This window comes from Massilia consociata, from assembly GCF_042432755.1.
Lineage (GTDB): Bacteria > Pseudomonadota > Gammaproteobacteria > Burkholderiales > Burkholderiaceae_D > Telluria > Telluria consociata.
In genome coordinates, this window is sequence record NZ_JBHLWP010000001.1 from 114,939 (window position 1) to 171,956 (window position 57,018).

The 57,018-nt window shown below is 66.2% G+C and carries 49 protein-coding genes, 6 tRNA genes and 1 pseudogene (2 of these 56 running past the window's edge); 46 read left to right on the top strand and 10 right to left on the bottom strand.

Translation table 11 applies throughout. The features are described 5' to 3' along the window. Window positions 1–3,100, bottom strand: the 5' portion of a protein-coding gene (locus ACFFJK_RS00505; protein ID WP_379677114.1) for an AAA family ATPase. Its footprint begins 710 nt before the window's first position; 3,100 of the gene's 3,810 nt are visible here — the first part of the coding sequence; it begins with the start codon at window positions 3,098–3,100; the stop codon falls past the left edge of the window. Next, window positions 3,097–4,350: an exonuclease SbcCD subunit D C-terminal domain-containing protein gene (locus tag ACFFJK_RS00510; RefSeq protein ID WP_379677115.1), complete on the bottom strand. Its 1,254-nt coding sequence runs from the start codon at window positions 4,348–4,350 to the stop codon at window positions 3,097–3,099. The genes ACFFJK_RS00505 and ACFFJK_RS00510 overlap by 4 nt, the downstream gene beginning before the upstream one ends. A gap of 112 nt (window positions 4,351–4,462) precedes the next feature. Here ACFFJK_RS00510 and ACFFJK_RS00515 point away from each other — a divergent pair, with 112 nt between their 5' ends. From ACFFJK_RS00515 to clpB, 7 genes are all read left to right on the top strand, one after another. Beyond that, window positions 4,463–5,719 carry a winged helix-turn-helix domain-containing protein gene (locus tag ACFFJK_RS00515; RefSeq protein WP_379677116.1) on the top strand — a complete coding sequence of 419 codons (1,257 nt, stop codon included), beginning with the start codon at window positions 4,463–4,465 and terminating at the stop codon, window positions 5,717–5,719. A gap of 228 nt (window positions 5,720–5,947) precedes the next feature. Further along, entirely contained in the window at window positions 5,948–6,541 is a 594-nt protein-coding gene (locus tag ACFFJK_RS00520; protein ID WP_379677117.1) for a hypothetical protein, read from the top strand. Window positions 6,542–6,608: 67 nt separating this feature from the next. Continuing rightward, a complete protein-coding gene (locus tag ACFFJK_RS00525) occupies window positions 6,609–9,263 on the top strand; it encodes a DUF349 domain-containing protein (protein ID WP_379677118.1) in 2,655 nt (884 codons plus the stop codon). Then, a complete protein-coding gene (gene moaE / locus ACFFJK_RS00530) occupies window positions 9,260–9,772 on the top strand; it encodes a molybdopterin synthase catalytic subunit MoaE (RefSeq protein WP_379677119.1) in 513 nt (170 codons plus the stop codon). The genes ACFFJK_RS00525 and moaE overlap by 4 nt, the downstream gene beginning before the upstream one ends. Beyond that, window positions 9,769–10,143 (top strand): fluoride efflux transporter CrcB, encoded by a 375-nt coding sequence (crcB, locus tag ACFFJK_RS00535; RefSeq protein WP_379677120.1) that lies wholly within the window; start codon window positions 9,769–9,771, stop codon window positions 10,141–10,143. The genes moaE and crcB overlap by 4 nt, the downstream gene beginning before the upstream one ends. A 100-nt stretch (window positions 10,144–10,243) precedes the next feature. Continuing rightward, the gene (yiaA, locus tag ACFFJK_RS00540; RefSeq protein ID WP_379677121.1) at window positions 10,244–10,666 is read left to right on the top strand and encodes an inner membrane protein YiaA; all 423 of its coding nucleotides are present in this window, start codon (window positions 10,244–10,246) and stop codon (window positions 10,664–10,666) included. Between the two features lie 114 nt (window positions 10,667–10,780). Then, window positions 10,781–13,393, top strand: a complete 2,613-nt coding sequence (gene clpB / locus ACFFJK_RS00545) for an ATP-dependent chaperone ClpB (RefSeq protein ID WP_379677122.1) — start codon at window positions 10,781–10,783, stop codon at window positions 13,391–13,393. A 228-nt stretch (window positions 13,394–13,621) separates the two neighbouring features. On the opposite strand, the gene ACFFJK_RS00550 is transcribed toward clpB, so the two are convergent. Both ACFFJK_RS00550 and ACFFJK_RS00555 read right to left on the bottom strand, forming a co-directional pair. Then, complete coding sequence (locus ACFFJK_RS00550; protein ID WP_379677123.1) at window positions 13,622–14,194, bottom strand: PEPxxWA-CTERM sorting domain-containing protein; 573 nt, start codon at window positions 14,192–14,194, stop codon at window positions 13,622–13,624. Between the two features lie 223 nt (window positions 14,195–14,417). Beyond that, complete coding sequence (locus ACFFJK_RS00555) at window positions 14,418–15,209, bottom strand: PEP-CTERM sorting domain-containing protein (protein ID WP_379677124.1); 792 nt, start codon at window positions 15,207–15,209, stop codon at window positions 14,418–14,420. Between ACFFJK_RS00555 and ACFFJK_RS00560 the strand changes: the two genes are divergently transcribed. From ACFFJK_RS00560 to ACFFJK_RS00575, 4 genes and pseudogenes are all read left to right on the top strand, one after another. Further along, window positions 15,186–15,488: a hypothetical protein gene (locus ACFFJK_RS00560; RefSeq protein WP_379677125.1), complete on the top strand. Its 303-nt coding sequence runs from the start codon at window positions 15,186–15,188 to the stop codon at window positions 15,486–15,488. The genes ACFFJK_RS00555 and ACFFJK_RS00560 overlap by 24 nt on opposite strands. Before the next feature lie 124 nt (window positions 15,489–15,612). Next, entirely contained in the window at window positions 15,613–16,911 is a 1,299-nt protein-coding gene (aceA, locus tag ACFFJK_RS00565) for an isocitrate lyase (RefSeq protein ID WP_379677126.1), read from the top strand. 193 nt (window positions 16,912–17,104) lie between these two features. Continuing rightward, a pseudogene (locus ACFFJK_RS00570) lies at window positions 17,105–17,977 on the top strand (23S rRNA (adenine(2030)-N(6))-methyltransferase RlmJ); the annotation flags it as partial. Window positions 17,978–18,537: 560 nt separating this feature from the next. After that, entirely contained in the window at window positions 18,538–19,806 is a 1,269-nt protein-coding gene (locus ACFFJK_RS00575; RefSeq protein WP_379677127.1) for an EAL and HDOD domain-containing protein, read from the top strand. Window positions 19,807–19,836: 30 nt separating this feature from the next. Here ACFFJK_RS00575 and ACFFJK_RS00580 read toward each other — a convergent pair whose 3' ends face one another. Next, complete coding sequence (locus tag ACFFJK_RS00580; protein ID WP_379677128.1) at window positions 19,837–20,586, bottom strand: SAM-dependent methyltransferase; 750 nt, start codon at window positions 20,584–20,586, stop codon at window positions 19,837–19,839. A gap of 19 nt (window positions 20,587–20,605) precedes the next feature. Then, complete coding sequence (locus tag ACFFJK_RS00585) at window positions 20,606–21,220, bottom strand: Maf-like protein (protein WP_379677129.1); 615 nt, start codon at window positions 21,218–21,220, stop codon at window positions 20,606–20,608. A 203-nt stretch (window positions 21,221–21,423) separates the two neighbouring features. On the opposite strand from ACFFJK_RS00585, the gene ACFFJK_RS00590 reads away from it, so the two are divergent. From ACFFJK_RS00590 to ACFFJK_RS00730, 29 genes are all read left to right on the top strand, one after another. Beyond that, the gene (locus ACFFJK_RS00590; RefSeq protein ID WP_379677130.1) at window positions 21,424–21,921 is read left to right on the top strand and encodes a YceD family protein; all 498 of its coding nucleotides are present in this window, start codon (window positions 21,424–21,426) and stop codon (window positions 21,919–21,921) included. Between the two features lie 255 nt (window positions 21,922–22,176). Beyond that, entirely contained in the window at window positions 22,177–22,359 is a 183-nt protein-coding gene (gene rpmF / locus ACFFJK_RS00595) for a 50S ribosomal protein L32 (RefSeq protein WP_005666806.1), read from the top strand. A 202-nt stretch (window positions 22,360–22,561) separates the two neighbouring features. Continuing rightward, on the top strand, window positions 22,562–23,587 hold the full coding sequence (gene plsX / locus ACFFJK_RS00600) for a phosphate acyltransferase PlsX (protein ID WP_379677131.1): 1,026 nt from the start codon (window positions 22,562–22,564) through the stop codon (window positions 23,585–23,587). A gap of 25 nt (window positions 23,588–23,612) precedes the next feature. Further along, complete coding sequence (locus tag ACFFJK_RS00605; RefSeq protein ID WP_379677132.1) at window positions 23,613–24,599, top strand: beta-ketoacyl-ACP synthase III; 987 nt, start codon at window positions 23,613–23,615, stop codon at window positions 24,597–24,599. Between the two features lie 170 nt (window positions 24,600–24,769). Next, entirely contained in the window at window positions 24,770–25,708 is a 939-nt protein-coding gene (gene fabD / locus ACFFJK_RS00610) for an ACP S-malonyltransferase (RefSeq protein WP_379677133.1), read from the top strand. Between the two features lie 73 nt (window positions 25,709–25,781). After that, window positions 25,782–26,519 (top strand): 3-oxoacyl-ACP reductase FabG, encoded by a 738-nt coding sequence (gene fabG, locus ACFFJK_RS00615; RefSeq protein WP_379677134.1) that lies wholly within the window; start codon window positions 25,782–25,784, stop codon window positions 26,517–26,519. A gap of 273 nt (window positions 26,520–26,792) precedes the next feature. Continuing rightward, complete coding sequence (acpP, locus tag ACFFJK_RS00620) at window positions 26,793–27,032, top strand: acyl carrier protein (protein WP_020653257.1); 240 nt, start codon at window positions 26,793–26,795, stop codon at window positions 27,030–27,032. 32 nt (window positions 27,033–27,064) lie between these two features. Next, a complete protein-coding gene (gene fabF / locus ACFFJK_RS00625; RefSeq protein WP_379677135.1) occupies window positions 27,065–28,312 on the top strand; it encodes a beta-ketoacyl-ACP synthase II in 1,248 nt (415 codons plus the stop codon). A 206-nt stretch (window positions 28,313–28,518) separates the two neighbouring features. Beyond that, window positions 28,519–29,001 carry a protein YgfX gene (locus ACFFJK_RS00630; RefSeq protein ID WP_379677136.1) on the top strand — a complete coding sequence of 161 codons (483 nt, stop codon included), beginning with the start codon at window positions 28,519–28,521 and terminating at the stop codon, window positions 28,999–29,001. A 62-nt stretch (window positions 29,002–29,063) separates the two neighbouring features. Then, the gene (rpoE, locus tag ACFFJK_RS00635) at window positions 29,064–29,666 is read left to right on the top strand and encodes an RNA polymerase sigma factor RpoE (RefSeq protein ID WP_379677137.1); all 603 of its coding nucleotides are present in this window, start codon (window positions 29,064–29,066) and stop codon (window positions 29,664–29,666) included. Window positions 29,667–29,695: 29 nt separating this feature from the next. Next, window positions 29,696–30,136: a sigma-E factor negative regulatory protein gene (locus ACFFJK_RS00640; RefSeq protein WP_379677138.1), complete on the top strand. Its 441-nt coding sequence runs from the start codon at window positions 29,696–29,698 to the stop codon at window positions 30,134–30,136. 166 nt (window positions 30,137–30,302) lie between these two features. Continuing rightward, window positions 30,303–31,769 carry a DegQ family serine endoprotease gene (locus ACFFJK_RS00645; RefSeq protein ID WP_379677139.1) on the top strand — a complete coding sequence of 489 codons (1,467 nt, stop codon included), beginning with the start codon at window positions 30,303–30,305 and terminating at the stop codon, window positions 31,767–31,769. 32 nt (window positions 31,770–31,801) lie between these two features. Beyond that, window positions 31,802–32,128 carry a glutaredoxin family protein gene (locus tag ACFFJK_RS00650; protein WP_379677140.1) on the top strand — a complete coding sequence of 109 codons (327 nt, stop codon included), beginning with the start codon at window positions 31,802–31,804 and terminating at the stop codon, window positions 32,126–32,128. A gap of 336 nt (window positions 32,129–32,464) precedes the next feature. Continuing rightward, window positions 32,465–34,258 (top strand): translation elongation factor 4, encoded by a 1,794-nt coding sequence (lepA, locus tag ACFFJK_RS00655; RefSeq protein ID WP_379677141.1) that lies wholly within the window; start codon window positions 32,465–32,467, stop codon window positions 34,256–34,258. Beyond that, on the top strand, window positions 34,258–35,169 hold the full coding sequence (lepB, locus tag ACFFJK_RS00660; RefSeq protein ID WP_379677142.1) for a signal peptidase I: 912 nt from the start codon (window positions 34,258–34,260) through the stop codon (window positions 35,167–35,169). Before lepA ends, lepB begins: the two co-directional genes overlap by 1 nt. A gap of 25 nt (window positions 35,170–35,194) precedes the next feature. Further along, on the top strand, window positions 35,195–35,614 hold the full coding sequence (locus ACFFJK_RS00665; RefSeq protein ID WP_379677143.1) for a DUF4845 domain-containing protein: 420 nt from the start codon (window positions 35,195–35,197) through the stop codon (window positions 35,612–35,614). Window positions 35,615–35,712: 98 nt separating this feature from the next. After that, window positions 35,713–36,471: a ribonuclease III gene (gene rnc / locus ACFFJK_RS00670; RefSeq protein ID WP_379677144.1), complete on the top strand. Its 759-nt coding sequence runs from the start codon at window positions 35,713–35,715 to the stop codon at window positions 36,469–36,471. 15 nt (window positions 36,472–36,486) lie between these two features. After that, complete coding sequence (gene era, locus ACFFJK_RS00675; RefSeq protein ID WP_379677145.1) at window positions 36,487–37,383, top strand: GTPase Era; 897 nt, start codon at window positions 36,487–36,489, stop codon at window positions 37,381–37,383. 24 nt (window positions 37,384–37,407) lie between these two features. Next, entirely contained in the window at window positions 37,408–38,211 is an 804-nt protein-coding gene (gene recO / locus ACFFJK_RS00680) for a DNA repair protein RecO (RefSeq protein ID WP_379677146.1), read from the top strand. 16 nt (window positions 38,212–38,227) lie between these two features. Continuing rightward, complete coding sequence (locus ACFFJK_RS00685) at window positions 38,228–39,001, top strand: pyridoxine 5'-phosphate synthase (protein WP_379677147.1); 774 nt, start codon at window positions 38,228–38,230, stop codon at window positions 38,999–39,001. A gap of 1 nt (window position 39,002) precedes the next feature. Continuing rightward, on the top strand, window positions 39,003–39,413 hold the full coding sequence (acpS, locus tag ACFFJK_RS00690; RefSeq protein ID WP_379677148.1) for a holo-ACP synthase: 411 nt from the start codon (window positions 39,003–39,005) through the stop codon (window positions 39,411–39,413). 291 nt (window positions 39,414–39,704) lie between these two features. Further along, window positions 39,705–41,597, top strand: coding sequence for an excinuclease ABC subunit UvrC (gene uvrC / locus ACFFJK_RS00695; protein WP_379677318.1), 1,893 nt, complete (start codon window positions 39,705–39,707; stop codon window positions 41,595–41,597). Window positions 41,598–41,874: 277 nt separating this feature from the next. Further along, complete coding sequence (gene pgsA, locus ACFFJK_RS00700) at window positions 41,875–42,453, top strand: CDP-diacylglycerol--glycerol-3-phosphate 3-phosphatidyltransferase (protein WP_379677149.1); 579 nt, start codon at window positions 41,875–41,877, stop codon at window positions 42,451–42,453. Between the two features lie 89 nt (window positions 42,454–42,542). Continuing rightward, window positions 42,543–42,618, top strand: a tRNA-Gly gene (locus tag ACFFJK_RS00705). 71 nt (window positions 42,619–42,689) lie between these two features. Further along, a tRNA-Gly gene (locus ACFFJK_RS00710) sits at window positions 42,690–42,765 on the top strand. Between the two features lie 47 nt (window positions 42,766–42,812). After that, window positions 42,813–42,888 (top strand) — tRNA-Gly (locus ACFFJK_RS00715). A gap of 32 nt (window positions 42,889–42,920) precedes the next feature. Then, window positions 42,921–42,996 (top strand) — tRNA-Gly (locus tag ACFFJK_RS00720). A 75-nt stretch (window positions 42,997–43,071) separates the two neighbouring features. After that, window positions 43,072–43,145: transfer RNA gene (locus ACFFJK_RS00725), tRNA-Cys, on the top strand. Between the two features lie 252 nt (window positions 43,146–43,397). Next, window positions 43,398–43,471: transfer RNA gene (locus ACFFJK_RS00730), tRNA-Cys, on the top strand. A 191-nt stretch (window positions 43,472–43,662) separates the two neighbouring features. Here the strand turns inward: ACFFJK_RS00730 and ACFFJK_RS00735 are convergent. After that, window positions 43,663–43,800 (bottom strand): hypothetical protein, encoded by a 138-nt coding sequence (locus ACFFJK_RS00735; protein ID WP_379677150.1) that lies wholly within the window; start codon window positions 43,798–43,800, stop codon window positions 43,663–43,665. Between the two features lie 288 nt (window positions 43,801–44,088). On the opposite strand from ACFFJK_RS00735, the gene ACFFJK_RS00740 reads away from it, so the two are divergent. Beyond that, complete coding sequence (locus ACFFJK_RS00740) at window positions 44,089–45,330, top strand: hypothetical protein (RefSeq protein ID WP_379677151.1); 1,242 nt, start codon at window positions 44,089–44,091, stop codon at window positions 45,328–45,330. 17 nt (window positions 45,331–45,347) lie between these two features. Here ACFFJK_RS00740 and ACFFJK_RS00745 read toward each other — a convergent pair whose 3' ends face one another. Beyond that, window positions 45,348–46,406: an AI-2E family transporter gene (locus tag ACFFJK_RS00745; RefSeq protein ID WP_379677152.1), complete on the bottom strand. Its 1,059-nt coding sequence runs from the start codon at window positions 46,404–46,406 to the stop codon at window positions 45,348–45,350. A 173-nt stretch (window positions 46,407–46,579) separates the two neighbouring features. On the opposite strand from ACFFJK_RS00745, the gene ACFFJK_RS00750 reads away from it, so the two are divergent. Beyond that, the gene (locus tag ACFFJK_RS00750; protein ID WP_379677153.1) at window positions 46,580–48,574 is read left to right on the top strand and encodes a TonB-dependent receptor domain-containing protein; all 1,995 of its coding nucleotides are present in this window, start codon (window positions 46,580–46,582) and stop codon (window positions 48,572–48,574) included. 34 nt (window positions 48,575–48,608) lie between these two features. On the opposite strand, the gene ACFFJK_RS00755 is transcribed toward ACFFJK_RS00750, so the two are convergent. Next, window positions 48,609–50,057 carry a Gfo/Idh/MocA family protein gene (locus ACFFJK_RS00755; RefSeq protein WP_379677154.1) on the bottom strand — a complete coding sequence of 483 codons (1,449 nt, stop codon included), beginning with the start codon at window positions 50,055–50,057 and terminating at the stop codon, window positions 48,609–48,611. A gap of 370 nt (window positions 50,058–50,427) precedes the next feature. On the opposite strand from ACFFJK_RS00755, the gene ACFFJK_RS00760 reads away from it, so the two are divergent. From ACFFJK_RS00760 to ACFFJK_RS00770, 3 genes are all read left to right on the top strand, one after another. After that, window positions 50,428–53,346 (top strand): TonB-dependent receptor domain-containing protein, encoded by a 2,919-nt coding sequence (locus ACFFJK_RS00760; protein WP_379677155.1) that lies wholly within the window; start codon window positions 50,428–50,430, stop codon window positions 53,344–53,346. Between the two features lie 116 nt (window positions 53,347–53,462). Further along, window positions 53,463–54,734, top strand: coding sequence for a pectate lyase (gene pelA, locus ACFFJK_RS00765; protein ID WP_379677156.1), 1,272 nt, complete (start codon window positions 53,463–53,465; stop codon window positions 54,732–54,734). Between the two features lie 150 nt (window positions 54,735–54,884). Continuing rightward, on the top strand, window positions 54,885–55,073 hold the full coding sequence (locus tag ACFFJK_RS00770; RefSeq protein WP_379677157.1) for a hypothetical protein: 189 nt from the start codon (window positions 54,885–54,887) through the stop codon (window positions 55,071–55,073). Here ACFFJK_RS00770 and ACFFJK_RS00775 read toward each other — a convergent pair whose 3' ends face one another. Further along, a complete protein-coding gene (locus ACFFJK_RS00775; RefSeq protein WP_379677158.1) occupies window positions 55,074–55,541 on the bottom strand; it encodes an Lrp/AsnC family transcriptional regulator in 468 nt (155 codons plus the stop codon). It lies immediately after the preceding gene. Between the two features lie 144 nt (window positions 55,542–55,685). Between ACFFJK_RS00775 and ACFFJK_RS00780 the strand changes: the two genes are divergently transcribed. Continuing rightward, a protein-coding gene (locus ACFFJK_RS00780) for an indolepyruvate ferredoxin oxidoreductase family protein (RefSeq protein WP_379677319.1) crosses the window boundary here: on the top strand, window positions 55,686–57,018 show its 5' portion. The gene runs 2,243 nt beyond the window's last position; only the first 1,333 of its 3,576 coding nucleotides appear in the window; it begins with the start codon at window positions 55,686–55,688; its stop codon lies off the right edge, out of view.

Consider the following 57,018-nt stretch of genomic DNA (forward strand, 5'->3'; position numbering starts at 1 on the left):
GCTGGGCGCGGCGCTCGGCCAGCACGGCGGTGGCGCTGGCCACCTGCGCGCCGAGGGCGCCCAGTGCCGCGCGTTCCTGCGCCAGCCAGGTGCTGCCGACGGCCAGCAGGCGGCCCAGTTCGGCGGCATCTTCCACCGGGTCGACCCGGTCGTCGCTGTCGTGGCCACTGTGATCGCTGTGGCCGCCGTGGGCGTTGCGGGTTTCACAGTTCCGGCGGTAATCCTCCAGCCAGTCGGCGAGCGCGGCGGCGGCCCGGGCGCCGGCGGCGTCGAGGCCGGCGATATGCTCGTTCAGTTGCGCGAGCGCGGTGCGGGCGCCTGCTTCGCGCTGGGCGGTATCGGCGGCGATTGCCTGGCGCGCGGACAGGTGGTTGCGCGCGGCGGCGACGGCGGCCAGCAGTTCCCGTTCGACCTCGGCCACAGGCCGGCCCTGCCACAAGCCGAGGCGCTGGCCGCGCTTGGCGCCGAGCTCGCCATCGATGCGCTTGAATTCGGCTGCAACCCCGGCCCCGTGGCGGTCTGCCTGGGCGATCCGCTGCGCCAAGCCGGCCACCTCGGCGTCGAGGGTGGCGGCGGCGGCAGCGCTGCGGGTATGCAAAGCGGCTTGTTCCTGCCACTGCGCGGCTTCGGCGGCGCGCGCATCGCGCCATGCGCCGGGGTTGCGGCGCCATGCATCCTGCCAGCGGTCGCCGCAGGCATCGCACAGCACCGGATCGAGCTCGGCCAGCACGGCGGCGAGCTGGGCGGAGGCGGCTTCCTGCTGGACCGATGCTGCGCGCAGCTCGGCCTGCAGGCGCGCGACGCTGTCGCGGGCGCTGTCGGCAGCCCGGCGCAGGCCCGCGTGATCGGCGTGCGCCTTGTCGTAGGCGGCCTGGGCGGCATCCCGGGCCTGGGCCGCGCGGCGCAATGCCGTGGCGCGGCCCTCCAGCGCCGCCACCGCGGCGCGCAGCGTGTCGCGTGCTTCGGCGAACCAGGCCGCGCGCAGTGCGTCGGCCGGCGCCTCCGCAGCCAGCGGTTCGGCCTGCCATTCGTCCTCGAGTTCCTGCACGACCCTCGCGAGCGTGGCGCGTTCGCGCTGGAGCGATGCGAGGCGCTCGCTGGCGGCGGCCAGCGTCGCCGCCTGGGTGGCTTGCACCGCTTCGTTCTGGCGTACGCGCACCCGGCACGCGTTTACCTCGGCGCGCAGGTTCGTCAGCATGCTGCGCAGCACGCCCTCGCGGCCGCTGTCGCGGTAGGGGTGGGCGTGCGAGCCGCACACCGGGCAGGGCGTGTCGTCGTCCAGCGTCGCGCGCAGTTCCTCCACGTCGGCGGCGCAGGCGAGTTCGGCCGCCGAGAGCGATTTCTCGGCCTGCTGCATGGCGGCCAGGAGGGCGGGCGCGGCGGCGCGCGCCTCGTCGAGCAAGCGGGTGGAGGCGGCGCGCGCCGTGTCAACGCGGTCGAGCTCGCCGGCGGTGTCCGCCAGTTCCTGCCGGGTAGTAACCAGCGCGGTCCAGGCCTTGTCGGCCGCAGCGAGACGTTCGCGGCGCGCATCGAGCGCATGGCGCTCGTTGTCCAGCGCCTGCGGGTCGTTCGACTCCAGCGCGGCCATCGCTTCGCGGCGCGCGGTGTCGAGGGCCTCGAGGCGGGCGCTGGCGTCCTGCAGGGCGCCAGCGGCGGCCTGCTCGTGCTGCGCCGCTTCGGCAGCCTGCCTGCCGGCGGCGGCAAGCGCCGCCGAGGCCGCGGCATCGGCCGCCACCGCGTGGCCGGCCTGGGCCAGCAGCTTGTCCCAGCGCGGCCACTGCGCGGCCATCGGTTCCAGCCGCGTGTGCGCGGACAGCCATGCCGCCGCACCGTCGCGCTGGCGGCGCGCGGCTTCGTGTTCGGCCGCCTTGGCCTGGTGCACGCCGCGCGCCTGGCGGGCCTCGGTGCGCGCCGCTTCCAGCGCGTTCGACGCCTGCTCATGCGAAGGCGCCAGGGCAGCGACGGCGGCATCGAGCGCCTTGGCTTCGTCGAGCTGCGGCGCCGCGCTCCGCAGCGCGCCGTCGGCGGCATCGACGGCGGCCAGGGCGGCGTCGGCGTCGAGCACGGCCTGGCGCCGCGCTTCCAGCGCCGTGGCAAGTGCGGCTTCGAGCTTGTCCCCGGACTCCACGGCCGCCTTGCGCTCTTCTTCCAGGCGGGTGATCTCGGTGACCAGCGGGCGCGCCGGCTGGACCGCGTCGAGCGTGGCCAGGCGCCGGCGCCGTTCGGCGGACGCGGCCAGTGCGGCCTGCGCCTGCGCCAGCGCTTCCCCGGCCTGGGCCTCGCTGCGCTCCAGCTTGGCGGCTTCCTGGTGCCAGCGCAGCTCGTGCTCGAGCGCGGCGCGGCGCGCGTCCGCGGCTTCGAGGGCCAGCTCGGCATTGACGCGGTCGGCGTCGAGCTTCGCGCGCTCTTGTGCCGGCAGCGGGGCCTGGTTGGCCAGCTGCGCGGCCAGCATCCTGGTGCGTTCCTGCTCGGCGCGGTAGCGCTCGAAGGCGCGCTTCGAGATCTCGGTGTAGATGGTGGTGCCGGTGAGGGTTTCCAGCAGTTCGCCGCGTTCGTTCTCGTCGGTCTTGAGGAAGGCCGAGAACTCGTTCTGCGCCAGCAGCACGGCGCGCGTGAACTGCTCGAACGACAGGCCGATGCGCGCCACGATTTCCGCCGCGACCTCGGTCTTGGTGCCGCCCAGCGGGTCGAGTTCGGGCAGGCGGTGCAGGGTCATCTTGGACGGCTGCAGCGCGCCCCCCGGCTTGCCGTAGGCGCGCCGCACGCTCCAGCGCGCACGGTAGCGGATCTCGTCGTTGCCGGCGAAATCCACTTCGGCCCAGGCCTCGGCGGCGCCGCGGCGCAGCAGGGTGCGCGGGTCGAGCGCCGACACGGTGTCGCCGCCGACGTCCGGCAACTGGCTGCCGGCGCGCTTGAGCAGGCGTGGCGTGGCGTCGTACAGCGCCAGGCAGAGGGCGTCGAGCAGGGTGCTCTTGCCCGCGCCGGTCGGGCCGCTGATGGCAAACAGGCCGCTCGAAGCAAGCGGCTCGGATTCGAAATCGACACGGAATTCTCCGGCCAGCGAAGCCAGGTTCTTGCCGCTGATGCGCAGGATCCTCATGCGGCGCCTCCGTCCAGGGCATGCGTCAGCTCGGCGAACGCGGCCAGCTGGTCGGGCGGGGCTTCGTCGCCGAAGCGCTGCGCCCAGAGGCGGCGGAAGATGTCGTCCGGCTGCAGCTGGGCCAATTGGTCGAGCGTCAAGGCCTCGGATGCCGCATCGGGCGTGGCGTAGCGCCGGGTCGGTTCGATCTTGGCCAGGCGCACCGGCTTGCCCGCGAGCGCCGCTTCGACGCGGGCGCGGATGCCCGGTTCGGGGCCGTCGAGCAGCACCCGCACCTCGAGGTAGGGCTGGGCGTGCAAGGCTTGCTCGGGGACGTCGAGCGCCTCCAGTGCGGCCAGCACGTCCTCGAGCGGGGCCGGCTGGGCGGGCACGCGCAGCAGCTGCACGGCGCGCGGCACGTGCAATGGCGTCACCGACTTCGTGTTGCAACCGTCGAGCTCGATGCGCAGCACCTGGTGCTGGTAGCCCACTTCCGAGAACGACAGCGGCAGCGGGCTGCCGCAATAGCGCCGGTGCTCGTGGCCGCCGACGCGCTGCGCCAGGTGCAGGTGGCCCAGCGCCACGTAGGCCACCTGGGGATCGAACATCGAGGCCGGCAGCGCCTCGGTGCCGCCGATGACGATGCGGCGCTCGGAATCCTGCGAGGACTGGCCGTCGACCATGTGGCAGTGGCCCATCGCGATGATCGCTTCGCCATCGGTGCAGCGCGACTGCGCCAGCGCGAAGGCCTGGCGGTAGAGCAGGGCGGTGCCGTGCAGGTAAGGGTCCAGCGCCAGCGTTTCGTCCTGCGCCACCACGCGCGGCACGTCGCCCGGGCGCAGGAAGGGAACTGCCAGGCACCAGGCGGCCACCTTGCCGTCGCGCCCGCGCAGCGGCACCAGCAGGCGCTCGAGGTCGATCTCGCCATCGCCGTTCCTGCCGACGTTGCCGACCACGATGATGCCATGCGCTTCCAGCAACGGCGTCGGCGCTTCCAGCCGGCCCGGGGAATCGTGGTTGCCGGCGATGACGACCACCTGCAGGTGCGGCCCCCTGGCCTTGGCCTGCTGCAGGAAGCGGTAGAGCTGGCGGTGGGCTGCGGCCGACGGGTTGGCATTGTCGAAGATGTCGCCTGCGATCAGGAGCACGTCGATGTCCTCGCGCACCAAGGTGTCGACCAGCCAGTCGAGGAAGCACTGGTGCTCGTAGGTGCGGTCGAAATTGTGCAGGGTCTGGCCCAGGTGCCAGTCGGAAGTATGGAGCAGCCGCATGGTTAAAATGGTAAGTCGGGTCGGCGCTTACTATAGCGCAGACTTCCCGCCCGGCCCAAGAAAAGACTGTGTTTTTTTACAGTGGTATTGATTTGTCATTACAATGGGTGCAATGAGCGAACCTGACCTGACATTGACTGTCGGCGCTGCCCGCGCCCTGCACCTGGCGGCCCAGGACATGTTGAAGCCGCGTCGCCAGCGCGCAGCCAAGAGCGACGTGCTGGCCGCGATCCGGCGCATGGGGATGTTGCAAATCGACACAATCAGTGTCGTGGCGCGCAGTCCCTACCTGGTCCTGTGGAGCCGCCTGGGCGACTACCAGCCGGCCTGGCTCGACGAACTGCTGGCCGAGGGCCGTTTGTTCGAATACTGGGCGCACGAAGCTTGTTTCCTGCCGATCGAGGATTACGGCCTGTACCGCCACCGCATGCGTGACCCGGAGTCGATGGGCTGGAAATATTCGGCCACCTGGATGCGCGAGCGCGCGGGGGAGGCTGCTACGCTGCTCGAGCACGTGCGGACGAACGGGCCGGTGCGCTCCTCGGACTTCGAACGCAGCGATGGAAAAGCGGGCGGCTGGTGGGAATGGAAGGCGGAAAAGCGCACGCTCGAAGCGCTGTTCACGGCCGGCGAGCTGATGATCGCGCGCCGCCACAATTTCGAGCGCGTCTACGACCTGGCCGCGCGCGTGCATCCGGGATGGGACGATGCGCGCACGCCTGTCCTGGAGGAAGTGCGGCGCAGCTTCGTGCTGCGGGCGGTACGGGCGCTCGGGCTGGCAAAGGCGTCGTGGATACCCGACTACCACCGCACGCGGCGGCCGCATCCGGACCCGCGCCAGCTGGCGGAAGAGGGCCTGCTGCTGCGCGCCCGTGTCGAGGGCTGGGCCGACCCGGTCTACATCCATCCCGAGCACGCCGTCCTGGCGCGGCAGGCCGCCAGCGGCGCGCTGGCGCCGAGCCTGACCAGCCTGCTGTCTCCTTTCGACCCGATCGTGTGGGACCGCCGGCGCGCCCTCGAGCTGTTCGGCTTCGACTACCGTCTCGAATGCTATACCCCGGCGGACAAGCGCAAGTACGGCTACTTCACGCTGCCGATCCTGCGCCGCGGCGCCCTGGTGGGCCGGGTCGATGCCAAGGCGCACCGCAAGTCCGGCGAGTTCGAATTGCGCAATGTGGTGTTCGAGCAAGGCGTGCGCACGAGCGCGCGGCTGCTGCAGGACGTGGCAGCCGCGGTGCGGCGCTGCGCGCGCTGGCACGGGTGCCCGCGGGTACGCCTGACCCGGGCCGTTCCGGAAGGCGTCGGCATGCGGCTCGGCGCCGCCCTTGCATCGGAGCAAGCGAAGGACGAAGCGGGGGCGAGCGCGTAGGACGAAATTATTTCGACATCGCGATTATCAAAAAGTCTCCGATGTCCACCGGGTTGGGTTTGTGCCATCTCAAGCCAAAGGCAGAGCATCTCTCTACACTACGAGTTCCCACAGGCCGGCGATAACAACAATAGCAGCCGCCTGTCCCCAACAATAGCCTCCCCAGTCGACGCAACGCGGCCGCAGACGGGCCACGTACTGGCGGAGCATTCCTGAGAGGAGACGCGGATGCTGACATCAACCTACACGCTGGTCGCCCTGTCCATCGAGCAAGCCAGTGCGCGCATCGGCCTGCAATCGTTGCTGGAGCGCTGGCATCCCAGTTCGTGGAAGCTGGCGGCGGCCACGCCGCGGCAGTTCGAACTGGCCTGCGATGCGTTGCGCGTGGCCTTCGACAACTGCCACTGGCGCAAGCTCGACAAGTTCGTGATCCCGGCGCTGCGCCGCGCCGGCGCCGCACAGGCCCTGCTGGCCGAACTGGATGCCCTGAGCCTGGCGGCGATCGAGGCACGGGCCGATGCCCATGCGGCCGCCGCGGTGCAGGACCATGGCTTCGGCGCCGCGCTGGAGCGCTGCTGCAAGCTGCTGCTCGAGCGCCTGGACCGCGAGGAGCGCGAGCTGTTCCCCCTAGCACGCACCCATGTGCCGAGCGAAGCGTGGTTCGCGATCGCCAACCAGATGATGGCACACGATGCCTGGCAGAACGAGAACCGCGCCTACTCCGCCACGCCAGGGCAGCGCCTGCCGGCGAGCGCGGCCATGGCCTCAAATTCCATCAGGCAAAACAATGCCGCGGCAGCCTCGTACTATATGACGCACTGAGCGTCCGGAGGGCGAGCCGCGCCGTGGTTCTTTGTTATGATGGGGGTTTTGGAAGTGCGATTTCATCATGTTCGAATTCCTTTTCAAGCGGCAGGGTGGCGACAAGCCGGCCGCCGGTGCGCAAGGCGACGCGCCGGGCGGACAGCCCGGTGCGCAGCCGGGCCAGCCCGCGCCGGGTGGCCAGGCCGCCGGTGCCCCGACTCCGCGCGAGCAGCAGGCCGAACAGCTCAAGCACCTGGACGGTAACGAAGACGCCGCCGTCGCCTTCATCCTGTCTTCCGATTTTTCCGAATTGCGCCTCGCTGCGGCCGAGCTGGTCCACAGCCGGCCCCAGCTCGAACGCGTGCATGTGGCAATGCGTAACCTGGATCGCCGCGTCGCCAAGCTGATGCAGTCGCGGCTCGACGCCATCCGCCACCACGAAGCCGAGTTGCGCCGTGGCCAGGAAGCGCTGGCGCATGCGCGCGCGCTGCTGAACGATACCTTGCTGACCCCCAACCACGTCGCTGAGCTCGACCGCAAGTGGGCGGTCACGAACGCGCCCGAGCTGGCGCCGGAGTTCGACGCCGTCCGCGCCGAGCTCGGCAAGCGCCTGGAAGACCAGGTGCAGCTGCAGCGCGCCATGATCGACCGCCTTGCCGCGCTGCGCCAGCTCGAATCCGCCGGGCTCGAGCCTGCCGCTTTCGCCGAACGCCTGGAGGCCTTGCAGCGCGAGCAGGCCGCGGCGCTGGTCGCCCCCGGCCATCCTTCGCTGCCGCGTTCGCTGGTGGCCGAATTCGCGACCGAGCATGCGCGCCTGAGCGCCGGCCTGGCCACCCTCGAACAGGACCAGGCGGCGATTGCCGCGCGCGAAGCGGCACTGTCCCAGTGGCAGGCGCAGCCGCTTGCGGAACTGAAGGCCGATGCGTTGCGCAAGGAATGGAGCCGCCTGCCGGCACTGCCGTCCAGCGCGCCGGCCCAGCAGCTCCAGCGCCGCTTCGACGAGTTGCTGGCCAGCCTGCCGCACGAGGTGCGCCCGCCGAAACAGGAGAAGGCGGCAGCGGCCGCGCCGGCCGCTGCCGAGCCAAAGCAGCCTAAACAGCCGAAACCGCAGAACAAGGGAGCCGACCAGCACTTCCTCGACCGTCTCGACGCGATGGAAGCGGCGCTGCAGCAGGGTTCGCTCGGCGCGGCGGCCGAGCTCGACAAGTCGCTCAAGGAAAGCAAGGACAAGGGCATGCGCTTGAGCCCGGCCCAGGCCGACCGCCTCGCCCATGTGCGCGCCGAACTCAAGCGCCTGTCGGACTGGGCGCGCTGGGGCGGCAACGTCTCGCGTGAAGAACTGATCAAGTCGGTCGAAGCGCTGCCGACGCAGAACCTGTCGATGGCGGAACTGGCCAAGAAGGTGGGCAGCATGCGCGAGCGCTGGAAGGCGCTCGACAGCCTGTCGGGCGCCGCGCCGCGTTCGCTGTGGGAGCGCTTCGACGCCGCCTGCACCACCGCCTATGCGCCCGCCGCCGCCCACTTCCGCCATCTGGCCGACGAGCGCCACGCCAATGCCGCGCGCGGCCAGGCGCTTGTCGATGAAGCCCGGGCCGAGATCGCGCGGCTGGAGAGCGGGCAGGCCGACTGGAAGCATGTCTCCGGCACCGTGCAGCGCCTGCGCACGGCCTGGAGCCACCTGGGCGCCATCGACCGCAAGGAAAAGAAGCGGCTCGACCAGCTCTTCACCGAGGCCCTGAACACGCTCCAGCGTCCGCTCGAGGAGCAGCGCAAGGGCGAGATGGCGGTGCGCGAGCAGCTCATCGAGGAAGCGCTGGCGCTCGACCCGCACGACCGCCATGCCGTGGACCTGCTGCGCGAGCTGCAGCACCGCTGGCAGGAGCATGCGCGCGCGCTGCCGCTCGAACGCAAGGCCGAGCAGGCGCTGTGGCAGCGCTTCCGTGCCGCCTGCGACGCGCTGTTCGCCCAGCGCAAGGAGCAGGCCCATGCGGCGGACACCGAACGGCGCGCGCACGAGGCGGCGAAGGAAGCGCTGTGCGCCCGGCTGGAGGCCGCCGCGCCCGATGCCACCCCCGCCACCGCCGGCAAGCTGCTGCGCGAGGCGGCGGCCGGATGGCAGGCGATCGGTCCGGTGCCGCGCGCCCACGAGGCGCGCATCGAGAAACGCTACCATGCCGCGGTGGCGGCCGTGCAGCACCATGCCGACATCGCGCGCCGCGCGGCCGGGCTGGCGCTGGCCGGCGCCGTGCGCGACAAGCTGCGCCTGATCCAGGCGCTGGAAACCGCGCTCGTCAACCCGGACGCCCACACCAATCCGCAGGACTGGCGCGCACGCTGGGAGGCGCTGCTGCCGCTCGAAGGCGGCTACGAGGCCATCCTGCACGCCCGCTTCGAGGCGGCGCTGCGGGCGCTGGAAGCCGACGGCGGCGCCGGCCGTGGCGATGAGCGTGCCGACTATGCACGCCAGCTGGAAGCGAACCGCGAAAGGCTGCTGCATGAGCTGCTGCGGCTGGAAATCGGGGCCGGCATCGACAGCGGCGCCGAGTTCGCGCGCGAGCGCCTGAAGCTGCAGGTCGAGGTGCTGCAAAGCTCGCTCAAGTCCGGGCCGAAGTCCGGGCACGGCGCGGGCGGCCAGGCCGGCGGGCTGCGCGAACTGCTGGCGCTGCCGGCGCTGCTCGATGCCCGCACCGAAACCCGCATCGAACAGCTGCTGGTGCGCCAGGCGAAGGACGGCCGATGACGACGGCACAAGCGCAGGCACCGGCGCCGGCCGGGCCGGTCACCGAGATCCGCGTGCAGGAGGGCGACTTCGACCTGTCGCGCGAGATCGCCCGGCTGCGCGAAGGCGACGGACGCGTCGGCGCCGTGGTCAGCTTCGTCGGCACGGTGCGCGACCTGAACGAGGGCGCGCGGGTGTCCGAGATGGAGTTGGAGCACTATCCCGGCATGACGGAAAAGGCGCTGGAAGACATCGTCGCCCAGGCAAGGGCGCGCTGGCCGCTGTTGGGGGTGCTGGTCATCCACCGGGTCGGGCCGCTCAAGCCGTTCGACCAGATCGTGCTGGTGGCCTGCGCCTCGGCGCACCGCGGCGAAGCCTTCGCCGCCTGCGAGTTCATCATGGACTACCTCAAGACCGACGCGCCGTTCTGGAAGAAGGAGCAGACGCCCGATGGCGCGCGCTGGGTCGATGCCAGGGCCAGCGACGACTCCGCCAAGGCCAAGTGGGCCGGGCGTCCATCCATCCGATGAGTTGGCTGGCGGTCGGTGCAGGGGCCGCGATCGGCGCCTGGCTGCGCTGGGGGCTGGGCCTTTGGCTCGGCAAGCTGCACGCCTACGTGCAGCTCGGCACGCTGGCAGCGAACCTGGTCGGCGGCTACCTGGTCGGGCTGGCGCTGGGCTTCTTCACCGCCCATCCGGACCTGTCGCCGGAATGGCGCCTGTTCACCGTCACCGGCTTCCTCGGCGGGCTCACCACCTTTTCCAGCTTTTCGGGCGAATCGGTGCTGCTGCTCCAGCGCGGCGAGATTGGCTGGGCGCTCGCGCATACGGCCCTGCACCTGGTGGGCTCGATCCTGTTCTGCGTTGCCGGGTTCGCCACATGGCGCGCGCTGCGCGGCTAGCGGTATCACCCGCCGATACCCCTGCATATCTCAATTGCGAGGCGCAAGGGACGTGATAGGTTTGCGGCTGGATCATTACCCATTACCAGAGGAATCAGCCATGCAAACTGTCCAACGCCCGACCGCTGCCTTCGTTGGTGCTTCCTGGGGTGCGCTCCTGATCGGCGCAAGCGCTTACCTGATCGGCCTGTGGAACGCCCAGATGCAGCTGAACGAGAAGGGTTATTACCTGACCCTGCTGCTGTTCGGCCTGTTCGCCGCGGTGTCGCTGCAGAAGACCGTGCGCGACCGCAGCGAAGGCATTCCGGTCACCGGCATCTACGTTGGCCTGTGCTGGGTCTCGCTGATCGCGGCCATGCTGCTGCTGACGGTCGGCCTGTGGAACGCCACGCTGGCGTCGAGCGAAAAAGGCTTCTACGCCATGTCCTTCATCCTGAGCCTGTTCGCCGTCGTCGCCGTTCAGAAGAACGTGCGCGACATCAAGGGGCTGAGCCAGGGCGAGCCCAGGACCACCATGGACTAAAATGCCTGCCCGGCAAGCAGCCACGCATTGCACATCTTGAAAAGCGGACAGTGGCCCCTATTTTGCTCCTCACTTAGTTAAGCTGAATTAAGAACACCACTAGGGAGCAATACCATGCGGCAAGACAAATTGACGACCAAGCTCCAGGAAGCGCTGGCGGATGCCCAGAGCCTGGCGGTCGGCAACGATAATCAATACATCGATCCGGTCCACCTGCTCGTCGCCCTGCTGAACCAGGACGACGGCGGCGCCCGTTCGCTGCTGCAGCGCGCCGGCGTCAATGTCGGCGGGCTGGGCAATGCGCTGAAATCGGCGCTCGAGCGCCTGCCGAAGGTGATGGGCACCGGCGGCGACGTGCAGGTGGGGCGCGAGCTGGTGGCCCTGCTGAACCTGGCCGACCGCGAGTCGCAGAAGCGCGGCGACCAGTTCCTCGCCTCCGAGATGATCCTGCTGGCGCTCACCGAGGACAAGTCCGACGCCGGCCGCCTGGCCCGTGAGCATGGCCTGGCAAGGAAGGCCCTCGAGTCGGCGATCTCGGCGGTGCGCGGCGGCGAATCGGTGAACTCGCAGGACGCCGAGGGCCAGCGCGAAGCGCTGAAAAAATACACGCTCGATTTGACCGAACGGGCGCGCCAGGGCAAGTTGGATCCGGTGATCGGCCGCGACGACGAGATCCGGCGCGCGATCCAGGTGCTGCAGCGCCGTTCCAAGAACAACCCGGTCCTGATCGGCGAACCGGGCGTGGGCAAGACCGCCATCGTCGAAGGCCTGGCGCAGCGCATCGTCAATGGCGAGGTGCCGGACTCGCTCAAGGGCAAGCGGGTGCTGTCGCTCGACATGGCGGCCCTGCTGGCGGGCGCCAAATACCGCGGCGAATTCGAGGAACGTTTGAAATCCGTGCTGAAGGAGCTGGCCCAGGACGAGGGCCAGACCATCGTCTTCATCGACGAGATCCACACCATGGTCGGCGCCGGCAAGGCCGAAGGCGCGATGGACGCCGGCAACATGCTCAAGCCCGCGCTGGCGCGCGGCGAGCTGCACTGCGTGGGCGCGACCACGCTCGACGAGTACCGCAAGTACGTCGAGAAGGACGCCGCGCTGGAACGCCGCTTCCAGAAGATCATGGTCGACGAGCCGAGCGTGGAGGCCACCATCGCCATCCTGCGCGGCCTGCAGGAAAAGTACGAGCTGCACCACAAGGTCGAGATCACCGACCCGGCGATCATCGCCGCGGCCGAGCTGTCGCACCGCTACATCAGCGACCGCTTCCTGCCGGACAAGGCGATCGACCTGATCGACGAGGCGGCCTCGAAGATCAAGATCGAGATCGACTCCAAGCCGGAGGTGATGGACAAGCTCGAACGCCGCCTGATCCAGCTGAAGATCGAGCGCGAAGCCGTGCGCAAGGAAACCGATGAAGGGTCCATGCGCCGCCTCGAGCTGATCGGCGAGGAGATCGCGCGCCTGGAACGCGAGTACAACGATTACGAGGAAATCCTCAAGGCCGAGAAGGCGGCGGTGCAGGGCACTTCGCACATCAAGGAAGAGATCGAGCGCCTGCGCTACCAGATGGAGGAAGCCAAGCGCCAGAGCAACTGGCAGCGCGTCTCGGAGCTCCAATACGGCCGCCTGCCGGAACTGGAAGCGCAGCTGAAGAAGGCCGAGGAAGCGGTCGAAGGCAGCGACGGCGACGCGGCCAAGCCGCGGTTGCTGCGTACCCAGGTGGGCGCCGAGGAGATCGCCGAAGTGGTGGCGCGCGCAACCGGCATCCCGGTGTCGCGCATGATGCAGGGCGAGCGGGAAAAACTGCTGCACATCGAGGATGAGCTGCACAAGCGCGTGGTGGGCCAGGACGAGGCGATCGAGGCGGTGTCGGATGCGATCCGCCGTTCGCGCGCCGGCCTGTCCGATCCGAACCGCCCGTACGGCTCCTTCATGTTCCTGGGCCCGACCGGCGTCGGCAAGACCGAGCTGTGCAAGGCGCTGGCGAACTTCCTGTTCGACACCGAGGAGGCGCTGATCCGCATCGACATGAGCGAGTTCATGGAGAAACACTCGGTCGCCCGCCTGATCGGTGCGCCGCCGGGCTACGTGGGCTACGAGGAGGGCGGTTACCTCACCGAAGCCGTGCGCCGCAAGCCGTACAGCGTGATCCTGCTCGACGAGATCGAGAAGGCGCACCCGGACGTGTTCAACGTGCTGCTGCAGGCGTTGGACGACGGCCGCATGACCGATGGCCAGGGCCGCACCGTGGACTTCAAGAACACGGTGATCGTCATGACCTCGAACCTGGGTTCGCACAAGATCCAGTCGATGGACACCGACGAGCCGGCAGTGGTGAAGCTGGCCGTGATGGCCGAGGTGCGCGGGCACTTCCGTCCCGAGTTCATCAACCGCATCGACGAGATCGTGGTGTTCCATGCGCTCGACGAGAAGAACATCGGCGCCATCGCGAAGATCCAGCTGCACAACCTGGAAGAACGCCTCGCCAAGATGGAGATGAAGCTCGACATCGACGAGGATGCCCTGCAGAAGATCGCCGAGGCAGGCTACGATCCGGTGTATGGCGCGCGTCCGCTCAAGCGCGCGATCCAGCAGCAGATCGAGAACCCGCTGTCGAAGGCGATCCTGGCCGGCAGGTTCGGGCCGAAGGACACCATACCGGTGCGGGTGCGCGGCGGGCAGCTGGTGTTCGGCGAGCAGGAACGGGTGGAACTGGCGAAGTGATTTGACGCTAACGGTCCACACGTAGCATTGGGTTCCCGCCTGCGCGGGAACGACGTGCAAAGTGCGGTAGCTGGAATAACGCTGGAGGCAGTTCCAAGGTTACCGATACAACCGTCGTCCCCGCGCAGGCGGGGACCCAAGTTCGCAGCGAGTCCGAACGCCTTGTCGCACCAAAAAATAGAGGCGCGTACCTGAACGGCACGCGCCTTTTTTACATCCAGCTTCGGGTCAGGCCTTCTTCTGCCGCCTGCGCGCCATGAACCCCACCAGCCCCAGCCCGCCCAGCATCATCGCCCAGGTTTCCGGCTCGGGCACCGGGGCGATCGCCTGCGACAGCAGGCTGCCCATCTTGCGGTCGCCCTCGCCGAAGAAGTTGACCTTCAGGTGCGGCGCATCGAGTGCCGGCACGCCGCCGTTGAAGGCGAACTGGAACACCATGTTGTCCCCCAGCGCGACCCGTTCGCCCGAGTAGCACAGGCCGGTGCCTGCATGCGAACCGCCGCGGCAGCCATTGGCGTTGAGTTCGTTCGACGACAGCGTCCAGTTGGCGGCCGCGCCGGGGGCCGACACCAGCGTCACGTCGGCGAAGCTGCCGATATCCTTCAGCTGGAGGGCGCCGATGCTGGTGGCGCCGGCCCAGTCCCCGGTGGGATTGGCGGCGTCGATCTCCAGCGTCAGCAGGTTGCCGGACCAGGACGACGTGAAGGTCACGCCCTGGTAGGTGAGGGTGCCCGCCTGGGCGGATGCGGCCAGGCCGGCGGAGAGCAGCAGGGCTGCCGCAGTGCGTAGTAAGGTCTTCAACTCGGTCTCCTTTTAAGTTGGAAACGCCCGGGCCTTCGCGTCATGCGAACGGCCCGGAACATGCGTACCGATGAGCACGCAAGGCCAGACTATGCGTTTCCCAAAAGGCACTCTGTTAGGCGTCTAACCAATGGCCGAGTTAGCTTTTTCGTCCCCGTAGAGCCGGCCCGGAAAGCAGAACGGGCCGCACAAGGCGGCCCGTCGGGCAGGGCGCAGGGAGCTGTCAGGCCTTGGCGCGGCTGCGGATGCGGCGACGGCCGCGACGCAGCACCAGGCCCATGAGCGCCAGGCCGGCGCCGACGATGGCCAGCGACTGCGGCTCCGGCACCGCCCTTGCCTGGTCCTCCGATGCCTTGCCGCCCGTGGAAACCGGCAAGGTGTCGAGGTCCTGTCCCGGCGTCTTGCCCGGTTGGGTGATCACCGGCGGCGGGATCAGTTCAGGCACCGGCGCCGGCGCCGGTGCAGGTGCAGGTGCAGGTGCAGGTGCAGGTGCAGGTGCCGGTGCGCTCGGGATGGTTTCGGCCTGCCACGGGAAGTCCCTCGACAGCAGGCTGCCGGTCTTGGCGCCGTTGGCATTGACGAAGTGGACTTTCAGGTGTGGTGCGGCCAGCGTCGGCCCGCCGTCGAAGGTAAAGGTGAACACCATGTTGTCCGCCAGCGCGACGGCGTCGCCCGTGTAGCACAGGCGGCTGAAGGTGTCGCCGGACCTGGCCCTCGGCGCGCCGCCACAGCCGCTGGCCCGGAGTTCACTGTTCAACAGGGTCCATTCGGCGCCGGTCGAACTAGTCATCGTGACGCCCTTGAAGTCGCCGATCGTCTTGATGGCGAGCGCATCGATGGCGCTTGCCGCCGCCCAGCCGCCGCTACGCTGGGCCGCATCGATTTCCAGCGTCAGAACATTCCCGGTGAAGGTGGAGGTGAAGGTGACGCCATCCTGGGTGATGACGCCGGCCGACGCCGAGCCCGCAGCAAGGAACAGGAAGGGAAGGAGGTGACGGCGGAGCTTGCAGGACATAAAGGCTTTCAGTTGGAAAATGACGAAATTGATGATGTGGCAAGCTTCTCACCGCTCATTCCTTATGTCAATACAAATGCATTTTTACAACAATTATTTCTCTTAATCAGGGACATAGGCGAAAGCAATTGTTTCAAAGCATGTGTCGTAGCAGCGAAGATTCCACAATGTGAAACGGAGAGTGCGCATTGCGGAAAACGCAGCAATCGATTCGGCTCTCGTATTCCCATCGTGAGAAATTTCATGCCGTATCATGAAATGAAATTCATAAGTCATTGAAAATAAAAACAAAAAAATACTTTCGATATCTTATATAAGAGTTGTTGTGCTGCGCACAAACTGATCTATGATTTACCCAACGGATTCCTTTCGCAACTCAGGTTTATTCAATCAGGAGAACAGCATGGCAACTCGTGAACAACAGATCAGTGAACTCCAGCAAGACTGGGAAAGCAACCCGCGCTGGAAGGGTGTCACGCGCAACTACACGGCGGCCGATGTGGTGCGCCTGCGTGGGTCTGTGCAGATTGAACACACTCTCGCCAAGCGCGGCGCCGAAAAGCTGTGGGACCTGGTCAATAACGAGCCCTACGTCAACGCGCTCGGCGCCCTGACCGGCAACCAGGCCATGCAGCAGGTGAAGGCGGGCCTGAAGGCGATCTACCTGTCGGGCTGGCAGGTGGCGGGCGACGCCAACGTCGCCGGCGAGATGTATCCGGACCAGTCGCTGTACCCGGCCAACTCGGTGCCGCAGGTGGTGCGCCGCATTAACAACACCTTCCAGCGCGCCGACCAGATCCAGTGGTCCGAAGGCAAGGACGACATCGACTACTTCGCCCCGATCGTGGCCGACGCCGAAGCGGGCTTCGGCGGCGTGCTCAACGCCTTCGAGCTGATGAAGGCGATGATCGACGCGGGCGCGGCCGGCGTGCACTTCGAGGACCAGTTGGCCTCGGTCAAGAAATGCGGCCACATGGGCGGCAAGGTGCTGGTGCCGAGCCGCGAAGCGGTCGAGAAGCTCAACGCTGCGCGCCTGGCGGCCGACGTGATGGGCACCCCGACCCTGGTCATCGCCCGCACCGACGCCGAGGCGGCCGACCTGCTCACCTCGGACGTGGATCCCAACGACCAGCCGTTCTGCACCGGCGAACGCACCGTGGAAGGCTTCTTCCGCGTCCGCCCTGGCGTCGAGCAGGCGATCTCGCGTGGCCTGGCCTATGCCCCGTTCGCCGACCTGGTGTGGTGCGAGACCGGCAAGCCGGACCTGAACTTCGCCAAGCAGTTCGCCGAAGCGATCCACGCGAAATTCCCGGGCAAGATGCTGGCCTATAACTGCTCGCCTTCGTTCAACTGGAAGAAGAACCTGGACGACGCCACCATCGCCAAGTTCCAGCGCGAACTGGGCGCCATGGGCTACAAGTTCCAGTTCATCACCCTGGCCGGCTTCCACGCGCTGAACTACAGCATGTTCAACCTGGCGCACGGCTATGCCCGCCGCGGCATGTCGGCCTTCGTGGAACTGCAGGAATCGGAATTCGCCGCCGCCGAGAAGGGCTTCACGGCAGTGAAGCACCAGCGCGAGGTCGGCACCGGCTACTTCGACGCCGTTACCCAGACCATCCAGCAGAACCAGAGCTCGACCACCGCGCTGCACGGTTCGACGGAAGACGAGCAGTTCTTCGACGAGAAGAAGGTCGCGTAAACGCCGTTTCCCGCCAGTGCCACGAAGCCGCAGCGCCGCGAGGCCCTGCGGTTTTTTCGTTGGGTGGGCAAGAAACTTGCCCACCCAACGAATAGCCCGGGAAACTGCGTTGTAGTGGATAATGGCGGCAATTTCGCCGCATAACGTCTACCTTCGGACGCGGCATCCACAGTTTTCTCAGGAATTCCAGCTTATGTTGAGCTACCGCCACGCCTTCCACGCGGGTAACCACGCCGATGTCCTCAAGCACTTTGTACAGGTTCAGTTGCACCTGTATATGAACCAGAAGGACGTGGCCTACACCTACATCGATACCCATTCCGGCGCGGGCGTCTACGCCCTCGACAGCTTCCAGGCGACCAAGACCGGGGAGTACGACACGGGTATTGGCCCGCTGTGGAACGCGGCGAATGTTCCGGCGGCGCTCCAGCCCTACCTGGACCTGGTCAAGGGGATGAACCCGAGCGGCAAGATGCGCTACTACCCGGGCTCGCCCTATGTGGCGGACCAGATGGCGCGGGCGGAAGACCGCCTGCGCCTGTTCGAGCTGCATCCGGCCGACGTCAAGATCCTGCACGAGAATGTCCGCAAGGCCGAGGCGCACAAGGCCGAGCAGGGCGAGCGGGCGCGCGGCAAGCGCGTCATCATCGAGCATGGCGACGGCTTCCAGAGCCTGAAGAAACTGCTGCCGCCGCCGTCGCGTCGTGCGCTGGTGCTGGTCGATCCGCCGTATGAAGTCAAGGACGACTACCGCAAGGTGCGCGATGCCCTCGAGGAGGCGCTCGGCCGCTTCCCGAGCGGCATGTACGCAGTCTGGTATCCGGTGCTGCAGCGCATGGAATCGCGCCAGTTCCCGGACAAGCTCAAGCGCCTGCCGGCCAAGGAATGGCTCAACGTCACGCTCACCATCTCGACCCCCGGTCCGGACGGCATCGGCCTGCACAGCAGCGGCATGTTCATCCTGAACCCGCCGTACACCCTGGCGCCGATGCTGCGCGAGACCATGCCTTACCTGGTGCAGGTGCTGGGCAAGGATGCCGGCGCGCGCTTCACGATCGAGACCGGCACCCAGGTGACGGGCGCGGCGGCGCGCATGACCCCGGACGGGCCGCGCACGCCGGTGGGCAATGCGCGCCGCGCCAGCCCGCTGTCGGGCAAGGGCAGCCTGCGCCTGCCGGGCCAGAGCATGGTGCGCGACGGCGAGGAAGACCCGCGCGGCGCCAGGCAGCCGGGCGGCCGCGCGGCCGAGCCGGAGGCGCGTCCGAAGCCGCGTCGCGCCTGGCATCCGGATGGCAGCGCCGCCGCCAAGCCGCAGGGAACGGGGCAGGGCGAATCGCGTACCGCCGGCAAGCGCCCGGCTGCGCCTGGCGGCGGCGAAGGACGCGGCACGGCTACCCGCAGCGGCGGCCCGCGCAAGGAAGGGCCGCGCACATCGGGAACCCGTTCGGACGCTTCGCGTCCGGGCGGCCCGCGTTCCGGCGGAAACCGGGGCAAAAACAACGGCTGATGGGCTGATTCGATGTAAAAATGCTAATATAGTCGAATCTGTAGTATAGTTTCCAGGCGGGTGCGAACGCACCTGCCTGCAGGCTCGTCCATGCCGCAACAGTTTCCGGGAGTTTCTAGATGCATGCCGAAGTAACGGCAGCGGCGTCCGCGCCGTCCAACGATTTTTTCCTCGCGCGTCAGCCTATCCTCGGCCGTGATCAGCACCTCGTCGCATTCGAGCTGCTGTTTCGCGCAGCCGGCGAGGATGACGACGCGAAGCTGACCGACAATGCCGCGGCGACGGCGGCGGTCATTTCGCATGCTTCCCAGCTGGGCATGGAGCAGGTGGTCGGCGAGCAATTAGCTTTCGTCAACGTCGATGAAGTCGTCCTGATGAGCGACTTCGTACGCTTCCTGCCTCCCCATAAGGTTATCCTCGAAATCCTCGAAACCGTCAAGCCGACTCGGGCGTTATTGGCGCGCGTTGCGGAGCTGAAGGAACTCGGTTTCAAGTTCGCCGTCGACGACGTGGTCGAGTACTCCCCGGAGCTCGACCGGCTGCTCGCTTTGGTGGACGTGATCAAGGTCGACGTCAAGGTCGTGCCGCGCGAGAACCTGGCGCGCCTGGCCGATTCGCTCAAGGGTACGGGCAAGAAGCTGTTGGCGGAAAAGGTCGAGACCCTCGACGAATTCAGGCTGTGCATGGACCTCGGCTTCGAATACTTCCAGGGCTATTATTTCGCGCGTCCGGTCATCCTGACCGGCAAGAAGATCACGCCGTCGGAAATGGCGGTCCTGCGCCTGCTGGAACTGGTGAGTTCCGACGCGGACAGCCAGGTGATCGAAACCGCGGTCAAGCGCGACGCCCTGATCAGCCTGAACCTGCTGCGCCTGGTGAACAGCCGCGCGGCGCCCGGTCCGCAGGTGGAATCGCTGTCGCAGGCGCTGAGCCAGCTCGGCCGGCGCCAGCTGCAGCGCTGGCTGCAGATCCTGTTGTATACGACGGCGAGCGGCGGCGCGGAGCTGGCCTCGCCGCTGCTCCAGCTGGCCACGACGCGCGGCAAGCTGCTCGAGCTGATGACGCTGGCCGTGCGCCCGAACGACGCCGCCAGCGCCGACCGCGCCTTTACGGTGGGGATCATGTCGTTGGCCGACGCCCTGTTCTCGATCCCGATGCGGGATATCCTCGACAACGTCGAGGTAGCCGACGACGTGCGCGCCGCACTGCTGCACCGCGAAGGCGATTTCGGCACCATGCTGCGCATCGCCGAGCTGCTGGAAGCGGCGGAAGGCGGGTGCAAGCTGTACAACGCGCTGCGCAAGCTGGGGCTGAGCGTGGCGAAGATCCGCGAGATCGAGCTGGAGGCGTTCGACTGGGTGAGGGAGCTGACGCACGAGGCGCATTGAGGGGCTGTCGCGCTCGGGCGCCCGGCGAACTCAGGCTGCCAGGAACAGGAAGACCGTCGGCTTCTTGTGAAAATCCGGCCCTTTTCCTGCCATCAGCGCCGCCTTCCACTTTGCCGCCGTCATCGTCCTGACCGACTCGCTCGCCAGCGACAGATCGGTCGCCACGCAAACGAGCGTTCCCGGCTGGCAGCTTGCCACCAGCGCGTCCAGCATCTGCCCGTTGCGATACGGTGTCTCGATCAAGAGCTGGGTCTGCTTCTCCGCGCGCGAGCGGCCCTCGAGTTGCTGGATGCGCTTGGTGCGCTGGGCGGCGTCGGTCGGCAGGTAGCCGTTGAAGGCGAAACTCTGTCCGTTCAAGCCGCTTGCCATCACGGCCAGCAGCAGCGACGAGGGGCCGACCAGCGGCCGCACCGGGATGCCGTGCTGGTGCGCCAGGCGCACCAGGTCCGCGCCCGGGTCGGCCACCGCCGGCACGCCGGCTTCCGACACCAGGCCGGCGTCGCGCCCCGCCAGCAGCGGGGCCAGCAACTGGGTCAAGGCCGCCGGCGGGGTGTTCACGTTCAGCTCGGCGATCTCGATTTCCTGCAATGGCCTGGCCAGCGGATGGTCGATCGCAATCAGTTTCAGAAAGGCGCGCGCGGTCTTGGCGTTCTCGGCCACGAAGTAATCGAGCTTCGAGGTCAGTGCCTGCACCTGTGTCGGCAGCAGGGCGCCCAGGGCGCCGGGTGCGGCGTCAAGCGGGCCAAGGGTATTCGGGATCAGGTAAAGGGTTCCGGGCATCGTTCAGGTCAATCAGGGTTTACAGGCCGAAGAACGGCACGCCGGCGCGGCGCAGCATGCCGGTCAGGGCAATCAGGGGCAGGCCGGTGAGGGCGGTCGGATCGCTCGATTCGATTCGGCGAAGCAGGGCGATGCCGAGGCCTTCGTTCTTGGCGCTGCCGGCGCAGTCGTAGGGTTGCTCGATGCGCAGGTAGGCGTCCAGCTCCGCATCGGGCAGGTCGCGGAAGTCGACGAAGACCTGCACATTCTCGACCTGGGCGGCGGCGGCGGGGTCGGCCACCCGGCTGTCCCACAGGCAGAGCGCCGTATGGAAGACGACACGGCGGCCGCGCATCAGCTGCAATTGTTCCAGCGCACGGGCATGGTCGCCTGGTTTGCCGATCTGCATGCCGTCGAGCGTGGCGACCTGGTCCGAGCCGATCACGAGCGCGCCGGGCGCGCGGCGTGCGACCGCGGCCGCCTTGTCGCGCGCCAGGCGCAGGGCGGTGTCTTGCGGCGCCTCGCCCGCGCGCGGCGTCTCGTCGATGCCGGGGGCGATCGCCTCGAAAGGGAGCTGCAGGCGGGACAGCAGTTCGCGCCGGTACGCTGAGCTGGATGCAAGAATGAGGCGCGGCGGCGCGGAACTTGGTATCATTGCGGTCTATCTAAAAAAGTATAAGCAAAACAAATAGATAAATGGCTCCGGCAAGCAAAGCTGATAGATGCTGGAGCGATGCCGGTAACGATGCGAACAGCGCGCAACGGATGGCAGGCCAATGCGCCCAAAAACGTCGCAAGTCTTTGACTCTGCGGGGAGAAGCCTGTTATTATCGCAGGTTTTCCGGGGAAGTTTTCCAAATGAGCGCTTTTGTCATCGACGCCTTCGAGTTTTGCCGGAATAAAGGACACCGCGAGGGCGTGACGCCGGTCGCCGACATGAGCCGCCTGGCAGCAGATTGCGCCGATTCTTCCGGCGAGATCCGCTGGGCGATCGACGGCGACCTGACCAGGCAGGGCTATCCCTCGATGACCCTGTCGGTTGCCGGTCCCGTGAAGCTGGTCTGCCAGCGTTGCCTGGCGCCCTTCGAGTACCAGATCGATTCGTCCACCATGCTGGTGCTCGGCAAGGACGACGAGGAAGCCGACCAGATCGAGGAGATCCTCGACGACGAGAGTATCGACGTGATCGTCGGCAGCCACACTTGCGATATCCGGCAGTTGCTGGAAGATGAAGCCCTGCTGGCCCTGCCGCAGGCACCGAAACACGAGGTATGTCCGGACACGAAGCTCCTGGACGCCCTGAAGACCGAGAAGGTCTCGCCGTTCGCGGCGCTGAAGAACCTCAAATCCGAATGAGCAGTACAGAATAAGTAGTACCGCAGTACCGCAGTGCCTGTAATACCCGTAGGGCAGTACCTGCAGTGCAACTGAAAAAACGTGTCAAACGCGTGCAGTAGTCGAGTATGGCAGTAGGCAGTTGATGTAGGCAGCGTTAAACATGTCGGCAAGCGACGGTCGCAAGATCTGAAAATTGCCGGTGGGATACTCGATCTGCATGTATTTGCAAGTCGAATGTGTTAGAATTTTAGAACTTATGTATTAGGAGTCATCATGGCAGTTCAGCAGAATAAGAAGTCCCCATCGAAGCGCGGCATGCACCGTTCGCACGATTTCCTGACCGCACCGAACCTGGCAGTCGAGCCGACCACCGGCGAAACCCACCTGCGTCACCACATCAGCCCGAACGGTTTCTACCGTGGCCGTAAAGTCCTGAAGACCAAGAACGACGAGTAATCGGCGTCTTGTTTTTAGTACCATGAAAGCGGTGCAACGTATGTTTTCTGCGTGGCACCGCTTTTTCTTTCCCGATTCCGTTTTCAGCGGCTGCAACAATCTTGCACTCCGTCATTTTGAATAGCGCGGACAGCGGCGCGCCACGAGCCACGCCCGATCCCATCTTGCCGCCCGCCTCGCGTGAGCCGGCAGCCCCCAACAAATGACAATCACAATTTCCATTGACTGCATGGGCGGCGACCACGGCCCCTCGGTTACCGTTCCGGCGGCCATTTCGTTTCTAAAAAAGCAAGATGACGTCCAGCTTGTCCTGGTCGGCATCGAAGACACCCTGCGCGCCGAGCTCAAGAAGCACCGCGCCGAGGCGCACCCCCGCATCACCTTCAGGAATGCCACCGAGGTCGTTACCATGGACGACCCGATCGAGATCGCCCTGCGCAAGAAGAAGGATTCGTCCATGCGCGTGGCGGTCGAACTGGTCAAGGACGGCAGCGCCAATGCCGCCGTCTCGGCCGGCAATACCGGCGCCCTGATGGCCGTCTCGCGCTACGTGCTCAAGACCATGGCCGGCGTCGACCGCCCGGCGATCTGCTCGATCATGCCGAACCAGAAGGGCGGCCCGACCTATATTCTCGACCTGGGCGCCAATGTCGACTGCGAGCCGCACCACCTGCACCAGTTCGCCATCATGGGCTCGGTGCTGTGCTCGGCCATGGAGAACATCCCCCGCCCGAGCATCGGCCTGCTGAACGTGGGTACCGAGGACATCAAGGGCAACGACGTGGTCAAGGCCACCGGCACGCTGCTGCGCGCCGACCACGCGCGCGGCAAGCTGAATTTCCATGGCAACGTCGAGGGCAACGACATCTTCAAGGGCACCGTGGACGTGGTCGTGTGCGACGGTTTCGTCGGCAACGTCACGCTCAAGGCCATCGAAGGCCTGTCGCGCTTCGTCAAGTCCGTCTTTACCGAGAATTTCCTGTCGATGGCAGGCGCCTTGCTGGCGCGTAAATCGCTGAAGAAGCTCAATCCGGAACGCTACAACGGCGCCAGCCTGCTCGGCCTGAAGGGCCTGGTCTTCAAGAGCCATGGCGGCGCCAACGCTTACGCGTTCGAATGGGCGCTCAAGCGCGCCTACGATGCGGCAAAATACGATGTACAAGAGCAGCTGTCGGCCCTGATCGCCGAACTGATGCCGACGTCGCCCGGCCAGGAACGCCAGGCGTAACCAAAACCAGCAGGATGGTGGAGCAATGACTGTCTACAGCAAGATCACCGGTACCGGCAGCTACCTGCCGGCCAAGCGTGTCACCAACGATCAACTGGCGGCGCAGCTGGCCGAGAAGGGGATCGAAACTTCCGACGACTGGATCGTCTCGCGCAGCGGCATTTCGAGCCGCCACTATGCGGCGCCTGACGAGAATGCCTCGGACCTCGCCGTCAACGCGGCGCGCAAGGCGCTGGAGGCGGCCGGCAGGGCGCCCGGCGACATCGAGCTGGTGATCGTCGCCAGCTCCACCCCGGACTTCCACGGCAGCTTCCCGAGCACCGCCTGCGTCGTCCAGCAAAAGCTCGGCATGGCCAACAACAGCGCCGCGTTCGACGTGCAGGCCGTGTGCAGCGGCTTCGTGTACGCGGTCTCGACCGCAGACGCCTTCATCCGCGCAGGCGTGTACAAGCGCGTGCTGGTGATCGGCGCCGAAGTGTTCTCGCGCATCCTCGATTTCACCGACCGCACCACCTGCGTCCTGTTCGGCGACGGCGCCGGCGCCGTGGTGCTGGAAGCCTCGGAGGAGGCCGGCATCCTGGCGACCAAGCTGCATGCCGACGGCAGCCACGCCGACATCCTGTCGATCCCGGGCAACCTGGCCGGCGGCGCCGTGGCCGGCAGCGGCTTCCTGTACATGGACGGCCCGGCCGTCTTCAAGCTGGCCGTCACCGTGCTGGAAGAAGTGGCCAAGGAAGCGCTCGCGCACGCGAAGATGCAGCCGTCGGACATCGACTGGCTGATCCCGCACCAGGCCAACCTGCGCATCATGAAGGGCACCGCCAAGAAGCTCGACCTGCCGATGGAAAAGATGGTCGTCACCGTCGACCAGCACGGCAACACCTCGGCCGCCTCGATCCCGCTGGCGCTCGACGCCGCGGTGCGCGATGGCCGCATCAAGAAGGGTGACAACGTGCTGATGGAAGGCGTCGGCGGCGGCTTTACCTGGGGCGCGATCCTCGCGCGGATGTAAGCGTTTCGTGCCGCGACGTACGCTTTGCGGCAATACGTAGGGTGGTCGGCTTCGCCGACCGCGCGTCCAGCTCCCGGATGCGCTGCGATGGTGCTTATTCTTGCTGAACGCGCGGTCGGCAGAGCCGACCACCCTACGGTGACCTATACGTATTCGAAGAGAGAACAATAATGACCAAATTCGCATTCCTGTTTACGGGCCAGGGCGCCCAGGCCGTCGGCATGCTGAACGGCTTCGCCGGCAACCCGGTCGTCGACCAGACCGTCGCCGAGGCATCCGATGCGCTGGGCTTCGACCTCGGCAAGCTGATCGCCGAGGGGCCGAAGGAAGACCTCGACCTCACCACCAACACCCAGCCGGTCATGCTGACTGCGGCAGTGGCCGTGTACCGCGCCTGGATCGCCGCCGGCGGCCCGGTGCCGAACATGGTGGCCGGCCATAGCCTGGGCGAGTACTCGGCCCTGGTCGCCGCCGGCGTCATCCCGTTCAGGGATGCCGTGCCGCTGGTGCGCTTCCGCGCCCAGTCGATGCAGGAAGCGGTGCCGGTCGGGCAGGGTGGCATGGCCGTCGTGCTGGGCCTGGGGGCCGACGACGTGCGCGCGGTATGTGCGCAGGCAGCGGAGGGCGATGTGGTCGAAGCCGTGAACTTCAACGAGCCGGCCCAGATCGTCATCGCCGGCCACGCGGCCGCCATCGACCGGGCCTGCGAGATCGCCAAGGCCAAGGGCGCCAAGCGCGCCATGAAGCTGGCCGTCTCGGCGCCGTTTCACTCGTCGCTGCTCAAGCCGGCCTCGGATCGCCTGCGCGAGTACATGGAAAACATCGTTTTTTCGGCGCCGCAGATCGACTTGATCAACAACGTGGACGTCGCTATCCTGCACGATCCCGCTGCCATCAAGGACGCCCTGGTGCGCCAGGCCGCCGGCCCGGTGCGCTGGGTCGAGACCATGCAGAAGATGGCCGCCGAGGGTGTGACCCAGGTGGTCGAATGCGCCCCGAGCAAGACCCTGATCGGCATGGCCAAGCGCATCGATCCGGTGCTGGTGGGCGAAGCGCTGGTCGACCAGGCCGCGCTGGAGCGCGTGCTGGCTTCGCTCCAGCAGGCATGAGGCGCGCGCAGGCCGGCGCCTGCCGGCTTGCGCGTGGCATCGTGAACGTTTAGAAGAAAACAAAAGGAATAGCATGAATCTGCAGAACCAAGTTGCCCTCGTGACCGGCGCCTCGCGCGGCATCGGCAAGGCCATCGCGCTGGAGCTGGCGCGCCAGGGCGCGAAGGTCGTCGGCACCGCTACCAGCGAAGCCGGCGCCCAGGCGATCACCGAATACCTGGCCGAATTCGGCGGCAAGGGCGCCGTGCTGAACGTGACCGACGCGGCCGGCTGCGCCGCCGTCATCGACGACGTGCAGAAAAGCTTCGGCAGCCTGTCGATCCTGGTCAACAATGCCGGCATCACCCAGGACAACCTGGCCATGCGCATGAAGGACGAGGAGTGGGACAGCGTCATCGCGACCAACCTCACCGCCGTCGGCCGCCTGTCGCGCCTGGTGCTGCGCGGGATGATGAAGGCCAAGCACGGCCGCATCATCAACATCACGTCGGTGGTGGGCGCGTCGGGCAACCCGGGCCAGATGAACTACGCCGCCGCCAAGGCCGGCGTGGCCGGCATGACCCGCGCGCTGGCGCGCGAGATCGGCAGCCGCAACATCACCGTCAACTGCGTGGCGCCGGGCTTCATCGACACCGACATGACCAAGGCGCTGGGCGAAGGCCAGCACGAGGCGCTGCTGGGCCAGATTCCGCTGGGCCGCCTGGGACGGCCGGAAGACATCGCCCACGCCGTGGCCTTCCTGGCCGGCCCGACCGCCGCCTACATCACAGGCACCGAGCTGCACGTGAACGGCGGCATGTACATGAATTGAGCGCCTGACAATTCCCCCCCCATGGCTGCGTTGTATCGTCTCGCCGTACCAGCGTACCGTCCTCGACGAAGCGCCTTGCCCTCGGGGTTTTGTCAGGCGCTGGAGGCTTGTGGTGCCGGACTTCACATTGCCGTGAGGAAAATCCGGCGCAATCGCTTCTTTTAGCAGTAATTTCGGTGGAAATAGCGGTAATCGCCGAAAGTAGTTTTTCAAGGCGCAAACCTGATAAAATGCGCGCACTTTCCGCAACACATACCTTAATGGAGCCATAACATGTCGGATATCGAACAACGCGTTAAAAAAATCGTCGCTGAGCAACTGGGTGTTGCAGAAGCAGACATCAAAATCGAATCCTCGTTCGTTGACGACCTCGGCGCTGACTCGCTGGACACCGTGGAACTGGTGATGGCACTGGAAGACGAGTTCGAAATGGAAATCCCTGACGAGCAGGCTGAGAAGATCACCACCGTCAAGCAAGCCATCGACTACGCAACCGCGCACGTCAAGGCCTAAGCTGTCGCTTTAAAAGTTTCTGGGAGAATCGCTTGAGCCGTTCACGCAACCGCCGTGTCGTCGTTACCGGCCTGGGCTGCATCTCACCTATCGGCAACACCATTGCCGAGGCGTGGGACGCGGCGCTGGCTGGTAAGTCGGGCATTGCAAACATTACCAAGTTCGACGCGACGCCGTTCACGACCCATTTCGCCGGCGAAGTGAAGAACTTCAAGGTCGAGGACTACCTGCCGGGCAAGGAAGGCCGCAACATGGATACGTTTATCCATTTCGGCATGGCAGCAGGTATTCAGGCCCTGCAGGATTCCGGCATCGTCGTGACCGACGAGAATGCGGACCGTATCGGCGTGATCGTCGGTTCGGGCATCGGCGGCCTGCCGATGATCGAAGCCACCAAGGAAGAGTACACGAACCGCGGCCCGCGCCGTATTTCGCCGTTCTTCGTGCCGGCCTCGATCATCAACATGATCTCGGGCGATCTCTCGATCAAATTCGGCCTGCGCGGCCCGAACCTGGCGATCGTCACCGCCTGCACCACCGGCCTGCATTGCATCGGCGCGGCGGCGCGCCTGATCGAATATGGCGATGCCGACGTGATGATCGCCGGCGGCGCCGAGTCGACCGTCTCGCCGCTGGGCCTGGGCGGCTTCGCCTCGGCACGTGCGCTGTCCACCCGCAACGACGACCCGACCACCGCGTCGCGTCCGTGGGACAAGGACCGCGACGGCTTCGTGCTGGGCGAGGGCGCCGGCGTGATGGTGCTCGAAGAGTACGAACACGCGGTCGCGCGCGGCGCCAAGATCTATGCGGAAGTCATCGGCTTCGGCATGAGCGCGGACGCCAACCACATCACCTCGCCGGTCGAGGATGGCAGTGGCGCGGCCCGTTGCATGGTCTCGGCCCTGCACAACGCTGGCCTGAATCCGGGCGAAGTCCACTACGTCAACGCGCACGGCACCTCGACGCCGCTGGGCGACGTGGCGGAAGTGCGCGGCATCAAGCGCGTATTCGGCGACCATGCGAAGAACCTGGTCGTGAACTCGACCAAGTCGATGACCGGTCACCTGCTCGGCGGCGCCGGCGGGCTGGAATCCGTGTTCACCGTGCTGGCGATCCACAACCAGGTGTCGCCGCCGACGATCAACATCTTCAACCAGGACCCGGAATGCGACCTGGACTTCTGCGCCAACACGGCGCGTGACATGAAGATCGATTACGCGGTCAAGAACTCGTTCGGCTTCGGCGGTACCAACGGTACCCTCGTGTTCGCAAAAGTCTGAGCCTGATCCGACATCGCGGTCTGAACTAGACCTCCCCATCCCGGTCTAACCGGGATGGGCGCCTGACAGCCTGGACCGTTCGGTCCTGCGCATCTCCGCTGTAGTTGCTTGTTGTTTGCTTGTTGTTTGCTTGTCCTTGCTTGTCCTTTGCTCGGTCCCGTGCATGCGGCCCCGGCTGAGGCGCCTCCACCGTTTCCGTTACTCGCATGTCGATCGCGATGACCGTCGTCATTGCTCCGTCCGGCCGCCTGCGCATGCTCGCCGTCGGCTTCGGCGCGTCCCTGCTCGCGGCCTCCGCCGTCGCGGGCCTGCTGCCGTCCCTGCGTTTCATCGCCGGGCCCACTGTCGCGCTCGCGCTGCTGTTTGCGGGGGTATGCGTGCTGCATGCCGCGCTGCGTCCGGCCACGCAGCACCGGATTGATATTTCTGGAGTCGGTGAGCTACGCCTGACGGTACAACAAGGGGTACGGCAGGAAGCAGCCGGTGCGGTGCCGGTGACGCTTCTGCCCGGTTCCACGCTGTGGCCGCGGCTGATGCTGCTGCGGCTCGGTACGGCAGACGGCAGGTGCCATCCGGTCGCCGTCCTGCCCGATAGCGTGGAGCAGGCTGCATTCCGTGCCCTGGCAGTGGCGCTCGGCGCCCTGGCAGGACATGTTGCCGTGTCACCTACGGAACACAAAATACTTTGAACTTATTGCAGCGAGCCAACTCTTATGCTGGGAGGGCCGTTGCAGCCGATGGGGCATGGTCCGTGACGACAGAACGCGAGGGTGATCAGTTGTTGGTGGAGCGGGTACAGGCCGGCGACCGGGGGGCGTTCGACCTGCTCGTGGCCAAGTATCAGCGCCGCCTGATGCGCCTGGTGTCGCGCCTCGTGCACGACCCGGCCGAGGCCGAGGATGTGGTGCAGGAGACGTTCATCAAGGCCTTTCGCGCCCTGCGTCACTTCCGGGGCGATTCAGCCTTTTATACCTGGCTGTACCGCATCGGAATCAACACGGCAAAGAACTTTCTCGTCACCCAGGGCCGCCGCGCGCCGACCTCCACCGAGGCCGATGCAGAGCGGGCCGAAGGGTTTGACGACGCAGACAGCTTGCGCGACATAAACACGCCCGAGTCGGTACTGGCGAGCAAGCAGATTGCCCATACGGTGAACGCGGCCATGGAAGCACTGCCGCTGGAGTTGCGTACCGCAATTGTCCTGCGCGAAATAGAAGGATTGAGCTACGAAGAAATCTCCGAAGTGATGGCTTGTCCAATTGGTACCGTGCGCAGCCGGATTTTTCGCGCGCGCGAAGTCATCGCCGAGAAATTGCGCCCTTTGCTCGATTTCCCGGTTGACAAACGTCGGTAAGTAGCGGGATCGTACACAGGCGGGACAAATTGAACACACCGACGGCGGCGGGCAACCAGATGGATACCAACAAAAAGCTACGCGAATACATATCGGCCCTGGCGGACGGCGAATTGCCGGAAGCGGACATCGAACTGGCGCAGGCGGCAATGCGCGAGCCCGACGGGCGCCTGGCCTGGGAAAGCTACACCTGCATTGGCGACGCCCTGCGGGCGGAGTCGGCGCAGTTGTCGCCCGGCTTCGGCGCGCGCCTGGCCGCCAGGCTCGCCGCGGAACCGACGCCCTTGCGGCCGGTCGCGGTGCCGGCGCAAGCCGATGCGCTGGCTGCGGTCGCGCCGGTGGCGGTGGCCGGCGCCGATCCCCTCGGCAGCGCGAAAGTGGCCGGGCAGGCCGAAGCAAAGCTCGCGCCCGGCCCCGCTCAGGCGTCGGCAGCGGACACAGCAGGTTTGCCCGCGATCAAGCGCGTGTAATCGCACGCCGGCGCGCAAGCGCGGCGCGCCAGGTGCCGCGATCTCCACGGCCGGCCCGCTGCCCGACTTCCACCCCGCACGGGGTCGCGGCACGCCCGCTAGCGCGCGACAACGGCGGCTTTTTGGCTTAACATGAAGTCAATCTCAGCCTTCCATTGTCGAGCCCATGACCCGCACACCAACCCGTCAATCTGCCAGCCTGATCCTGTCGGCCCTGCTGCTCGCCGGCGTCAATGTCTTCCTTGCCCCGAACGCCCTTGCGGCCGCGCCGGTACAGACCCCGGTCGTCACCGGCCTGCCCGATTTTTCCGACCTGATCGACAAGGTCGGCCCTGCCGTCGTCAACATCCGCACCACCGAACGCGTCACGCGCGGCCAGGGCATGCCGGGCGAAGAGGAGATGCAGGAATTCCTGCGCCGCTTCTTCGGCGGCCAGATCCCCCGCGGCGGCCGTGGGGTGCCGGGAGGGCAGGGGCAGGAGGAGCGCGAAGTGGCGCGCGGCGTCGGCTCCGGCTTCATCATTTCCGCCGACGGCTTCGTGCTGACCAATGCCCACGTGGTCGAGGGCGCCGACGAAGTGACGGTCACGCTGACCGACCGCCGCGAGTTCAAGGCCAAGGTGCTCGGCGCCGACCGCCGCTCGGACGTCGCGCTGCTCAAACTTGCCGCCGGCAACCTGCCTTACCTGCGCACCGGCGACTCGAGCAAGATTCGTGTCGGTGAATGGGTCGTCGCCATCGGCTCACCCTTCAACCTCGAGAATACCGTCACCGCCGGCATCATCTCGGCCAAGTCGCGCGACACCGGCGACTACCTGCCCCTGATCCAGAGCGACGTCGCGGTGAACCCGGGCAATTCGGGCGGCCCCCTGATCAACATGCGCGGCGAAGTCATCGGCATCAATTCGCAGATCGCCACGCTGTCGGGCGCCTTCAACGGCATCTCGTTCGCGGTGCCGATCGACGAGGTGATGCGGGTCGCCGACCAGCTCAAGACCACCGGCAAGGTCACGCGCGGCCGCCTGGGCGTGCAGATCAGCGAAGTCACGCGCGACGTGGCCGAATCGCTCGGCCTGGGCAAGGCGCGCGGCGCCGAGGTATCGATGGTCGAGCCGGGCGGCCCGGCGGAAAAGGGCGGCATCAAGGTCGGCGACATCATCCTGAAATTCAACGGCCAGCCGATCGAGACCACGCGCGATCTGCCGCGCCTGGTCGGCGCCACCAAGGTGGGCAGCCGCGCCACCGTGACCGTGTGGCGCCGTGGCAACCAGATCGACCTGCCGGTGACCATCGTCGAGCTGCAGGAAGAGCGCGGCGCCACCCGGCCGGCGCCGAACAAGCCGACCCCGGGCGGCGTGGCCAATGCGCTGGGCCTGCGCGTGTCCGATATTCCCGCGGCCCAGCGCCGCGAGCTGGGCGTGGAGGGCGGGGTGCTGGTGGAGGATGCCGCCGCCGCAGCGGCCACCGCCGGTATCCGTCCCGGGGACGTGATCTCGCAGGTCGGCAACACGCCGGTGACCGACGCCGCGCAGTTCAACGCACTGGTCGCCAAGCTCGATCCGAAGAAGCCGGTGGCCCTCCTGGTGCGGCGCGAGAACGTCACGCAGTACGTCGTCGTCAAGCCGCGGCAATGAGCGCATCGGTGAGTGCTTCAATGAGCGCGTCAATGAACTTGCCGCTCACGCCAGCCGGCACGCCCGGCAGCGTGCCCGGCGTGCGGGCGGTCCCCTTCACGCTCTATTCGCGCAGCTATTGCCACCTGTGCGAGGACATGCTCGCGGCGCTGCTGGCCATGCAGGGCCCGGGGGAGCGCTTCGATGTCGCCGTCGTCGACGTCGATGCCGACCCGGCCCTGGTCGAGCGTTTCGACGAGCTGGTGCCGGTGCTGTTCGGCGACCCGGCCCGGCCCGAGCTGTGCCATTATTTCCTGGACCCGGGCGCCGTACGCGCCTGGGCCGATGCAGGCAGCGAGCAGCCGGCGCGTCTTCCCTAGCGGCATCGAGCGCGCGGTTGGCCGAGCCGGCCACCCCACGAAAACCCGCACATTGTCCGCAAGTTGAGCGGAAACCGGCCTTTCTACCCCCCGACGGCCCAAAACCGGGCTTTCCGGCGCGGAATCCGGTAAAATGCCGGGGTCGGAAAAGTGCCGGCTTACAGTAAGACTGCCGCCAACGCTTTTCATTCGCTTGATCGAGCGCTTCGACCGGGGCCGGCGTGCCCCCACGGAGCGCTTTTTTGCATGACTTCACGCACTTCGCCCTTGGATGGCGCTTTTTGCTGTCGTAGCCTGCCGCGCTGTCCGCGGCCTTTTTGGTTTTGAGCTTTGTTAATGAACAACATACGTAACTTCTCCATCATCGCCCACATCGACCACGGCAAATCGACCCTGGCCGACCGCATCATCCAGCTGTGCGGCGGCCTGTCGGAACGCGAGATGGACGCGCAGGTGCTCGACTCGATGGACCTGGAACGCGAGCGCGGCATCACCATCAAGGCCCAGACCGCGGCGCTGCAATACAAGGCGCGCGACGGCCAGACCTACAACCTGAACCTGATCGACACGCCGGGCCACGTCGACTTCAGCTACGAAGTCTCGCGCTCGCTGTCCGCCTGCGAAGGCGCGCTGCTGGTCGTGGACGCCAGCCAGGGCGTGGAAGCCCAGACCGTGGCCAATTGCTACACCGCGCTCGACCTGGGCGTGGAAGTGGTGCCGATCCTGAACAAGATCGACCTGCCGCACGCCGACCCGGACAACGCCAAGAAGGAAATCGAGGACGTGATCGGCCTCGACGCGTCCGACGCGACCACCTGCTCGGCCAAGACCGGCCTGGGCGTGGAAGACGTGCTGGAAACCCTGATCGCCAAGGTCCCGCCGCCCAAGGGCGACAAGGATGCGCCGCTGCAGGCACTGATCGTCGACTCCTGGTACGACCCGTATGTCGGTGTCGTGATGCTTGTGCGCGTGGTCAACGGCACCCTGCGCCCGAAGGACAAGATCCTCTTGATGGCAACCGGTTCGCAGCAGCTGGTCGAGAGCATCGGCATCTTCACGCCGCGCTCGGTATCGCTGCCGGAACTGTCGGCAGGGCAGGTGGGCTTCATCATTGCCGGCATCAAGGAACTGACCGCCGCCAAGGTGGGCGATACCGTCACCCTGGCCAGCAAGCCGGCGCCCGCGCCGTTGCCGGGCTTCAAGGAAGTCCAGCCGCAGGTGTTCGCGGGCCTGTTCCCGGTCGAGGCGAACCAGTACGACGCGCTGCGCGACTCGCTGGAAAAACTGAAACTGAACGACGCCGCCCTCCAGTACGAACCGGAAGTGTCGCAGGCGCTGGGCTTCGGCTTCCGCTGCGGCTTTCTGGGCCTGCTGCACATGGAGATCGTGCAGGAACGCCTCGAGCGCGAATTCGACATGGACCTGATCACCACGGCCCCGACCGTGGTGTACGAGGTCGAGATGCGCGACGGCACCCAGATCCGCGTCGACAACCCGTCGAAGATGCCGGAACCGTCGAAGATCGCCGAGATCCGCGAACCGATCGTGACCGTCAACCTGTACATGCCGCAGGAATACGTTGGCGCGGTCATGACCCTGTGTAACGGCAAGCGCGGTGTGCAGATGGACATGGCCTATCACGGCCGCCAGGTGAAGCTCGTCTACGAGATTCCGATGGCCGAGATCGTGCTGGACTTCTTCGACCGTCTCAAGTCCACTTCGCGCGGCTATGCGTCGATGGACTACGAGTTCAAGGAAAACCGGGCCTCGGACGTGGTCAAGGTCGACATGCTGATCAACAGCGAGAAGGTCGACGCGCTGGCGATCATCGTGCACCGCGCCAACGCGCCTTACCGTGGGCGCCAGGTGGCGGCCAAGATGCGCGAACTGATTCCGCGCCAGATGTTCGACGTGGCGATCCAGGCCGCGATCGGCGCGACCATCATCTCGCGCGAGAACGTCAAGGCGCTGCGCAAGAACGTGCTGGCCAAGTGCTATGGCGGCGACATTTCGCGTAAGAAGAAGCTGCTGGAAAAACAGAAGGCCGGTAAGAAACGCATGAAGCAGGTCGGTTCGGTGGAGATTCCGCAGGAAGCCTTCCTGGCCATCCTCCAGGTGGAAGAAAAATAATGCAATCCATTCTGAGCAACTTTGCCCTGATCCTGTTCATTGCAATGGTGGTCACGGGCGTCATCTGGTGCCTGGACGTGTTCATTCTTTCCAAGCAGCGCCGCCGCAAGGCGGACGCCGCTTTGGCCGAATACGATGCGCGCACCAGCAAGCTGACCGCCGACGGCATCAAGGTCGACAGCAACGTCAACCGCGCCGCGATCGAGCAGGCGCACCTGCGCCAGCCGACCTGGATCGAGTATTCGGGCAGCTTCTTCCCGGTGATCGCGCTGGTGTTCGTGCTGCGTTCCTTCCTGTGGGAGCCGTTCAAGATCCCGTCGTCGTCGATGGTGCCGACCCTGCTGGTGGGCGACTTCATCCTGGTGAACAAGTACGCCTACGGCATCCGCCTGCCGATCATCAACAAGAAGGTGGTCGAGATCGCCGACCCGCAGCGCGGCGACGTGATGGTGTTTAAGTATCCGAAGGACATGAGCCAGGATTACATCAAGCGCGTCATCGGCGTGCCTGGCGATAAGATCAGCTACGAGAACAAGCGCCTGACCGTGAACGGCAAGCCGGTCGAATACACCCCGCTGGACGACTACCTGGACGACCAGCATCCGGTCTACCACAAGCAGTTCACCGAGCACCTGGCCAGTACGCCGCACCGCATCCTGAACACCGAGGGCAAGCGGACGCTCGACCTGGGCGCCGTCGAGAACTTCCCGAATCGTGAAGCATGTGACTTTTCCTACGATAAATTTACCTGTATCGTACCGGAAGGCAACTATTTCATGATGGGCGATAACCGCGACAACAGTGCCGACAGCCGCTACTGGGGCTTCGTACCGGACAAGAACATTGTTGGCAAGGCGATCGTCGTCTGGATGAACTTCGGCAATCCGAAGCGGATTGGCGGCATCCAGTAATCGGGGAGACCCGGGAGGAACGACAATGCGTCAACAGCAAACCCATGCGCAACCGGCCTTTGGCCGCCAGGCCGGCGTCTCGCTCACCGGCCTGATCCTCGTGCTGGCCGTGCTCGGCGTGGCTGCGGTGTTCGCGCTCAAGCTGGTGCCGACCTACACGGAATACAGCGCGATCAAGGACGCGATCGTGCGCGCCAAGGAAGCTGGCGGCACGCCGCGCGAAATGCAGGTAGCCTTCGACAAGAACGCCGGCATCAACAACGTCACGGCCGTGCGCGGCCGCGACCTGACGTTCACGCGCGAAGACGGCGAAGTGCAGATCAGCTTTGCCTATGAGAAGCGGGTACCGCTGGTGGGCAATGTCAGTCTGCTCATCGATTACGCCGGCACCACCGACCCGAGCGGCGTGGTGGCGGCACAGGACACGGAACAGGCTGCCCGCTAGGCTAGCGCAGGCAGCGCGCCGGCGCTCCGCCCCACCGGGCAGGCAAGGCCGGCAGAACACACGACAGCACAATGAATCTACAGTTATTGCAAACACGCTTGGGTTACACGTTCCGGGACACGGGCCTGCTGCAGCAAGCCCTGACCCACCGTAGCCATAGCGCGCTGCATAACGAACGCCTGGAATTCCTGGGCGACTCGATCCTGAACTGCGTCGTGGCCTCGATCCTGTACGAACGCTTCACGGGACTGGACGAAGGCGACCTGTCGCGCCTGCGCGCCAACCTCGTCAAGCAGCAATCGCTGTTCGAGATTGCCCAGAAGCTGGAACTGTCGCAGTTCTTGCGACTGGGCGAGGGCGAGCTGAAATCGGGAGGCTTCCGCCGCCCGTCGATCCTGGCCGACACCCTCGAGGCGCTGCTGGGCGCGATCTTCCTCGATACCGGCTTCGATGCCGCGCGCGACGTGATCCGCGCCTTCTACATCCCGCTGCTCGACTCGGTCGACCCGCGCACCTTGGGCAAGGATGCCAAGACCCTGCTGCAGGAATTTTTGCAGAGCAAGAAAATCTCGCTGCCGACCTATAACGTGGTGGCCACCCACGGCGCCGCCCACAGCCAGGAATTCGAAGTCGAGTGCCTGGTGCCGAAGCTGAGCGTGCAGGTGTTCGGCCGCGGCGGCAGCCGCCGGGCCGCCGAACAGGCCGCCGCCCGCCTGGCGCTCGACGCCGCCCAGCAGGCGCTGGTGAAAGCGCCGTCGGCCCGCAAATCGAAGCCGCGTGCCGCCCAGCTGAAGCTGGCGGGCATCGCGACGATCCAGTCGGATGGCGGCGCACAAGCGCCGGCGCAACCGGAATAACCAGGAATCACCCGTATGAGCACCACGCAAGAACATTTCCGCTGCGGCTACATCGCCATCGTCGGCCGCCCGAACGTCGGCAAGTCGACCCTGATGAACGTGCTGATCGGCGCGAAGGTGTCGATCACCTCGCGCAAGGCCCAGACCACGCGCCACCGCATCACCGGCATCCAGACCCGCATTGATGCCCAGTTCATCTACGTCGACACGCCGGGTTTCCAGACCCGTCACGCGAACGCGCTCAACAAGACGCTCAACAAGACCGTCTCGAACACGCTCACGTCCTCGGACGTGATCCTGTTCCTGGTCGAGGCGGGCACCTTCGGCCCGGCCGACCAGCAGGTGCTCGACCTGCTGCCGAAGAACGTGCCGGTGGTGCTGGTCATCAACAAGTCGGACCGCATGAAGGACAAGGCCTTGCTGATGCCCTTCGCCCAGAAGGTCGCGGCGTTGCGCGACTTCGCCGCCATCGTGCCGGTTTCGGCCAAGATGCGCTTCCAGGTCGATGCGCTGGAAGAAGAGATCAAGCGCCACCTGCCGGAAAACCCGCCAATCTTCGGACCGGACGACATCACCGACCGCAGCGAGAAATTCCTGGCCGCGGAGATCGTGCGCGAAAAGGTGTTCCGCCTGCTGGGCGACGAACTGCCCTACACCAGCACCGTGCTGGTCGAGCAGTTCCAGCAGGAAGGCAACCTGCGCCGCATCTTCTGCGCCATCCTGGTCGAGCGCGATACGCACAAGGCCATGATCATCGGTAACAAGGGCGCGCGCCTGAAGGAAATCTCGACCCAGTCGCGCCTCGACATGGAAAAGCTGTTCGACGGCCCCGTGTACCTGGAGATCTGGGTCAAGGTGAAATCGGGCTGGGCCGACAACGAAGCGGGCCTGCGCGCCTACGGTTACGAATAAACTCCCGGAGGCCGTCCTCACCGCATGCCCAGCCTAGACGACCTCACCGATACGCCGGACGCGCAGCCCAACGGCGCCGCGCCGGCAACGGCCAAGCGCAGCCGTCCGCCGGTGCGCGATACCCGCGTGACCGGCCAGCCCGGTTTCGTGCTGCACAGCTATCCCTACAAGGAAACCAGCCTGATCGTGGACATGTTCACGCGCGACTACGGACGCGTGGGCCTGGTGGCGAAGGGCGCCAAGCGCCCGCTGTCGAAGCTGCGCGGCGTGCTGCAGACCTTCCAGCCGCTGTCGGTCTCGTTCAGCGGCAAGTCCGAACTGCGCACCCTGATCGACGCCGAATGGGTCGGCGGCATGCTGCCGCTGGAGAAAACCGCGCTGCTGTGCGGCTTCTACCTGAACGAGCTGCTGGTGAAACTGCTCGCGCGCGACGACAAGCACCCGCTTCTGTTCGACCACTACGTCTCCACCCTGAACCAGCTGGCCCACGGCGAACCCGCGCCCATCGTCTTGCGAAAATTCGAACGGGCCTTACTTAAGGAAACGGGAGTGGCGGCCGATCTCGGCCGCTCCACCACGACGCGCGCGGCGGTGGAGCCGGGTGGAGAGTACGTGGTCGACCCGGAAAAGGGCGCGCGCGAAGTGCTGCCGGCCGACGTCTGGCCGGTGGTGAGCGGCAAGACCCTGCTCGACATGGAGCGCGAGGACTACGCGGACCCGACCACGCAGGCGCAAAGCAAGCAGCTGATGCGCTTCCTGCTGGCGCACCACCTGGGCGGCGCGCCGCTCAACACGCGCCAGATTTTGATTGACCTGATGCAGTTATAACGAGATAGAAGAGCACATGAGCTTCCTGCAACCCGCCGGCCCCGTCATCGACCTGGGCGTGAACATCGACCACATCGCCACCGTGCGCAATGCCCGGGGCACCGCCTATCCGGACCCGATCCGCGCGGCGCTGCTGGCCGAGCAGGCCGGCGCCGACCTGATCACGCTGCACCTGCGCGAGGACCGCCGCCACATCAAGGATGCCGACGTGATCGCGTTGCGCCCGCAGCTGGCCACGCGCATGAACCTGGAAGCGGCCGTCACCGCCGAGATGATCGACTTCGCCTGCCAGGTCAAGCCGCAGGACGTGTGCCTGGTGCCGGAGCGGCGCGAGGAGGTCACCACCGAAGGCGGCCTGGACGTGATCCGCTACTACAAGGAAGTGGAAAGCGCGGTGCGGCAGCTGAAAGGCGAGGGCATCCGCGTCTCGCTGTTCATCGATGCTGCCGAAGACCAGATCGAGGCCGCGCATGCGGTGGGCGCCACCGTGATCGAACTGCACACCGGCCGCTATGCCGAGGCCGAAGGCGAGGAGGCCGTGCGCGAGATCGAGCGCATCAAGGCCGGCGTGCATGCGGGCGCCTCGCGCGGCCTGCGCGTGAACGCCGGACACGGCCTGCACTACACCAACGTGCAGCCGATCGCGGCCATTGCCGACATCCATGAACTCAACATCGGCCACGCGATCGTCGCCCACGCGCTGTTCGCGGGCTGGGAGAACGCGGTGCGCGAGATGAAGGCGATCATGGTGGCGGCGCGCCTCGGCGTGTCGTATGGAGCGGGGGCCTGATATGATCTACGGCATCGGCACCGACATCGTCCAGATCTCGCGTGTCGAGGCTGCCCTCGCGCGCAGCGGCCCGCGCTTCGCCGAGAAGATCCTCGGGCCCGAAGAGCTGGCCAAGTACCACGCGCGCAGCGCCAAGCATGCCGTGCGCGGCCTGCGCTTCCTGGCCACCCGCTTCTCGGCCAAGGAAGCGTTTTCCAAAGCCATCGGCCTGGGCATGCGCATGCCCATGACCTGGCGCTCGATGCAGATGCTGAACGACCCGAGCGGCAAGCCGGTCATCGTCTGCAGCGGGGCGCTCGACGAATTCATGCGCCGCAACGGGTTGGCGGCGCAGGTGACGGTCAGCGACGAAGCCGACTATGCGGTCGCCTTCGTGATCGTGACCCGGGACCCATCCACACCCTCTACGTAAAGCGCGGACCGCGCAAGTGATACCCAAGTGACCAAGGAAGTGCAAGCAAACGCGTTGCCGGCCGATCCGGCGCCGGCCCTGGACGTCAACGATGAGATTGCCGGTGCGGTGGCCAACGAAACGCCGCACCAGGTAGCGGAAGCGCCGGTCGCCTACGCGGCCGTGGGCGGCGCCGCCATGCCCGCCCCGCATCCCGTCGAGGCCAAGCCGGCGCGCGCCCGGGGGGCCAGGAGCAAGGACAAGGGCGCGGAGGCTCCGGCGCCGCGCGCCCGTCCCGACGGCTGGCAGGCCATGAAGGAAGAGCTCAAGGCGACCCTGGAAGGGGATGCCGCGCAACCCGTGCAGCCCAGCGCCACGGCGCGCGATCAGGTCCTGGCCACGGTGGCCAGGCTGCCCGACCTGCCCGGCGTGTACCGCTATTTCGACGCCAACGGCAACGTCCTGTACGTCGGCAAGGCGCGCAACCTCAAGAAGCGCGTGTCGAGCTATTTCCAGAAAAACCTGTCGAGCCCGCGCATCGCGATGATGGTCTCGCAGATCGCAAACCTGGAAACGACGGTGACGAGCAGCGAGGCCGAAGCCTTGATCCTGGAAAACAACCTGATCAAGACGCTCAAGCCGCGCTACAACATCCTGTTCCGCGACGACAAGTCCTACCCCTACATCAAGATTTCCAGCGGCGAAGCGCCGCGCATGGGCTACTACCGCGGCGCGCTGGACAAGAAAAACCAGTACTTCGGCCCCTTTCCGAGCGCCTGGGCGGCCAAGGAATCGATCCAGCTGCTGCAGAAGGTGTTCATGCTGCGCACCTGCGAGGACAGCGTGTATGCCAACCGCACGCGCCCCTGCCTGCTGCACCAGATCGGCCGCTGCAGCGCGCCCTGCGTCAAGCTGATCGCGCCGGAAGACTACCAGCGCGACGTCGACAACGCGGCGCGCTTCCTGCGCGGGCGCCAGACCGAGGTGTTGCAGGACCTGGAAAAGAAGATGCAGGACTACGCCATGGAGCTCAAGTTCGAGCAGGCGGCGAGCGTGCGCAACCAGATCCAGGCCCTGTCGAAAGTGCTGCACGCGCAGAGCATGGAAACCACGGGTGACGCCGACGTCGACGTGATCGCCGTGGTGGTGCAGGGCGGCCGCGCCTGCGTCAACCTGGCGATGGTGCGCGGCGGGCGCCACCTGGGCGACCGCGCCTACTTCCCGACCCATGTCGGGGAGTCGCTCGGCGACGGGCCGATCGAGGTCGAGGTGCTGGCGGCCTTCCTGGCGCAGCACTATTCGGGCCAGTTCATCCCGAACACGCTGATCCTGAACGTCGAGTTCGACCAGCCCGAGCTGATCAGCGCCCTGGCCGAGCAGTGCGGCCACCGCATCAACCTGATCTTCCAGCCGCAGGGGCAGCGCCGCCAGTGGCTCGAGCTGGCCTGCAAGGGCGCCGAGATCGCGCTGGCGCGCCTGCTGTCCGAGCAGGGCTCGCAGCAGGCGCGCACGCGCGCGCTGGCCGAGGTGCTCGGACTCGATGCCGGCACGCTCGACGAACTGCGCATCGAATGCTTCGACATCAGCCACACGGCGGGCGAGGCGACCCAGGCCTCGTGCGTGGTGTTCCACCACCACCAGATGCAGAACGGCGAATACCGCCGCTTCAACATCAACGGCATCACGCCGGGCGACGACTACGCCGCCATGCGCCAGGTCTTGCAGCGCCGCTACGAAAAGGTGGCCAACGGCGACGGCATCATGCCCGACATCGTGCTGGTCGACGGCGGCAAGGGCCAGGTCGAGATGGCGCGCCAGGTGTTCGAGGAGCTCGGCCTGGACGTGTCGATGATCGTCGGCGTGGCCAAGGGGGAGGGGCGCCGCGTGGGCCTGGAGACCCTGATCTTCGCCGACGGCCGCGCGCCCCAGGAGCTGGGCAAGGAATCGGCGGCCCTGATGCTGGTGGCCATGATCCGCGACGAGGCGCACCGCTTCGCGATCACCGGCATGCGCGCCAAGCGCGCCAAGGCGCGCCAGGCTTCGCGCCTGGAGGAGATCGAAGGCATCGGCGCCAAGCGCCGCCAGCGCCTGCTGGCGCGTTTCGGCGGCCTGCGCGGGGTGATCGACGCCAGCGTGGAAGACCTGATGTCGGTGGAGGGGATCTCGAGTACGTTGGCGGAGGAAATTTACCGCCAGCTGCACTGACTTGATGGACCGGGGCTTGTGCCCCGGTTTTCGTTTGTGGGTGTGTGCGCAAGATTGGGTTCCCGCCTGCGCGGGAACGACGGTCTTTCAGCTAACAGTGATCGCCACCTCGCGGCCCGTTACCTTCGCACGTCGTTCCCGCGAAGGCGGGAACCCAAGTTCGTAGCGCCCCACAGCCGCTTCCTTGCACCCCATACAGACGAGTCACCTAGTCCAATTGGCAATACCAATGTAGACTAGCGCCCAAACTTTCATTCCCGTAATCAGTGCTTTTCCTATGCCTTTCAACATCCCGATTCTCCTGACCTGGTTACGCGTAGCGCTGATTCCCCTGGTTGTAGGCGTCTTCTACCTTCCGACCCACTGGCTCCCGCTGGCCGACCGCAACCTGGCGGCGACGCTGGTGTTCGTCATCGCCGCCGTCACCGACTGGTTCGACGGCTTCCTGGCGCGCCGCTGGAACCAGACCTCGGCCTTCGGCGCCTTCCTCGACCCGGTCGCGGACAAGCTGATGGTGGCTGGAGCCTTGCTGGTCCTGGTGCAGCTGGGCCGCGTAAATGCGATCATCGCCTTCATCATCATCGGCCGCGAGATCACCATCTCGGCGCTGCGCGAATGGATGGCCCAGATCGGCGCTACCAAGTCGGTGGCGGTCAGCTCGCTCGGCAAGATCAAGACCGCGGCCCAGATGACGGCCATCCCGATGCTGCTGTTCCACGACGTCGTCTTCGGCATCGACACGCACTACTGGGGCGAGTACTTCCTGTGGCTGGCCGGCGTGCTGACGGTGTGGTCGATGTTCTACTACCTGCGCCGCGCCTGGCCGCTCATCAAGGAGAAGGCGGGGACCTTGTAAGAAATGTTCTGTCTCATCCTTGACGTACGGAATAGAATCTCTATAATGCCTGCCTGTTGCGACAACAACGCAACAGAATGAAAGACGAAGCGGGAGTAGCTCAGTTGGTAGAGCGCAACCTTGCCAAGGTTGAGGTCGAGAGTTCGAGACTCTTCTCCCGCTCCAAGTTTCAAGATGCATGAATGGCAGCACTCTTGAAAAATTGTCAAAATTCTGTAATAATCGTTGTTCTGTACGCGGGAGTAGCTCAGTTGGTAGAGCGCAACCTTGCCAAGGTTGAGGTCGAGAGTTCGAGACTCTTCTCCCGCTCCAGTTTCCTTCGGGTGGCTGGTGCGGCAAACAGTAAGTAAGACTCCAATGCGGGAGTAGCTCAGTTGGTAGAGCGCAACCTTGCCAAGGTTGAGGTCGAGAGTTCGAGACTCTTCTCCCGCTCCAAAGGTTTTACAGATAAAGCGTAGTACTCCTAAGCGGGAGTAGCTCAGTTGGTAGAGCGCAACCTTGCCAAGGTTGAGGTCGAGAGTTCGAGACTCTTCTCCCGCTCCAGATTCAAGAGAAGATATTTCTTCTCGGTTGATACGGCAGATAACCGGCCGGGTCAGCTCTCCTGAGATTACCTCCGGCGAGGTAGCAAAGCGGTTATGCAGCGGCCTGCAAAGCCGTCTAGACGGGTTCGACTCCCGTCCTCGCCTCCAGAATCCTTTCAAGCACGGGCCCTTTCAGGGCCCGTTTGCTTTTCCGGTCAAGAATGCAGCTCACCGTGGCGTAGTGTCTTCGTAGCACCCTCACAAATTCCTTGTCGAGGCATTGCGGAGCCCTCGGAACGGGCATCCGGCTATTCGCCTCGCTCATCACGGATACTGCATGTGGGTCGAGTCATGGCAGATGTTCACGGCCTTGAGCCAGCACATAGCCGAACGCAGCCGTTGGTTTAAGATGAAGTCCATGGCGAGGTAGCAAAGAGGTTATGCAGCGGCCTGCAAAGCCGTTGAGACAGGTTCGATTCCTGTCCTCGCCTCCAGAATCCTCAGGAACGGGCTCTTTCGGAGCCCGTTTGCGCTGTGGTCCAACACGCATCAGGCGGCAGCATACATCAGGCGGCTTCTTTCTCCAGGTCCGCGTAGTCATCCTGCCTTTCATGCCAATCACAATTGTGCTCCCCAAATGCAAAAGCCCCGCACTGGCGGGGCTTGTTGCATGAGAGGCCGTCTTTTACAGCGGTGCCACCACACCGTCGGCGTACGGCGCACCGGCCAGGGTGAAGGCGCGACGCAGGTTGATGCGCAGGCGCTGGATCAGGTGGCGGAAACCGATGGTGGGCGTTACGTAAGAAGCAGTGATCGTGGTCATAATAAGCTCCGGTGAATTCGTTGGCGTTTAGCGATGAAAGAAGCATAGCGCGCGCAGAGATATAAATCCAATTCAGTGTTTCGATTTCATGGATAACTAATACGAATATCTTAGCCGTGCCTTTATGCATCACCTGCGTAAGTGGTATCACCACTGTTAATATCACCTTCATCCGGCTGCTCGCTCAAGCATTGCTGCAAGCTCCGAACTCCGCGATAATCCATCGCCCCGCCCATTCCGGTGGGATTCGCTCCGACAAGTGCCCCTACGATGAGAAACCCGATGTCCATGATCAAACCCACGCGTCTCGCCTTCCTGGTCTCGCTGCTCGCCACCTCGGCAGCCCATGCTGCCGCTCCTTCCCAAGCCGGTGCCAAGGCGGCACCACCGGCGCAGATCGGCGTCGCGTCCTTCAATATGGCATGGGCTGGTTCGCAGCAGGATTTCGATCGCCATGCCGCGGTCTGCAAGGCCGTGTCGTGGTGCGATACGCGGCCGAAGCGTGCGCCGGGCCAGGCGCGTCCGGACGAAGCCGCGATCCAGGCGGCGCGCCAGTGCGTGGCGGACACCGAGCGCCTGGCCGGCGGGCCGGCGCAGGCCGCCATGTCGGTGCCCTGCAATGCCTACCTGGGCCGGGGAGACAAGACGCCGCCGACCAGCGCCGACTACGCCGCCAAGATGGCCGGCCTGCAGGCGACGATCGCCGGGTTGATCGAGACGCAGAAGGTCGGCGTGATCGCCTTCCAGGAAGTGCGCTCGGCCGAGGTGGTCAAGCAGCTGCTCGGGCGGCATGCCGAGCGCTTCGGCGTGTGCGATGCGCCGCATGACGGTTTCCAGACCGTGGCCTTCGCCTGGGACCGCAGCCTGGGCCAGACGGGCGCGCAGTGCGGCGTGAACCAGGAGCTGGCGGTGAGCGACAACCCGGCCGACAAGGAGGCGCGCAGGGTGCGTCCCGGCCTGGCGCTGACGCTCGAATGGCCGGGGCGCCGCATCAGCTTCCTGAACGTGCACCTGAAGTCCGGCTGCGCCAACATCGTGCCGCACCCGATCTACCAGGCGCGCCTGCTCGACGATCCGGCCGCCGCCTGCGTGGTATTGAACCGCCAGGTCGCGCCGCTGGAGCGCTGGCTGGACAGCGTGGGCAAGCAGAGCCCGGAGTACGTCCTGCTGGGCGACTTCAACCGCCGTATCGACGAGGAAGCCGCAGCCAGGATACCGCCGGAACAGGTACGCGTGGACGGCAGCAACCCTGCCGGCGTGCCCGTTGCGGATGCCAGCGGCAAGGTGGCGACGCGCTACCTGTGGCAGGAGCTGAGCGACGGCGCCAGGACCCTGCACCAGGTGCCGCTGACGGGCGTCGAGACGGGTTGCCGCGGTTTCTCCGGCCTGGATCACATCGTGCTCAGCGGGCCGCTGGCGGCGCGCCAGGCGCCGACGCTCGGTTCGCGCAAGACGGCCGTGGTGCAGGCGCCGGACCAGCGCATCGAGACCAGCGACCATTGCCCGCGCAGCGTCACGCTGGCGCTCTGAGGTCTATCTCACCGGCCTCAGTCCTCGTGGAACTCCTCGGCGCTGGCAAACAGGCTCCAGGCCGAGATGAACAGCGCCGCGATCACGGGGCCGATCACGAAACCGTTCAGGCCGAACAGCGACATGCCGCCGATCGTGGACAGCAGCACGATATAGTCGGGCAGCTTGGTGTCCTTGCCGACCAGGATCGGGCGCAGCAGGTTGTCGACCAGGCCGATGACCAGCACGCCGTACAGCGCCAGCACGATGCCTTGCCAGAGCGCGCCGGTGACCAGGAAGTAGACGGCCACCGGGCCCCAGATGAGCGCGGCGCCGACCGCCGGCAACAGCGACAGGAAGGCCATCACGACACCCCACAGCACCGGTCCGGGCACGTCCAGCAGCCAGAAGATCAGGCCGCCGAGCGAGCCTTGCGCCACCGCGACCAGTACGTTGCCTTTCACGGTGGCGCGGATCACGGTCACGAACTTGTCGAACAGCGGTTTCTTGTAGTGCGAGTCCAGCGGCACCGTCCGCTTGATGCGCGCCGCGAGCATACGGCCGTCGCGGAACAGGAAGAACAGCAGGTACAGCATGATCGCCATGCTGACGAGGAAGCCCAGTGCGTTGCGTCCGAGATTGACGGCATAGCGCGCGGTCAGTTGGCTGGCCTGCGCGATCCCCGCCGTCAGTTTTTCCTGCAGCGTGTCCATGATGGTGGTCTCGTAACGGTCGAACAGCGTAGCGGCCCAGTCGGGCAGGCCGGCGATCATGCGGCGCGACATGGCGTTGACGTCGATCTGGCCGGCACTGACCATCCCGTAGATACCGACGGCCTGGTCGATCAGTGCGCTGGCGATCAGCATGACCGGCAGGATGACCATCAGGAGAATCAGCAGCAGCGCGGTGAGGGCGGCCAGGTTTTGCCGCTGGCCCAGGCCTGCCAGCAAGCGGGCGTGCACCGGCGCGAACACGATCGCCAGCACGATGCCCCAGAAGACGGCTCCCGAGAACGGCAACAGGATCCAGAAGAATGCCAGCGTGACGCACACCAGCAGGAACAGGAACGAAGTTTGCGGCAGGGTGAATTGTTTCATCGAAAACGCTTGCAGTTCGGTTAGCGAAATGACACACGATGTCATGCATGATCGTCGACTGAATCATGCACAGCCGCGCGTATGCCCAGGAGGGTCGTTTACTCCTCTTACGTTGATAATACTCTATCAATATTGGATAATCCGAATCTTTCCGACTTTCAAGTTTCCACCTGATGCCGATATCCCTGCGTTCGACCTTCCTGCTGGCCCTGGCCGCGACCCCCGCGTGGGCCCAGGCCGCCGCCCAGGCCGCGGACCACCCTGTCGAACCGGCTGCTCCCGCAGCCCTTCCCGAAAATCGCGAGGTGCGCGGCCGGGCCGACGAAAATGCCGTGCGCCAGGCCGAGGACGCCTTCGGCACCAGCGTGGGCCGCGAGACGATCGGCCTGTACAACTCGTCGAGCGTGCGCGGCTTCTCGCCGGTCGCGGCCGGCAACGCGCGCATCGAGGGATTGTATTTCGACCAGGTCTGGGGCCTGTCGTCGCGCATCCGGCGCTCGACCAACATCCGGGTCGGCATCTCGGCCCAGGGCTATCCCTTCCTCGCACCCACCGGCATCGTCGACTACAGCTTCCGCAAGCCGGGCGAGCAGGCCAGGCTGGCCCTGGTCACCGGCGGCGACAGCTATGGCGCGGCCTACGTGGAAGCCGATGGCGAGCTGCCGCTTGCCGGGCGCAGCTTGAGCCTCGGCATCGGGACGGGCATCGGCACCAACGAGTACGCCAACGGCACCAATGCGCGCTACCGCAACGCCGCGCTGAGCCTGCGCTGGCGGCCGGTGGCGGCGCTCGAGATCCTGCCTTTCTGGAACCGCGCGGAGACGGAGGACGACGAAAAGGCGCCGAGCTACCTGCCGGCCGGCGCCCAGCTTCCGCCGCGCATCGAGCGCCGCCGTTTCAATGGGCCGGAGTGGGCCGACTACCGCACCACCGCGATGAACGTCGGCACCCTGGCCACCCTGCACGCAGCGGAGGGCTGGACGGTGCGCGCCGGGGTCTTCCGGTCGCTCTACAACGACCACCGGGCGTTCACGCACCTGCTGGCGAACGTGACGCCCGACGGCAGCGCACAGCGGCGCCTGATCGTCGATCCGCCGGCGGAAAATGCGTCCACCAGCGGCGAGTTGCGCGTCACGCGCGAACTGGCCGAGGGGCCGCGCCTGCACAACCTGCACCTGAGCCTGCGCGGGCGCGACCGCCAGCGCCGCTACGACGGCTCGCAGCTGCTCGACCTCGGACGCACCACGATCGATGCGCCGTATATCGCCCCGGCGCCGGCCTTCGTGTTCGGGGAACAGACCCGCGACCGCACCCGCCAGTGGACCGGCGGCATGGCCTACGACGGGCGCTGGCGCCATGTCGGCGAGATCGGATTCAGCCTGCAGAAGACCGACTATCGCAAGCGCCTGCAGAAGCCGGCCCTGGCCCTGGCCACGGCCGAGGACAAGCCCTGGCTGTACAACGTGACGGCGGCGGCCCACGTCATGCCCGACCTGGTGGTCTTCGGCAGCTTCACCCGCGGGCTGGAGGAGAGCGGCGTGGCGCCGAGCAACGCGCTCAACCGCAACGAACTGCTGCCCGCGATCCGGACCACGCAGGGCGACATCGGCCTGCGCTATGCGCTAACCCCCGGGATCAAGCTGGTCGCCACCGCGTTCGACCTGCGCAAGCCTTACTTCAACTTCGATGCGGGCAACCGGTATGCCCAGCTGGGCGACGTGGAGAACAGGGGCGTTGAGATGTCGCTGGCGGGCGCCCTGACGCCGCGGCTGAACATCGTCGCCGGCGCGGTCCTGTCGCGTCCGCGCGCGACGGGCGAGGGCGTGAAGCTGGGGCGGGTCGGCGAGCGGCCGGTCGGCATGAGCAGGCGCAGCGCCGAGCTCAACCTGGACTGGCGCACGCCCTGGCTGGAAGGACTGTCGCTGGACATGACGGCTTCGCACAGCGGCGCCGTCACAGCCACCGTCGACAACCGGGTCGCCATTCCCGCACGCACCCTGGTCGCGCTGAGCGGCCGCTACCGCTTCCGGCTGGCCGAGCGTCCCGCATCGCTGCGGGTGGCTGTCCACAACGTGTTCGATACCTACGGCCTGGAGCTGCGCGGGGCAGGGGCCTACGACGTCATCGCCGGCCGGCTCGCGTCCGCCTACCTGTCGGTCGACCTGTAGGCGGCCGCGGCTGCGCCGCGGTACGCGATCCGGATCAGGGGATCTTGACCCGTACCGGCATTGGGACCGGCGCGCGACGGTCCGGCATCGGCGCGCGGTCCGGCGGGGTGAGGCCGGTGACCAGGTCGGCGATGCGCACCGTCTGTCCGGTCTCGAAGCATTTGTTGGCCGCCACCCCGACCAGGGCCGACCAGGCGCCCGCACGCTCGTCCGAGGCGCGCTTGTACTTGTCGGCCGGGGCGTCGCCGAAGATCTCGGTGAGCATGACATCGTCGCCGCCGCCGTGGCTGCCCTTGCCGATGATCGGCTCGATGTCGCGCGGCTGGCCGCGCAGCGGGATCACGCGGATCGACACGTTCTCGCTGCCGCTCTGCACCTTGGCCGCGCCGGCCGCGCCGCCCGATTCGACGATGCGATGCTCGATCCTTCCCTTGGTGCCGTTGAAGGCGATGTGGTAGCCCTCCCAGGCGTCATACGCCGTCAACGAGTAATTCAGGTGCGCGCCGTTGTCGTAGCGCACCATCACGTTCATGGTGTCCTCGATGTTGATCTCGGGGCGCCACACGCACTGGTCGCGGTAGTAGCCGTCGTACTTCTCGTTGTCGAGGAACAGGGCCTTCAGGCCGGGGTCGGCGGCGAGGTCGAAGTAGAAGTTGCACTTCTGCTTCTCGGGGCAGGTCAGGCAGCGCTCGTGCGGACCGGACAGGCCCATGCGGCGCGCCGTCTCCGGGGTGTAGAACTGGCGCGAGCCGAAGGCGTGCACGGTTTCCGGTTGGGCGCCCAGCCACCAGTTGACCAGGTCGAAGTGGTGGGTCGACTTGTGCACCATCAGGCCGCCCGACATGGCCTTGTCGCTGTGCCAGCGGCGGAAGTAGTCGGCGCCGTGCACGGTGTTGAGCAGCCAGGTGAAGTCGACCGAGATGACGTCGCCGATCTCGCCCGACATCAGGAGTTCCTTGATCTGGGTACGCGGCGGCGAATAACGGTAGTTGAAGGTGACGCGCACCTGGCGCCCGGTACGCTTGACCGCGTCGAGGATGCGCTGGGCCTTTTCGGCGGTGGTCGTCATCGGTTTTTCGGTGATCACGTCGCAGCCGGCCTCGAGCGCACGCACGATATAGTCGTCGTGGCTGGCGTCGGTGGTGGTGACGATCACGAACTGCGGCCTGGTCTCGCGGATCATCCGGTCGAAGTCCGCCGCGCCGTAGCCGCGCGGCTGGCTGGCGCCGGTCTCGGTGATGAGCTTCACGGCCCGCGCCAGGCGGCCCGCATTCCTGTCGCAGATGGCCACGACTTCGCTGGTGTCGCGGAATTTGCCGGTCATGGCATTGGTGAACATGCGTGCGCGCGAGCCCACGCCGACCACCGCATAGCGCTTGCGCGAGCCGGCAGCCCAGGCGCCGGTCGCGGCCATCAGGCCCGCGGCGCCGGCCGCCTTCAGCACCGTGCGTCGGCCGATCCCTCCAAAACTCTTTTCCATCATTCTTCGTCTCCACTCTTGTTATATCGGTCCGGCTACGCGCCCGGTGCGGGCGCGAAGCCGGCGCATGTATGGTGGCGTGAAGCCGGGCAATTGGCAAGACCAATCTGTTGACTGGTTGGACTGGAAAAGCATCTGGTCTGCAAGCGCACGATACCGGTCTGTGGTGTCCATGTCGCTGCACTTTTGGTTTTTGTAAATATTTTTACTTAAAAGTGGCCGGACCAATTTATAATGCGGTCATATCAATTCTACAAATGCCTCCAAAGAGAGGTCGGAATTGGCGGTAAGGACCGAGCTATACAAGCAAAGTGGCCTGACCAGTTCGCAGTGTGGTCATATCAATTCTTATAAAATAATTAAGGAGACGTGAATGAACCCGTACTTTGTTCCCATCCCGCGCCGTGCCCAGCTCGCCACTGCGGTCAGCCTGGCGCTGTTCCAGCTGGCGGCGCAGGCGCAAGCCCAGACGACCCAGGCTCCGTCCGACGTGCCTGTCGCGCAGGCGGTCGTGGTCACCGGCTCGCTGATCCGCCGCATCGACGACGAAGGCACGACGCCCGTGACCACGGTCAAGGCGGCGGAGCTGGAAGCGCGCGGCCACACCGAACTCAAGGACTTCGTGCTGGAGCAGCCGCAGTCGCTGTCGCTCGGCACCAACACCGGCGCGGCCGGTCCCGTGACCAACCTGCGCGGCCTCGGCCCGATGCGCACCCTGTCCCTGCTCAACGGGCGCCGCCTGGCGAACGAGCCGCTGCAGGACCAGTACATCTCGGTCAACGTGATCCCGCGCATGGCGCTGGAGCGCGTCGAGACGCTCAATGGCGGCGGCGCCTCGATCTACGGCGCGGACGCCATCGGCGGCGTGCAGAACTACTGGACCAAGCGCGGCTACAAGGGCGCGTCGATCAAGGCGGAATACGCCACGCCGCAAATGAGCGGCGGCGGCACCACCAAGAGCATCGGCGCCATCGCCGGCTGGGGTGACCTGAACGAGAATGGCTGGAACGCCTACATCGCCGTCGACCACCAGAAGAAGGACGCGCTGTTCCAGGGCGACCGTCCGGAGCAGCATGACCGCGCCGTGCTGCGCACGCTCGGCCTGGGCATCACGCCGGACGCGCGCAACCCCAACCCGCTGGCCAACTTCGGCTTCGCGCGCAACGCGAACTCGAACTACAACCCGGCCTTCGCCACCGGCTGCGAGTCGCCCTGGTCGCTGCCGACGCTGGGCAACGCCAGCCTGAACACGCCGCCGACCTACGCTCCGGGCTGCTCCCGCAACAACCTGTTCTGGACCGCCGTCACCGACGGCAGCGAGATCACGACCGTCAGCGCGCGCGCCAGCTGGAACATCTCCGGCGGCCACAAGATCGACCTCGACCTGCTGCATTCCGAGTTCACGGTGCAGAAGTTCCGCGGCATGCAGGTGCCGGGTTCGAACCAGCCGTTCACCACGTACTCGATGGCGCCGACCAGCCGCTTCTATCCGGGCCGGGGCATCACGCCGCTGCCGAAGGTCGTCGGCAGCAATACCGGCGCCAACAGCCCGGCCATGTACATCGATGCGTCGAAGACGCCGGGCGCGGTCACCGACCTGAACATGAACGACCGGACCATCTACTTCCAGTGGGGACCGGGCGAACTCGGACCGGCCTACCGCAACGACGAGCAGGGCAACGACCGCATCGTGCTGTCGGCCGAAGGCGAAGTGATGGGCTGGGACTACCGCGCCGGCCTGAACTACGGCCGGTCCAAGCGCGACACCCGCGTGGGTGAAGGCTACATCCTGTATTCCAAGGCCCAGGAAGGCTTCGACAATGGCATCCTGAACCCCTTCGGTCCGCAGGATGCGGCCGGCGTCGAGTACCTGCGCAGCATCCAGGCACTGGACTACACCTACCGCCTGAACAAGGCCTTCAACAAGAGCGTCGACCTGACCGTCACCCGTCCGGTGTGGGCGCTCGGCGGCGGCGACCTGGTGGTGGCGGTCTCCGGCGAGCTGCGCGAAGACTCGGCGCGCACCTTCAATGCGCCGCTGGACTATGTGCTCAAGCGTCCCGACGGCAGCTACAACATCGATGCCTCGGGCAACGTGGTCCGCACCGACCTGGTGGGCGAAGTGCCGCAGGGTGTGGCCAAGAAGCTCAAGCGCCAGATCTCCTCGCTGGTGTTCGAGGCCGATGCGCCGATCACCAAGACCTTTACCGTCAACGGCTCGGTGCGCGCCGACCGCTACGACGACCTGAAGCAGACCACCGTGAACCCGGCGCTGGCCACCCGCTGGACCCCGAACGACATGCTGCTGGTGCGGGCCTCGGTGTCGAGCGGCTTCCGTGCGCCGTCGATCATGGACATCCAGAACCCGACCCCCGAGGTGCGTACCCTGGTCATGGACGACCCGGTCCTGTGCCGCAGCACCCAGCCGCTCGAGGCCGGCACCGGCACGCCGTCGCCCGGTTACACGGCCGACCAGGTCTGCAACGTGCAGACCAACTATTGGACCAAGTCGCCGAACAACACCCACCTGAAGCCGGAGAAATCGCGCGGCTTCAACGTCGGTTTCGGCCTGGCGCCGATCAAGAACCTGTCGCTGACCGTCGACTACTGGGGCCTGAAGCTGAAGGACGTGCTGGGCGCGGTGTCGATCGCCGAGATCCAGCAGAACCCGGGCAAGTACGAGAACTTCATCAATCGCCGCGGCGACGGCACCATCGACTACATCGTGGCCAGCCAGGCGAACCGCGGCCAGACCCGCATCCGCGGCGCGGACATCTCGACGAGCTACCGCTTCCCGAAAACCAGCATCGGCACCTTCGATGCGAAACTGGATGCGACCTGGTACCACAGGTACGAGTTCCAAAGCGAGCGCGATGGCCCATGGTCGAGCAACGTCGGCATCATCACCAACGAAGGCCGCTTCGGCAGCGCCGGTCCCAACGCCGGCCTGGCCGGGGCCCCGCAGGTGAACCCGCGCTGGAAGTACACCGCCGCCGTCACCTACAGCACCGGCGACTGGCGCGCCACCCTGTCGCAGCGCTTCAGCACCGCGCTGACCGACCTGACGCCGCGTGCGGGATCGACCCTGACCGAAGTGGAATCGTATAGCCAGTTCAACCTGAACGTGCGCTACACGGGCTTCAAGAACACCACCGTGTCGCTGGGCGTGAACAACATCACGGAGGAATGGCCGCCGCTGACCGCCAACACCATCTATGGTGGCGGTTACCTGACCAGCCTTGCCGACATGATGGGCCGGGTGTACCGCGCGTCGGTCGAGTACAAGTTCTAAGCCGACCGTGGTATCCGCGCAGGCGCCATGCCTGCGCATGTGCGTCGAATGAGCGGCACGGGTGGCGAAGTCTCGCCGCCCGTGCCGTTCTGTTTTTTCAGGAGGTAGCGCGGATCATGCGATATGCACACCCGCTGGGCGTCCTGTGCCTGGCGCTTCCCGCCATTGGCCAGGCGGCGACGATTTCCACCATGACCCCGGCCCAGCCGCTGAGCGAAGCGCGGGTTGCGACCTTGCCCGCCGCGCAGCGTGCCTCCTGGACGGCCTACCTGGCACGCTCGCGGGCGCTGATGGCGGCCGACAAGGCGGTACTGCAGGCCGAGCACAGCAACCCGGCCGGCACACCGGCCCGTCCACATCCAGCCGCGGGCGACGGCGACATGCCGCTTCATGCGCCGGCCGCGTGGTACGGCACACCCGAGGCGCTACGCGTGGCGGACAACATCCTCAGCTTCCAGACGCCGGCCGGGGGCTGGGGCAAGAATGCCGACCGCGCCGGGCCGCCGCGGCGCCCCGGCGAGCCCTGGGTCCCGCTCGACATCGGGCAGCGCAAGGCGTCCTGGAACTATGTCGGCACCATCGACAATGGCGCAACCGTTACCGAGATGCGCTTCCTGGCGCGGGTGCAGGCGCACGCACGGCAGAAGGGCGAGGCCTGCCGGGCCGCCTTCCTCGAGGGCCTACGCTATCTCTTGCGTGCGCAATACCCGCACGGCGGCTTTCCCCAGGTCTATCCGCTGCAAGGCGGCTACCACGATGCCGTCACCCTGAACGACGACGCCATGGTGAAGGTCGTGGAACTCCTGCTGGAAGCCGGGAACGGACAGGACGACTACGCGTTCGTGCCGCCGGCGCTCGCCGGGCAAGCGCGGGCGGCGGCGCAGCGCGCCGTCGGCCTGCTCGTGGCAACCCAGCAGCGCGCCGGCGGCAAGCGGACCGGATGGGGCCAGCAGGTCGATGCCTTGAGCCTGGAGCTGGCGGGCGCACGCAACTTCGAACCGGCTGCCCTGGCAAGCAGCGAGAGCACCGGCGTGCTCCTGCTCCTGATGCGCCTTCCCGACCCGTCGCCCGAAGTACAGGAGGCGGTGCACGGCGGCATTGCGTGGCTGCGTTCGGCGGCCCTGCGCGACGTGGCGTGGCAATCGGACACGCCGGGAGGCGGCCGGCGTCTCGTGCGGGCGCCCGGGGCGGGCGCGATCTGGTCGCGCTACTACGATGCACGCAGCTTCAAGCCGGTGTTTGGCGACCGCGACCGCAGCATCCACGACGACGTCAACGAGCTGTCGATCGAGCGCCGCAACGGCTACGCCTGGTTCGTGACGGTCCCTTCCCGGGCAATCGAGCGTTATGCCAGCTGGTCCTTGCGCTATCCGGCAGGCGGGGAATGAAGATGGACCGGCGCCGCCTGCTTTCCCTGCTTGCCATGGTCGTGCCGCTGTCGGCCTGCGCGCTGCCGCCGATGGCGAGCGTGCCGAAGCGCCGGGTGATCGCCTCACCATCCGGGCCTGGACGGACAGGCCGGAGGGTTCACGTCGCGCATGCCTGCCCCGGAACGCGCGCGTCGGCCTTCCAGCCGCTATCCGAATTGGTGGACCGACGACCCCGACCCCGCGCTGCGCGAGGGGCCGCACCAGGGCGCCAGGACAGTCAGCCGCTGGCGCGAAGCCTTCCTGCGCGATTTCGCGGCGCGCCTGCGCCGCGCACAGGCGCCGGCGCCGGCACGCTGATCACAGCGGCAAGGCCGTCTCGTACTTCACCTCGCGCAGCGCCACGCTCGTGTTGAGCTGCGACACGCCCGGCAGCTTGAGCAGCACGTTGTGCAGCAGGTCGTGGTAGGCGTCCATGTCGGCCACCATCACCTTGACGATGTAGTCGGACGTCCCGGTCACTTCATAACATTCCATCACTTCCCGGCACGCCTTCATCTGCGCCTCGAAGGTGTCGACCACGCCCGCTTCATGCCGCGTGAGCGACACGTGCAGCACGCACACCAGCCCGAGATCGAGCTTGCGGCGCTCGAGGAGGGCGGCGTAGCGCCGGATGAAACCGTTCTCCTCCAGCTCCTTCTGGCGCCGCCAGCAGGGCGAAGCCGACATGCCGACCCGTTCGGCCAGTTCATTGACGGACAGGCGGGCGTCCTGCTGCAATTCGCGCAGGATGCGCAGGGAGGCGGCGTCGAGGTGAAATTTGTCCATAACATGCTCAGCAGAGAAATAATTTACCTATTCTGAGGCAAAACCCGGCAAGTTAGAAAAGTTATTTTTTGTGTCCGGACTATCATCTTTCACTATCAACAAGCCCTTCAGGGCTGGCATCGTGGAGACGAATAGATGGGTTCGATGAACGAGGAAGTGGGGAAGGCAGGGCGCGACGACAAGCAGGAAGCGGGACAGGCCGGCGGCTCGGCGCTCGTCGACCCGTCCTACCGCCTGGACGACAACCTGACGCGCACGCAGGGCCGGGTGTTCCTCACCGGCACCCAGGCCCTGATCCGGCTGACGCTCATGCAGAAGGCGCTCGACGAGCGCGCCGGGCTGAACACGGCCGGCTTCATCTCGGGCTACCGCGGCTCGCCGCTGGGCGCGGTGGACCAGGAAGTCTGGCGCGCCTCGAAGATCCTGCAGCAGCATGCCATCGAATTCCTGCCCGCCATCAACGAGGAGCTGGGCGCCACCGCCGTGCTGGGCACCCAGCAGGTCGGGGGCGACCCGAACCGGACGGTCGATGGCGTGTTCGCCATGTGGTACGGGAAGGGCCCGGGCGTGGACCGCGCCGGCGACGCGCTCAAGCACGGCAACGCCTATGGCTCGTCGCCATTGGGCGGGGTGCTGGTGGTGGCCGGCGACGACCACGGCTGCGTGTCCTCGTCGATGCCGCACCAGAGCGACCACGCGTTCATGGCCTGGGGCATGCCGGTCCTGAATCCCGCCAACATCGAGGAATACCTGGAGTTCGGCCTGTACGGCTGGGCGCTGTCGCGCTTCTCGGGCGCCTGGGTCGGTTTCAAGGCGATTTCCGAAACCGTGGAGGGCGGCGCCGTCGTGGAACTGCCGGAGGCGCCGGTATTCGAGGCGCCGGAAAGCTACGCGCCCCCGGCCGACGGCCTGCATTACCGCTGGCCGGACCTGCCCAGCCTGGCGATCGAACAACGGGTGGCGGACAAGCTGCAGGCGGTCCACGCTTTCGCTGGCGTGAACTCGATCGACAAGCTGGTGGTGGCCGCGCCAGGCGCCCGGCTCGGCATCATCGCGGCCGGCAAGGCCTACCTGGACCTGCTCGAAGCCCTCGAGCGGCTCGGCATCGGCCTGGGAAAGCTCGCGCAACTCGGCGTGCGCCTGTACAAGCCGGGGCTGACTTTCCCGCTCGAGCGCAAGCGCCTGCACGCCTTTGCGAACGGGCTGCAGGAGGTCCTGGTGGTGGAAGAGAAGGGCGACGTCATCGAAGGGCAGCTCAAGGGCCTGCTCTACAACCTGGCGCCGGAACAGCGCCCGCTGGTGCTCGGCAAGACCGACGCCGCGGGCGCGCCGCTGATTTCGCACCTGGGCGAGCTGCGGCCCTCGCGCATCGCGCCGGTGCTGGCGCGCTGGCTGGGGCCGAAGCTGCCCGCGCTGCGCCTCGAGGAATTCCTGCCGCAGTTCTGCCGCGCCGAGGTCCTGTCCAATGGCGCGGACG

Coding starts and splice junctions, on each gene's coding strand:
- ACFFJK_RS00645 (WP_379677139.1), top strand. CDS start 30,303: ATGACCCGCACACCAACCCGTCAATCTGCCAGCCTGATCCTGTCGGCC.
- ACFFJK_RS00575 (WP_379677127.1), top strand. CDS start 18,538: ATGCATGCCGAAGTAACGGCAGCGGCGTCCGCGCCGTCCAACGATTTT.
- crcB (WP_379677120.1), top strand. CDS start 9,769: ATGAGTTGGCTGGCGGTCGGTGCAGGGGCCGCGATCGGCGCCTGGCTG.
- ACFFJK_RS00515 (WP_379677116.1), top strand. CDS start 4,463: ATGAGCGAACCTGACCTGACATTGACTGTCGGCGCTGCCCGCGCCCTG.
- ACFFJK_RS00770 (WP_379677157.1), top strand. CDS start 54,885: ATGCCTGCCCCGGAACGCGCGCGTCGGCCTTCCAGCCGCTATCCGAAT.
- acpS (WP_379677148.1), top strand. CDS start 39,003: ATGATCTACGGCATCGGCACCGACATCGTCCAGATCTCGCGTGTCGAG.
- lepB (WP_379677142.1), top strand. CDS start 34,258: ATGCAATCCATTCTGAGCAACTTTGCCCTGATCCTGTTCATTGCAATG.
- recO (WP_379677146.1), top strand. CDS start 37,408: ATGCCCAGCCTAGACGACCTCACCGATACGCCGGACGCGCAGCCCAAC.
- ACFFJK_RS00555 (WP_379677124.1), bottom strand. CDS start 15,209: ATGTCCTGCAAGCTCCGCCGTCACCTCCTTCCCTTCCTGTTCCTTGCT.
- pelA (WP_379677156.1), top strand. CDS start 53,463: ATGCGATATGCACACCCGCTGGGCGTCCTGTGCCTGGCGCTTCCCGCC.
- moaE (WP_379677119.1), top strand. CDS start 9,260: ATGACGACGGCACAAGCGCAGGCACCGGCGCCGGCCGGGCCGGTCACC.
- fabG (WP_379677134.1), top strand. CDS start 25,782: ATGAATCTGCAGAACCAAGTTGCCCTCGTGACCGGCGCCTCGCGCGGC.
- yiaA (WP_379677121.1), top strand. CDS start 10,244: ATGCAAACTGTCCAACGCCCGACCGCTGCCTTCGTTGGTGCTTCCTGG.
- ACFFJK_RS00630 (WP_379677136.1), top strand. CDS start 28,519: ATGTCGATCGCGATGACCGTCGTCATTGCTCCGTCCGGCCGCCTGCGC.
- ACFFJK_RS00525 (WP_379677118.1), top strand. CDS start 6,609: ATGTTCGAATTCCTTTTCAAGCGGCAGGGTGGCGACAAGCCGGCCGCC.
- ACFFJK_RS00745 (WP_379677152.1), bottom strand. CDS start 46,406: ATGAAACAATTCACCCTGCCGCAAACTTCGTTCCTGTTCCTGCTGGTG.
- ACFFJK_RS00755 (WP_379677154.1), bottom strand. CDS start 50,057: ATGATGGAAAAGAGTTTTGGAGGGATCGGCCGACGCACGGTGCTGAAG.
- uvrC (WP_379677318.1), top strand. CDS start 39,705: ATGAAGGAAGAGCTCAAGGCGACCCTGGAAGGGGATGCCGCGCAACCC.
- clpB (WP_379677122.1), top strand. CDS start 10,781: ATGCGGCAAGACAAATTGACGACCAAGCTCCAGGAAGCGCTGGCGGAT.
- ACFFJK_RS00650 (WP_379677140.1), top strand. CDS start 31,802: ATGAACTTGCCGCTCACGCCAGCCGGCACGCCCGGCAGCGTGCCCGGC.
- ACFFJK_RS00735 (WP_379677150.1), bottom strand. CDS start 43,800: ATGACCACGATCACTGCTTCTTACGTAACGCCCACCATCGGTTTCCGC.
- fabD (WP_379677133.1), top strand. CDS start 24,770: ATGACCAAATTCGCATTCCTGTTTACGGGCCAGGGCGCCCAGGCCGTC.
- ACFFJK_RS00585 (WP_379677129.1), bottom strand. CDS start 21,220: ATGATACCAAGTTCCGCGCCGCCGCGCCTCATTCTTGCATCCAGCTCA.
- acpP (WP_020653257.1), top strand. CDS start 26,793: ATGTCGGATATCGAACAACGCGTTAAAAAAATCGTCGCTGAGCAACTG.
- ACFFJK_RS00665 (WP_379677143.1), top strand. CDS start 35,195: ATGCGTCAACAGCAAACCCATGCGCAACCGGCCTTTGGCCGCCAGGCC.
- ACFFJK_RS00775 (WP_379677158.1), bottom strand. CDS start 55,541: ATGGACAAATTTCACCTCGACGCCGCCTCCCTGCGCATCCTGCGCGAA.
- ACFFJK_RS00510 (WP_379677115.1), bottom strand. CDS start 4,350: ATGCGGCTGCTCCATACTTCCGACTGGCACCTGGGCCAGACCCTGCAC.
- pgsA (WP_379677149.1), top strand. CDS start 41,875: ATGCCTTTCAACATCCCGATTCTCCTGACCTGGTTACGCGTAGCGCTG.
- ACFFJK_RS00750 (WP_379677153.1), top strand. CDS start 46,580: ATGCCGATATCCCTGCGTTCGACCTTCCTGCTGGCCCTGGCCGCGACC.
- rpmF (WP_005666806.1), top strand. CDS start 22,177: ATGGCAGTTCAGCAGAATAAGAAGTCCCCATCGAAGCGCGGCATGCAC.
- ACFFJK_RS00760 (WP_379677155.1), top strand. CDS start 50,428: ATGAACCCGTACTTTGTTCCCATCCCGCGCCGTGCCCAGCTCGCCACT.
- lepA (WP_379677141.1), top strand. CDS start 32,465: ATGAACAACATACGTAACTTCTCCATCATCGCCCACATCGACCACGGC.
- era (WP_379677145.1), top strand. CDS start 36,487: ATGAGCACCACGCAAGAACATTTCCGCTGCGGCTACATCGCCATCGTC.
- plsX (WP_379677131.1), top strand. CDS start 22,562: ATGACAATCACAATTTCCATTGACTGCATGGGCGGCGACCACGGCCCC.
- ACFFJK_RS00685 (WP_379677147.1), top strand. CDS start 38,228: ATGAGCTTCCTGCAACCCGCCGGCCCCGTCATCGACCTGGGCGTGAAC.
- ACFFJK_RS00520 (WP_379677117.1), top strand. CDS start 5,948: ATGCTGACATCAACCTACACGCTGGTCGCCCTGTCCATCGAGCAAGCC.
- ACFFJK_RS00590 (WP_379677130.1), top strand. CDS start 21,424: ATGAGCGCTTTTGTCATCGACGCCTTCGAGTTTTGCCGGAATAAAGGA.
- ACFFJK_RS00580 (WP_379677128.1), bottom strand. CDS start 20,586: ATGCCCGGAACCCTTTACCTGATCCCGAATACCCTTGGCCCGCTTGAC.
- ACFFJK_RS00605 (WP_379677132.1), top strand. CDS start 23,613: ATGACTGTCTACAGCAAGATCACCGGTACCGGCAGCTACCTGCCGGCC.
- ACFFJK_RS00740 (WP_379677151.1), top strand. CDS start 44,089: ATGATCAAACCCACGCGTCTCGCCTTCCTGGTCTCGCTGCTCGCCACC.
- aceA (WP_379677126.1), top strand. CDS start 15,613: ATGGCAACTCGTGAACAACAGATCAGTGAACTCCAGCAAGACTGGGAA.